Raw genomic sequence first — 56,233 nt, 5'->3', positions numbered from 1 at the left:
GGATCGGCGCGATCCAGCGCACCAGCGCTTCGGAGATGTGGTACAGCGCGGTTTGCGCCGAACGGCGAGCCTTGCTGTTGGCGCCAGTGGTGTACTGACGGTCCTTGATGATGTCGAGGTAAAACCCGCCCAACTCCTGCACGCAGAAGTTGTGGATCTTGGAGTAGACGTTCCAGAAACGGTATTCGCCGTAGTGCTCTTGCAACTCGCGTTGCAGCAGCAGGGTGCGGTCTACGGCCCAACGGTCCAGGGCGAGCATTTCCTCGGCCGGCAGGATGTCGGTGGCCGGGTTGAAACCGGTCAGGTTGGAGAGCAGGAAGCGCGCGGTGTTACGGATGCGCCGGTAGGCGTCCGCACTGCGTTGCAGGATCTGCTCGGAAACCGCCATTTCACCCGAGTAATCGGTGGAAGCGACCCACAGACGCATGATGTCGGCGCCCAAGGTGTCGTTGACCTTTTGCGGCGCGATCACGTTGCCCAGCGATTTGGACATCTTGCGACCGGACTCATCCACGGTGAAACCGTGAGTCAGCAGTTCGCGGTACGGCGCATGGTTGTCGATGGCGCAGCCGGTCAGCAAGGACGAGTGGAACCAGCCACGGTGTTGGTCCGAACCTTCCAGGTACAAGTCGGCACGCGGGCCGGTCTCGTGGCCCATCGGGTGCGAACCGCGCAGGACGTGCCAGTGCGTGGTGCCCGAATCGAACCAGACGTCCAAGGTGTCGCTGATCTTGTCGTACAGCGGCGCTTCGTCACCGAGCAACTCGGCAGCGTCCATCTTGAACCAGGCTTCGATGCCTTCGACTTCAACGCGCTTGGCGACTTCTTCCATCAGCTCGGCAGTACGCGGGTGCACCTCGCCGCTTTCCTTGTTCAGGAAGAACGGGATCGGCACGCCCCAGTTGCGCTGACGGGAGATGCACCAGTCCGGACGGTTGGCGATCATCGAGTGCAGGCGTGCCTGGCCCCAGGCCGGGACGAACTGAGTCTCTTCGATGGCTTTCAGTGCGCGCTTGCGCAAGGTGTCGCCGCTGACAGGCTCTTTGTCCATGCCGATGAACCACTGCGCGGTGGCGCGGTAGATCAGCGGGGTCTTGTGGCGCCAGCAGTGCATGTAGCTGTGTTCGATGATGGTGGTGTGCAGCAGCGCACCGACTTCGGTCAGTTTGTCGACGATGGCCGGGTTGGCTTTCCAGATGAACTGGCCGCCGAAGAACTCCAGCGATGTCACGTAAACGCCGTTGCTCTGTACCGGGTTGAGGATGTCGTCGTTGACCATGCCGTACTTCTTGCAGGTCACGAAGTCGTCCACGCCGTAGGCCGGGGCGGAGTGAACCACGCCGGTGCCAGCGCCCAGTTCAACGTAGTCGGCCAGGTAAACCGGCGACAGGCGATCGTAGAACGGGTGGCGGAAGTTGATCAGTTCCAGCTCTTTACCGGTGGTGGTCGCGATGACCGAGCCTTCCAGGCTGTAACGGGCCAGGCACGACTCGACCAGCTCTTCAGCCAGCACCAGCAGTTTGTCGCCGACGTCGACCAGGGCGTAGTTGAATTCCGGGTGAACGTTCAGCGCCTGGTTGGCCGGGATGGTCCACGGGGTGGTGGTCCAGATCACGATCGAAGCGGGTTTGGCCAGGGACACCAGACCGAAAGCGGCAGCCAGTTTGGCTTCGTCGGCAATCGGGAAGGCCACGTCGATGGTCGAGGACTTTTTGTTTTCGTACTCGACTTCCGCTTCAGCCAGGGCCGAACCGCAGTCAAAGCACCAGTTCACAGGCTTGAGGCCCTTGAACACGAAACCGCCCTTGACGATTTCGGCGAGCGCGCGGATTTCACCGGCCTCGTTCTTGAAGTCCATGGTCTTGTACGGGTTGGCGAAGTCGCCCAACACGCCCAGACGGATGAATTCGGATTTCTGGCCTTCGATCTGCTCGGTGGCGTAGGCACGGCACAGTTCGCGGGTCTTGTCCGCACCCAGGTTTTTGCCGTGGGTCACTTCGACTTTGTGTTCGATCGGCAGACCGTGGCAATCCCAGCCCGGAACATAAGGCGCGTCGAAACCCGACAGGGTTTTCGAGCGGATGATCATGTCTTTGAGAATCTTGTTCAGCGCATGACCGATGTGAATCGTGCCGTTGGCGTAAGGAGGACCATCGTGAAGTACGAACTTCGGACGATCCTTGCCAATCTCGCGCAACTTACCGTACAGGCCAATGCTGTCCCAGCGCTGCAGAATCTGCGGTTCGCGCTGAGGCAGGCCGGCCTTCATTGGGAAGGCGGTGTCCGGAAGGTTTAGCGTGGCTTTATAGTCGGTCATTTAAGGCTCTTCATTAGCGATTGGCGCTAGGTGCGACAGGGCACGGGCGGCGGCAACATCCGCATTGATCGCCGTCTTAAGCGCCTCCAGAGAGGCGAAACGCTGCTCTTCACGCAGCTTGTGGTGGAAAACCACCGTCAAACGCCGGTCATACAGATCGCCGGCAAAATCTAAAAGATGTACTTCGAGGTGGGCTTTGCCATCACCTTGTACCGTGGGCCGCACGCCAATGTTGGCGACGCCGGGCCAGGTCTTGCCGTCGATGTCGACGTTGACCAGGTACACCCCGGTCAACGGCACGCGACGACGCTTGAGTTGAATGTTGGCGGTGGGCGTACCCAGTTGGCGCGCCAGCTTCTGGCCATGCAGGACCCGCCCGGTGATCTGGAACGGACGCCCGAGCAGCCGTTCGGCCAGGGCAAAATCGGCAGCGGCCAATGCATTACGCACTTGAGTGCTGCTGACCCGAATGCCGTCCAGCTCGACGGTTTGCGCCGCTTCAACGGTAAAGCCCTGAACGATGCCGGCCTGCTGCAGGAAATCAAAATCCCCTACCCGGTCACAGCCGAACCGGAAGTCGTCACCGACCTCCAGGTGCTGGACACCGAGACCCTCGACCAGAATGGTATCGACGAACTCACTGGCGCTAAGCTTGCTCAGGCGCTGGTTGAAGGCCAGGCACAGGACCCGGTCGACACCTTCGTCGGCCAGCAGCTGCAGTTTGTCCCGCAGCCGGGCCAGACGGGCCGGGGCCGTGTCCGGGGCGAAGAACTCTCGCGGCTGCGGTTCGAAAATTACCACGCAGCTGGGCACGCCCAACTCGATAGCGCGCTCACGCAGCCTCGCCAGGATAGCCTGGTGGCCACGGTGAACACCGTCAAAGTTGCCAATAGTGGCGACACAGCCCCGATGCTGGGGGCGCAGGTTGTGGAGGCCTCGAACCAGCTGCATAACGCGCTTCTTGCTCATAAAGTGGTCGATTATAACCACACCCGGCGGCCGACGACAGGCAACACCGTAACCCAAAGTAATCGAGCCGACAAAACTGCCGGTTCGCCCATGTTTATCGAGGCCAAAGCCTCAGCTCAGCGCCTTGCGATTGAAATCGCGCAAACGGAAGCCCATCAACAGCAGCATGCCGAAATAACTGACCACGCCGGCCGCGACCAAACCGCCCAGGCGCAGGAACCGCTCCAGCATATGCCCCTGATCCCAGGCCGGCATAAAGTGCATCCCGGCCAGCAGCACAGCAGACATCACCAACACCGCAACCACAAGCTTGAGGCCGAACTTGGCCCAACCCGGTTGCGGCTGATACATCTGCTGCTTGCGCAGTTGATAGAACAATAGCCCGGCGTTGATGCAGGCACCGATGCTGATGGCCAGGGCCAGACCGGCGTGAGCCAGCGGGCCGATGAGCACGAGGTTGAACAGCTGGGTAACAATCAGGGTGAAAATCGCGATTTTTACCGGGGTGCGGATGTTTTGTTGCGCATAAAAGCCCGGCGCCAGCACTTTGATTACAATAATTCCGAGTAAACCGACCGAATAGGCGATCAACGCCCGCTGCGTCATGGAGGCATCAAACGCACTGAATTGGCCGTACTGAAACAGCGAAACGGTCAGCGGCTCGGCCAGAATCCCCAGTGCCAGAGAACACGGCAGCACCAGCACGAAGCACAGACGCAGGCCCCAATCGAGGATTCGCGAATATTCGTGGCGATCTTTGCTGGCGTAGGTCTTGGCCAGGGTCGGCAGCAGAATGGTGCCCAACGCCACGCCCAGTACGCCGGACGGCAACTCCATCAAACGGTCGGCGTAATACATCCACGACACGGAGCCGGCGACCAGGAACGAGGCAAAAATGGTGTTGATGATCAGGGAAATCTGACTCACTGACACGCCGAGAATCGCCGGCAACATCTGTTTCATCACCCGCCAGACGCCGCTGTCACGCAGATTCAGGCGTGGCAGCACGAGCATGCCGATCTTTTTCAGATGCGGCAGCTGATAAAGCAACTGCGCCAGGCCACCCACCAACACCGCCCACCCCAAGGCCATGACAGGAGGATCGAAGTACGGCGTCAGGAACACCGAAAAGACGATCATGCTGACGTTGAGCAACGTCGGCACGAAAGCCGGCACCGAGAATCGGTTGTACGTATTAAGGATCGCACCGGCCAATGAAGACAGGGAGATCAGCAATATATATGGGAAAGTCACCCGCAACAGATCGGTGGTCAGCTCGAATTTTTCCGGGGTATCGGTGAAACCCGGCGCGGTGGCCCAGATGACCCACGGCGCGGCAAGCATGCCCAGCGCGGTGACCAAGGCCAGCACCAGCGTCAGCAGGCCAGACACGTAAGCGATGAAAGTTCGCGTCGCCTCCTCGCCCTTCTGGTTCTTGTATTCAGCAAGGATCGGCACGAACGCTTGGGAAAACGCCCCTTCGGCGAAGATTCGCCGCAGCAGATTGGGCAGTTTGAAGGCGATAAAGAAGGCGTCCGTCGCCATCCCGGCGCCAAATGTGCGTGCGATGAGGGTGTCACGAACGAACCCCAGAATCCGGGAAAGCATCGTGATAGAGCTGACGGCGGCTAACGATTTGAGCAGATTCATTGAAAGAGTTTGTGCCTGTCGATAAACAGCAGGCGAACAAAGCGCCTACTTATGCGATACTCCGCGCCGCAGCAGCACAGAGCCAAAGCTCGCGAGTTTACAGGTCAAGCGCCGGAAATAAATATCCCGCCTCTTTATACCTACCACTTAGCGGAACGTCTCAACCGCCCTTGACAAGACATCAACTCATCGGCATGATTCGCGGCCTATTTTGTTTGCTATTTCCTAAAAAGTCTTTCGAGGAGCTCGACGGTGGCCAACACACCTTCCGCCAAAAAACGTGCAAAACAGGCTGAGAAGCGTCGCAGCCACAACGCCAGCCTGCGTTCCATGGTTCGTACCTACATCAAGAATGTAGTTAAGGCCATCGACGCAAAAGACGCTGAAAAAGCTCAAGCAGCTTACGTTTTGGCTGTGCCAGTTATCGACCGTATGGCCGATAAAGGCATCATCCACAAGAACAAGGCAGCTCGTCATAAGAGCCGCCTGAACGGTCACGTCAAGGCTCTGAACCTTGCTGTTGCCGCATAAGCGATAAGCTTGTTGAAAAACCGACCTCAGGGTCGGTTTTTTATTGCCTGCGATTTAGCACAAACAACGCAAAAAAAAATGCGGGAGCGAGCTTGCTCGCGATAGCGGACTTTCAATCAACCGAGATGTTGAATGTTAGCCAGTCATCGCGAGCAAGCTCGCTCCCCCAATTGGATGTACGTCAGGCTTATTGGGCGTGCGTCCACGGCAGGATCGGGATCGCCGTCACCGCATTCTGCGGGCTGCCTTCGATCAAGCGATCGCTGTAGACCAAGTACACCAGCGTATTGCGCTTCTTGTCGAGAAAGCGCACCACCTGCATCGTCTTGAATACCAGCGACGTGCGCTCCTTGAACACCTCTTCGCCATCCTTCAGTTCGCCCTTGAAGTTGATCGGCCCAACCTGGCGACAAGCAAGAGAAGCTTCAGCGCGATCCTCGGCCAGACCCAAGCCGCCCTTCACACCGCCAGTCTTGGCTCGCGAAAGATAGCAAGTCACGCCCTCGACCTTCGGATCATCAAACGCCTCGACGACGATACGGTCGTTCGGGCCGACGAACTTGAACACCGTCGACACCTGGCCAATCTCCTCGGCCGAGGCCAGCAGCGGCATTGCCAACAGCAGACCCAACAATCCTTTTGTCACACGCATTCAAATATTCCTTCAGACCAGAATCAGGTTATCGCGGTGAACCAGTTCCGGCTCCGCCATGTAACCCAACAGACCGACAATCGCCTCAGACGACTGACCGATGATTTTTTGTGCCTCCAGCGCGCTGTAGTTGGCCAGGCCACGGGCAATTTCACGACCGTCCGGCGCCACGCACACCACCATTTCACCGCGCCGGAAACTGCCCTGAACCAGCTTGACGCCAACCGGCAGCAAACTTTTGTTGCCCTGGGACAGCGCCGTCACCGCCCCCGCATCCAGCACCAGCGTGCCACGGGTTTGCAGATGACCCGCCAGCCATTGCTTGCGCGCCGCCAGCATGCCGCGCTCAGGTGACAACAGGGTGCCGATGCGCTCGCCAGCCTTCAGACGGTCCAGCACGCGCTCAATGCGCCCGCCGACGATGATGGTGTGCGCACCGGAACGCGCAGCCAGACGTGCAGCACGCAATTTGGTCTGCATACCGCCACGACCCAACGCACCACCGGTACCGCCAGCGACGGCATCCAGTGCCGGATCATCGGCGCGCGCTTCGTAAATCAGGTTGGCGTCGGGGTTGTTACGCGGATCGGCGTCGAACATGCCGTCGCGATCGGTAAGGATCACCAGCAAGTCAGCCTCCACCAGGTTGGCCACCAGCGCCGCCAGGGTGTCGTTATCGCCGAAGCGGATCTCGTCGGTGACCACGGTGTCGTTTTCGTTGATCACCGGGATCACTTTCAGCTCGACCAACGCACGCAAGGTGCTGCGGGCGTTCAGGTAGCGCTTGCGATCGGACAAGTCGTCGTGGGTCAGGAGAATCTGCGCGGTATGTCGGCCATGCTCGGCAAAGCTCGACTCCCAGGCTTGCACCAGGCCCATCTGACCGATGGCGGCAGCGGCCTGCAGCTCGTGCATTGCACTGGGTCGCACGCTCCAGCCCAGACGACTCATGCCGGCCGCTACCGCCCCGGAGGACACCAGCACCAGCTCGACGCCCGCCTCATGCAACGCCACCATCTGCTCGACCCAGACACTCATTGCCGCGCGATCCAGGCCCTTGCCGTCAGCCGTCAGCAAAGCGCTGCCGATCTTCACGACCCAACGCTGCGCACCTGTCACCTTGCTCCGCATCATCTTCAACCTTAGCTTGAGGGCAGCGCGACCTGGCACTGCCCGTAACGTTATTCGTGGTTATTCGTGACCAACTATCGATTTCCAGATACTAAAACGCCGCTCGATTGAGCGGCGCTTAAGTTTACTGCAACGAATCAGTCACGCACGTAAATGATTTCCGGACCGTCTTCGTCATCCACATCTTCTTCGTCCCAATCATCGTCACCGATGTCATGGACCGACTTCACGCCGCTGCGACGCAGGGCACGCTGGTCATCCAGCGCCTGCAACTGGGCACGAGCCTCGTCTTCGATGCGCTGATCGAGTTCGGCCAACTCTTCCTTGTAGACCGGGTCGTTAGCCAGACGATCAGCACGGTCTTCCATGTAACGCATGATGTCGTGGCACAGACGCTCGGTGCCCAGCTTGGAGATGGCCGAGATCACGTAGACCGGACCGGTCCATTCCAGACGATCTACGATTTCCTTGACGCGAGCGTCATGCTCTTCTTCAAGGATCTGGTCGCACTTGTTCAGCACCAACCAGCGATCACGCTCAGCCAGGGACGGGCTGAATTTGGTCAACTCGCTGACGATCACTTCAGCAGCATCCGGGGCGCTGGCGTCATCCAGCGGCGCCATGTCCACGAGGTGCAGCAGCAAACGGGTACGCGACAAGTGCTTGAGGAAGCGAATCCCCAGGCCCGCGCCATCGGAAGCGCCTTCGATCAGACCCGGAATATCCGCGACTACGAAGCTCTTCCAACGATCGACGCTGACCACACCCAGGTTCGGCACCAGCGTGGTGAACGGGTAGTCGGCGACTTTCGGCTTGGCGGCCGAAACGGAGCGAATGAAGGTACTTTTACCGGCGTTCGGCAAGCCCAGCAGGCCAACGTCAGCCAATACTTTCATTTCCAGCTTGAGATCACGCGCCTCGCCCGGTTTACCCGGAGTGGTCTGGCGCGGAGCACGGTTGGTACTGGATTTGAAACGGGTGTTGCCCAGACCGTGCCAGCCGCCATGAGCCACCAGCAATTTCTGGCCAGCCTTGGTCAGGTCGCCGATCACTTCCTGAGTCGCGGAATCGATGACCGTGGTGCCGACCGGAACACGCAGTACCAGCTCTTCACCTTTTTTACCGGTGCAGTCGGTGCTGCCGCCGTTGGAACCGCGCTCGGCATCGAAGTGCCGGGTGTAACGGTAGTCCACCAGGGTGTTGAGGTTTTCGTCGGCGATCATGTAGACCGAGCCGCCATCACCCCCATCACCGCCGTTCGGGCCACCGTTTTCAATGAATTTCTCGCGACGGAAGCTCATGCAACCGTTGCCGCCGTCACCGGCCTTTACTCGAATCGATACTTCGTCAACAAACTTCATAACAAAACGCCTCTCGTCATACGGACGAGCCGAAAAAATCTAGACATAAGACTCTTGCAAAAATGAGCGCAGCGACCTCAATCAACGACCGCAAATCCAGCGCTGGAGCCCATCACAAACAGCTTTGCAAGAGACTCACCCCACAAACGAAAAAGCCCCGTCGCGAGACAGGGCTTTTCCAGCAACTACGCAATTATGCCGCGACGACTTCAGTCTTCGGGACAATGCTCACGTAACGGCGGTTGAAAGCGCCTTTTACTTCGAACTTGATCACGCCGTCGATTTTAGCGAACAGAGTGTGATCTTTACCCATGCCAACACCGTAACCGGCGTGGAATTGGGTGCCGCGCTGACGCACGATGATGTTGCCCGGAATGATAACCTGGCCGCCATACATCTTCACGCCAAGGCGTTTGGCTTCTGAGTCGCGACCGTTACGGGTACTACCACCAGCTTTTTTGTGTGCCATGAGTCAATTCTCCTAGTGAGGAATTAGGCTGAAATTAAGCCTGAATACCGGTGATTTTGATCTCGGTGTACCACTGGCGGTGGCCCATACGCTTCATGTGGTGCTTACGACGACGGAACTTGATGATGCGGACTTTATCGTGACGACCTTGGGAGATCACTTCAGCCACAACGGTAGCGCCAGCAACAACTGGAGCGCCGATGTTCACGTCATCGCCATTGGCGACCAACAGAACGCGATCAAAAGTAACGGATTCGCCGGTAGCGATTTCCAGTTTTTCGATCTTCAGGTATTCACCTGGGGCGACCTTGTATTGCTTGCCACCAGTAACAATTACTGCGTACGACATGGTATTTCTCCGATAATCCTGCTCACCCAGCTCTTTATAAGAAGAGGTATTGGCTGGCATGGCTGCATAAGGCTGGAAGGCCTGTTTGCAATTGCGTAAGGCAGGTGCTGCCCAGGAAGTTCAGGGTGCGCGATTGTACGCAAGCTGCCGGGGCGATGCAAGGGGCCGTCCATCGTGCCTTGACACCCGCCGACGTGGGTCCTAGCATGCCGCGCAACCCTTCTGGAGCAACTGTCGCTGATGCAACCCCAAGCTTTCTACCGCGCGGTGGCGGACGATTTTAGCGCCGTCGACGGCATCATCAAGAAGCAGCTGACTTCCCGAGTGCCGCTGGTATCGAAAATCGGCGATTACATTACCTCGGCTGGCGGTAAACGCCTGCGTCCTCTATTAGTGTTGCTGTGTGGCAAGGCCCTGGGTCGCGAAGGCGATGACCTGCGCCTGCTGGCCGCGACCATCGAGTTCCTGCACACCGCCACCCTGCTGCACGACGATGTGGTCGACATGTCCGGCATGCGCCGTGGCCGCTCGACCGCCAACGCCATGTGGGGCAACGCGCCAAGCGTGCTGGTGGGCGACTTCCTGTATTCGCGCTCCTTCGAAATGATGGTCGAACTGGGCTCCATGCCGGTGATGAAAATCCTTTCGCAAGCCACGCGCATCATCGCCGAAGGCGAAGTGTTGCAGCTGTCCAAGGTCCGTGACGCCAGCACCACCGAAGAAACCTACATGGAAGTCATCCGCGGCAAAACCGCGATGCTCTTCGAGGCGTCGACCCACAGTGCTGCCGCGCTCTGCGAAGCCACAGCGGAACAGGCTGAAGCCCTCCGTACGTTTGGCGATCATCTGGGCGTGGCCTTCCAACTGGTCGACGACCTGCTGGACTACAAGGGTGACGCGGAAACCCTGGGCAAGAACGTCGGTGACGATCTGGCCGAAGGCAAGCCGACCCTGCCACTGATCTTCACCATGCGCGAAGGCACGCCGGAACAGGCAGCCCTGGTGCGCAAGGCGATCCAGAAAGGCGGCATCGAAGACCTGGAAAGCATCCGCGAAGCCGTCGAAGCATCCGGTTCGCTGGATTACACCGCAAATCTGGCCCGTGATTACGTGGCCCGCGCGATCAAATGCCTCGACGCGCTGCCAGCCAGCGAATACCGCGATGCGCTGGTTGAATTGAGCGAATTTGCGGTCGCCCGTACGCACTAACAGCACTGCAACACCCTGTGGGAGCGAGCTTGCTCGCGATTGCAATCTGCCAGTCGACACTGTTGCTGACTGACGCACCGCAATCGCGAGCAAGCTCGCTCCCACAGGTTTATCAGCGTCCAGCCCTCTCCCGTCTAAAACCCTATACAATGTGCGCTTTTTAGCGATCCTCAATCCAAGGAGCTTTAGTGAGCACGTTGCCACCCTGCCCAAAATGCAATTCCGAATACACCTATGAAGACGGCGCGCAGCTGATCTGCCCCGAGTGCGCCCACGAGTGGTCCGCCAGCGGCGAAGCCGAAGCGGCGTCCGATGACACCGTGAAAAAGGATTCGGTCGGCAACGTCCTGCAGGACGGCGACACCATCACCGTGATTAAGGACCTGAAGGTCAAAGGCACGTCGCTGGTGGTCAAGGTCGGCACCAAGGTCAAGAACATCCGCTTGTGCGATGGCGATCACGACATCGACTGCAAGATCGACGGCATCGGCCCGATGAAGCTCAAATCCGAGTTCGTCAGAAAAGTCTGAGTCTGTTGTCTTCCATCCCGCGCCCTGCGTGGGATGGTGCTTCACCCTACCCCACCTCTCCTGACAAATCCTCGCAATAGCCAAACGCCAGCCGTTTTGACCTTACGCAATCTTTACCCGGAAAAAATCTCAAACTGCCAATAGGTCCTTGCTATTTGATGAATAAGAATTATTCTCATTGAAACCCATCAATGGAGATGAGACCCATGACTTATTTGATCGACGCCTGGCTGGACCGCCCACACCCCTACCTCAGGATCCTGCATCGGGAAACCGGGGAAGTCTGTGCGGTGCTTGAAGAAGAAGCCTTGAACGAGCTGCAGGATCAGGGTGATCTGGACGTCAACGGCTTGAGTTCCAGCGAGCCGGTGGTGCTCAAGGAACTGGTGCGCAATCTGTTTCTGTTCTGCTACGCCCGGGCGTTGCGCCCGACGAGCGATCTGAACCACAAGATTGAAGTATGAGCAACACAAAACCTGTAGGAGCCGGCTTGCTGGCGATCCAGGCGCCGGGGTGCTTCAGGAACACCGCGGTGATGCCATCGCCAGCAAGCCGGCTCCTACAAGGTAATCATGCTTACAAAACGTCGAGCAGTTCGACGTCGAATACCAGAACGCTGTGCGGCGGAATGCTGCCAACGCCTTGAGCGCCGTAAGCCAGTTCGCTCGGCACGTACAGACGCCATTTGCTACCGGCGTTCATCAGTTGCAGGGCTTCGGTCCAGCCAGCGATCACGCCGCCAACCGGGAATTCTGCAGGCTGGCCACGATCGTAGGAACTGTCGAATACAGTGCCGTCGATCAGGGTGCCGTGGTAGTGAGTGCGCACTTGATCTTCACGGGTTGGCTTGGCGCCTTCACCTTGAGTCAGCACTTCGAATTGCAGGCCCGAAGCCAAGGTGGTGATGCCGTCACGCTTGGCGTTTTCAGCCAGGAAAGCCAGGCCTTCGCCAGCGGCCGCTTCAGCTTTTGCGGCTGCTTCGGCTTGCATGATTTCGCGGATCACCTTGAAGCTGGCGGACATTTCTTCCTGACCCACACGGCTAGGCTTACCGGCGAATGCGTCGGTCAGGCCAGCCAGGATCGCGTCCAGGTTAACGCCCGGTGGCGGGTTGTCGCGCAGTTGATCACCCAGCTGACGGCCAATGCCGTAGCTGACGCGGGTTTCGTCGGTGGACAGATTTACTTCGGACATAACACTGCTCCGCTGTGCGGACGGCCCGGGAACTTGCCGTGCGTGCACAGCGCGTCCCGGAGCGCCCGGAACCAAAAGGGCCAGCAGACTAGCACAGATGCCGTTGCGTTGATCAGAGCTGTCAGTGGTGCCAGGCAGAACGGAAGGCAATCGGAACTTTCAGGCTTTCCTCGGCACTGGCACCGAGCCCACACATCTCATCATGAACCGAGGTGTGCACAAGGTTGAATGGCAAGGAGGGGAAGGCATGAAGCACCTCGCGCGCATGCTCGACCGAACGCAGGTGAAACATTTCGCCGCGGGCATCACTCAAGGGATACGCCGCGCCGTGCATGCGAGCCTCCAGCAGATAGATTCCGCCTTCCATGGAGATCAGGTTCAGCTCATCGATTTTCCCGGCGATGGCATAAGCGCGCAACTCAACGAAGTTCATGAAGGCACCTCTTACAGTGTCAAGCCAATATCAATACATGCATAGGCCTCGACACCTCAAAGTACAAGCCACAAACGACACCGCCCGTCTGTTTGCACCTGACTGTAGGAGCGAGACTTGCCCGCGAAGGCGGTGTGACGGGCAACAGCTATAACGACTGACACAGCCCCTTCGCGGGCAAGCCTCGCTCCTACAGGGCTTTGTGAGCGTCAGTGCTTGGTGAGTTTGTCCAGGTAGCCCATGGCAAACGCCGACACGACGAACGTCATGTGAATGATCACGTACCACTTCAAATGCTCGGGATCGACGTTCTTGGCGTCCATGAAGATCCGCAGCAGGTGGATCGACGAAATCGCCACGATGGAGGCCGCCACTTTCATCTTCAGCGAAGACGAATCCATGGTGCCCAACCAGTTGAGCTTTTCCTTGTCGTCGTCGATGTCCAGTTGGGAAACGAAGTTCTCGTAACCGGAAATCATCACCATCACCAGCAAACCACCCACCAGCGCCATGTCGATCAGCGACAGCAGCACCAGGATCAGGTCCGACTCGGCCATCGAGAATACGTTAGGGATGACGTGGAAAACCTCCTGGAAGAATTTCAGCGCCAGCGCCAGTAGTCCAAGGGACAGACCGAAGTAGATCGGCGCCAACAGCCAGCGCGAGGCATACATTGCATTTTCGATAAAGCGTTCCATTGAATCTCACACGTGGGCTGAAAATGGCCGCGAGTATAACAGTCCCCCGTAACACCCAGAAACCGTCGGCAAATCCGCAGCCTGCGCGTGTGCCACAAAGTTTTTCTGCTAGTGTCCAGACTATTGACCGCTCAGCGACATCGGACAGGAAGACTGGAAATGGGTGTGCGATTGCCAATAACGAGTGCCGGCATTTGCCTGGCCCTGCTGATGAGCGGCTGCTCACCCAGCGATGAGAAGCGCCAGATCAGCCTCGAGGAAAAGACCGCGCAGTTCGAGAAGTCTCTGGATGCGATTGAGGATCCGAAGCTCAAGGATGCCGTTGCCGAACTCGGCGGTTCTCTGCTGTTGCTCGAGCGTGCGCAACTCAAGCTCGACAGCAAACCCGTGGAAACCGAATACGGCGAAGACGTTCTCGCCGTGCTCAAGCACTACCCCACGCCTCAGGCTTTGGTCGACACCTACATCAATGGCCTGTTCGTGCTGCACAAGGATTCCGGATCCGACTACCTGACCGACCTGCAACCGGTGTTCCCTTTCAACTTCAACATTCCGGCCGCGTTTCTCTTTCCCCATGGCCTGGAATGGCAATCGGTGACCTTGAGCAACAAGCGCGTCATCGCGTTCCAGCCGGAATGGTCGGAAACCGATCCCGGCATTCAGCTGAGCCCCTCGAGTTCCAACCTGACCAACCCGGATGATCTGACGGTGACTTATCCGTTCATCGACGGCCTGGACATGGACAACAAGAACCAGCCCCAACCGGTGAGCCTGCAAGGCAAGGTCGAGGTCATCGCCCCTCGCCGGCTCTACACCTTCGACCTGACGAAAAAAGACGTTGGCCAGACCCGCACCAACGACAACCTCAGCGTGACCTTGCTGAAACTGGGCAACAACTACGCCGAAATCGAATTCAACAACAGCGCGCCACTGGCCCCGGAAGTCAGCGAAACACCGTTGAACCCGCTGATCGTCCAGGCCAGGGACATCACCGGGCAATTCCTCTCGCGCTCGGGTTCGATCAATGAAACCGCTGCACAAATCGCCTTCTATCAAAAACAACTGGCGAAAATTCAGCAGCAGAAAGCCTGGAGCGAGACCTTCGAAAAGCAGATCGACGAAGAACAGCGCACCTTCGAGGCCCAGCAGAAGAATCATTACACCAAGGTGTATTTCAACGGCCCGGTCGAAACCGTTGAAGTCAGCGTACTGGACTTCTCGGCCGCCACGGTGACCCGCAAGGACCTGAACCTGCCGGTTCGCCGCTTCGACTCACACACCACGGAAAAAACCATCCAGCCACTGACCCTGCCGGTGGTGGTGTACGACGATCAGGCCCCGACCTGGCTCAAGGGCGCGACATTGAGTGAGGAACAGCTGAAGAAAGGCGTCATCGTCAGTCAGGCGGTGGACGACCCCAGCGCCGCGCGCATTGAGTTCGATCACCCCAGAAGCTTCAATGACGAGCTGCTCGGCACATCTCTCAGCGCTGGCGATAGCCCGGTCACGTTCTTTACGGAGGATGGCAGCGGCAAACGCGATGAGCCGATCGAGCTGCCGCCTGAGGCTTACGAGGTCGATCCGCTACGTGGCGCCATCACCTATGACTTGAACCTGTTTCCGGAAACACCGGCCTATGCAGTGGGTTCCATGCCGCTGTTTCTGGCGACTGTCGCCAAACAAACGCTCGACGCCCATGCGCTGCCCAAAGGCCTGGAACTCAAAGGCAATGCCTTGGTGGTTGATTTGAAGCTGTTTCCTGCCCAGGACTGGCGATTTTTCGCCAAGGACGACTCTGGAAACTATCTGAAAGAAATTCTTTCGGTCACTCATGACGCGAGCGCAGAAGGCCCGGCGTTATTTGCCGCGCATTACTTCTATGGCCAGCCAACACGTCTGGAAACCTATCAGCGAACCGACCTCACCACGGTGCAATATGGTTTCGAGGTCAAACTGGCCAAGGCGGATTTGAGCCACCTTGATCAATAGCCGGTTTCAGTGGCCGCGCCGAACTCAGCCATTGAGGTTGCGGCAACGGCCCCCGTTGATTTCCCGCAGCTGGGCTTGCAGGTGCAGGCACCAGATTTGTGGGTCATCGGCCAGTTCGTAGCCATGCAGCGTCAGGCTTTCGACAATCGTGTCGAGGATGGACTCCGCCACGAAAGGCCCATGAAACGGTCCCTGCGCCTTGATGGCGGAAGGTTGTTCGCCGGCCATTCCGGCGGCGAAGAGCAAGGTCCACATGCCCGTATCCCCCGCCAACGGGCGGATGGCACACTCGATACGGGTCACAAGACCCAGGCATTGACGGGTGAGGCAGAGGTTGCGCGACATGGCGGCGACCCTCGGTAGATCCGGTATTCAGCCCCCACGGGAAGGCTGTCTCGATCCAGTGATTACTGTCGATATCCTTGAGCTGAGAATAGAAGAAAAGTTTGACTAGCACGTCAAGTGAGACCAGAAGGCGCCGAATGGTCATTGTGTGAATCTTGACGTCAGAGTGATGGCACTGATCGGGTAGCGAATACAAAACCTGTGGGAGCGAGCTTGCTCGCGATGGCGGACTTCCAGCCAACAAACATGTTGAATGTCAGTCCCTCATCGCGAGCAAGCTCGCTCCCACAGGGTATCGGTGTATTCCTCAGCTTGGTCAGGCCGGCTTGGCCTCGACCAGTGCCTCCAGCGCCGCTTCCTTCTCGGCTTCCTTGAGGTCTTCTTCGCTGATCATTTCCGCGATCACGCGCAAGCGTTCCACCACCCGTGCGTTAACACTCCCTTCGGGGAACTGGCCATCGGCATCCGGCGCACCGGCCGGCTCGCCGACCAACAGGCTCAACGCCTCGTCAGCCTGGCGCACGGCGTAGACATGGAACTGCCCCGCACGCACTGCCGAGAGCACCTTCTCGTCGAGCATCAGCGTAGCGACGTTGGCCTGCGGAATGATTGCCCCCTGTTCACCGGTCAGCCCGCGGGCTTCGCAGAGCCGGAAGAACCCTTCGATCTTCTCGTTGACCCCGCCCACCGCCTGCACTTCACCGAACTGGTTGATCGAGCCGGTGATCGCAAAGCATTGCTTGAGCGGCGTTTTCGACAGGGCCGAAATCAGCGTGCACGCCTCGCCCAGCGACGCACTGTCGCCATCGACGTAACCGTAGGATTGCTCCAGCGCGATACTCGCGGAAATCGCCAGCGGGAATTCCTGGGCGTAGCGGCTGCCCAGATACCCGGTGAGGATCATCACGCCCTTGGAGTGAATCGGCTGGCCGAGGTTGACCTCGCGCTCGATGTCGACGATGCCGCTGCCGCCCGGGTAGACCGTGGCGGAAATCCGCGCCGGCACACCGAACGCCGAGTCGCCGACTTCCAGCACGGTCAGCCCGTTGCACTTGCCGACGGCGGCGCCGTGCGTGTCGATCAGGATGATCCCGGCCAGCATGTCATCCAGAATCCGCGCCGAGACCCGCCCGGTACGGGTAGCCTTGGCCTTGAGCGCCCGCTCGATATGCCCGGCATCGGTCATCTCGTCCCCCGCCAGGTGACGAATGAAATCCGCCTCGCTGACCAGCTGGAACAGATCACCAATGCGCGCCGACAAACGTCCCTGGTGTTCGGCCAGGCGCGCGCTGTAAGTCGCCAGGCGTGCCACGGCATCAGCCGTCAGCGGCGCCATGCCTTCTTCCGAGGTGCGGGTTTTAAGCAACTGGGCGAACTGCTCCAGGCTCTCATCGACCATCGGGATGTCTTCGTCGAAGTCCACCAGGACGCGGAACATCTCCTGGAAGTCCGGATCGAGGTCTTGCAGCGTGTAATACAGCTGACGCGCACCGATGATGACGACTTTGACCTGCAACGGAATGTGTTGCGGGGTCAGGGTCACCGTGGCCAGGCGACCCAGTTCACCGAGCGGCGATTCCATTTTCAGCTTACGCGATTGCAGGGCGCGTTTGAGCGCATCCCACACGAACGGCTCGCTGAGCATTTTTTCCGCTTCAAGGATCAGGAAGCCGCCGTTGGCCCGGTGCAATGCACCCGGACGCAGCTGCCGATAGGTCGTGTACAGCGCGCCCTGATCGGTGCTGTATTCGATGCGGCCAAACAGGTTTTCGTAAGTCGGGTGCGGCTCGAAAACCACCGGCGCACCACCGCTGGACGAATGACCGACCACCAGACTCGGGGCGTATTGCTCTTCCAGCAATTTGCGGGCGATGGCGTCAGTCTTGCTGTCGTCCACCAGTTGCTCGACCACAGTCTTGAGCAGATAAACCTGCATGGCTTGCAGGTAACCGCAAACGGCGGCGTTCTCGGCGTATTTCTCCGACAACGGCGACAACAACGGCTGCAAGGCCAACGTGATGGTTTCTTCGTTGAGGTGGCGCAGTTGATTGCTCGACTCGCGTTTCCATTGCGGCAGGCTGGCGAGCTCTTCGTTCAGTCGCTCCTCCAGACCTGAAATATCGTCGTGGAAACGCTCACGTTCGGCTTCCGGCAACTGGGCGAATTCCGCTTCGTCCAGGGCCTTGCCTTCGCTCATCGGCGTGAATGCGATGTTGCTGGCGTCGCGGTAAAGCGCGACTTCTTTCTCCAACGCCAGGCGCTCGATCACGTCCAGTGCCTTGTCGTAGCGCTGGTTGAAGGCGCGGTCGATGGCGCTCTTTTTCTGCTGGTAGGACGGGTGCTCGAACACTGCCGGAAAGGTCGCCAGCAGGTTGTCGATCAAGCCGTTGATGTCACCGATGAAGGCGCCAGCGGTACCCGATGGCAATTCCAGCGCGCGGGGCTCGCGAGGCTCATCGAAATTATTGACGTAGACCCAGTCGGCCGGGGTCTGCAGGCGTTTGCCTTCGGCTTTCAGGTAGCGTTTGACGAACGAAAACCGGCCGGTGCCGGGTTCACCCATGACGAATACGTTGTAACCGGGGCGTGGCATGGCCACACCGAATTGCAGGGCTTCAACAGCACGTTCCTGGCCAAGCACACCGCGGAAGGGCTCCAGATCATTGGTGGTAGAGAAGCTGAACTGTTCAGCGGAAAACGGACGGGTCAGCGCTTCAGGCGCTAGACGCAAGCTGGCAGCAACAGGATCAGGCATCGGGCTTCCTTACATCAGGCGGGGCAGATAGCGGCATTCTGGCGCTGCCCATACCTCACTTGCAAGGCGCGCCTCCAGCCAAAGCATAGACAAAACGTCATCTCCAGGCCGGCCGGGTGCAAATCGATGATTTCAACGAATGTTTTGCAAAAAATCACGGAACCCCGGGAACGTGCCTAAACTCCAAACTGCGCGGCTGGATTAATAACTGGCCCACTGGCGCCGGATTGGGCCAGACCCCTTGTCCATTGGTATGCACATAAAGAGAACATAGCTATGAAACGGATTCTTCTCGGTACTCTCTTCACCGCTGTATCCATCAACGCCATGGCGCAGGCGCCAGGCGGCCCGGATTGCGGTTGGGGCAACATGCTGTTTGAAGGTCAGCGTGGCACCCCGGCTCACTTCCTGGCATCCACCACCAACGGCACTTCCGGCAACGCAACCTTCGGTATGACCTCTGGTACCAACGGTTGCTCGACTAATGCGTCGCTGACTTATGGCGGCAAATCCTGGTTTGCCATGAATGGCATGATGAACGAGCTGTCCGAAGACATGGCCAAAGGTAACGGCGAAGCGCTGACGACCTACGCCGTGGTACTGGGCGTGGCGCCGGAAGACCGTGCGCACTTCGCTGCCGTGACTCACGAGCACTTCCAGCAGATCTTCAGCAAGGCTGACGTGACCGCTGACGACGTGCATACCAACACCCTGGCCGTTCTGAAGAACGATCCGCGTCTGGCCAAGTACGCTACTCAAGCTTAAGCTCGACCCGCCCGCTCCTTTCGGGGAGCGGGTTTTGTTTTTTGGACCTGCCCTCTTTGGGTCTTTGTTTTTTTTCGACTTAAGTTGCCCACTATGCTCAAACGCCTTGCCTGGCTGGCGCTCTGTGTCTGCGCCCCGCTGTCCGCCGCGCCACATGTCGACAATCAACGTTTGCAGCAATTGGCCAACGACCCTTTCTGGATTTCCCTGGGCCATTACGAAACCGCCAAACTGGGCGGCTGGCGCAGCTATGTCAGCGACAAAAAGTTCTTTCTCGCACCCGACGGCAACGAACACCCCGACCGCGAACTGGCGGCCACCGTGCAGGCGCTGTACGCCCCGGCCAGTGCGGGCGAACAACATGCGCAATGTGTCTACCCGGCGCGCACCCGCTGGTTGAAAGCGCAGCTCAACCTGACTGATTTGCCGACGCTCGATTGCACTGAGTTCAAGCAATGGTTCAAGGATGTCTCGCCCCATAGCGCGGTGATGATTTTCCCGGCGGCGTACCTGAACAGTCCATCATCGATGTTCGGCCATACCTTGCTGCGCATCGACCAGGCCGATGTGCAGAGTGATCACACCGCGCTGCTCAGTTACGCGATCAACTTCGGCGCGTACATCGAAGGCTCGGACAACAGCATCCTCTACGCCTGGAAAGGTTTGATGGGTGGCTATCCGGGGCTATTCGCGCTGGTGCCGTACCAGGAAAAACTCTCGGAATACCGCAGCCTCGAGAACAGGGACCTGTGGGAATACCGGCTGAACCTGACGCAGGCAGAAACCGAGCGCATGGTCGAGCACGTCTGGGAGTTGAAGCAGATCCAGTTCGACTATTTCTTTTTCGACGAAAACTGTTCCTATCGCCTGCTCGAGCTGCTGCAAGTGGCGCGGCCAAGCCTGCGCCTGACCGAACAGTTCCCGCTGACGGCCATTCCGACCGATACCGTCAAAGCCGTGAAAGAAGCCGGACTGGTGGAATCCATTCAGTATCGTCCGTCCCGTGAACGGGAGCTGCTCAGCCGCGCCGAGCCGTTGACTGACGAAGAACAGGAGTGGGTGCTGAAAGTCAGCGCCGACCAGAAGCAATTGCAGACGCCCGCGTTCAAGGCCCAACCGCGCGACCGTCAGGCGCTGATCATCGATGCGGCTTACCGACTCGAACGCTATCGCGCCAACGGTCAGGAGCGCGATCCTGAGCGGGCGCAGCGCAGTTTCGAACTGCTGCGGGCGATCAACCAGAACCCCGCCCCTGAGCTGGACATCCCAAGACCCGGCCTGCCCGAGGACGGTCATGAATCCCGCACCTGGCAGGCCGGCATCGGGACCCGGGGCGACAAGGCCTTTGGCGAATATGGCCTGCGCATGGCGTATCACGACCTCAACGATAACGCCGAGAGCTTCCCGCTCGGTGCGCAGATCGAAATCCTGCAGATGAAACTGCGCCAGTACGAAGGCAATCACTGGCAGTTCCAGCAACTGGACCTGGCGACCATTCGCTCCCTGACACCGCGCAATGAGCTGTTGCAGCCGCTCTCGTGGCAAGTCACCGGCGGTCTGGAACGCGTGCCGGGCAAGCATGACGATGAAACGCTGGTCAGCCACGTCAACGGCGGTGGCGGCGGCACCTGGCAGTTGGGCGAAGACATGCTCGGCTTTGCACTGGGCACCGTGCGTGTCGAACACAACAACGATTTCGCGGGTTTTATCGCACCGGCGGCAGGTTTCAACAGCGGTCTGCTGTGGAAAAACCCACTGGGCAATTTCAGCCTGGAAGCCAAGGGCGATTTCTTCACTAACGGCGAGGTGCGCCGCAGTGTGAGCCTCAACCAGCAGTGGGAACTGTCGCGCAACCTGGGCCTGCGCCTGAGTGCTCAACGCGAATTCAGCCACCTCGCCTCGCCCGAGAACGAAGTGATGCTTGAAGTGAAGTGGTATCACTACTGATCCGAATCCACCGCAAAACCAATGTGGGAGCGAGCCTGCTCGCTCCCACAAGGGATTTGTGGTGGCAAACAGATTGATCACACGCCTTTCACGATCGCCTGACAATTTCATTCGTAGACTTCACCCATAGGGCTTCTAACAGCCCGGGAGTCCAAGATGTGGCGTTGCGCAGGTGTGCTGGGATTGTTGATGTTGATCGCGGGTTGCCAGACGACCCACGAGGATTTGATCGCCAAGGGTTATCCACCGGCGTTCGCCGATGGTTTCGATGACGGTTGCAGCAGTGGCCGACAAGCCGCCGGGGCAATCACCGGGGAATTTCGCAAGAACGTCCCGCGCTATCTCAAGGACAAGCAGTACGCCGAAGGCTGGAGCGACGGTTTTCGCCAATGCCAGGCCATGCGCGAAAGCGAGGATCGCGAGGACTATCGCAGCCACCATTGGGACGACCGCGACAAAGCCTGGCAACAGCAAAAGGACCAGGGCGCCGCCCGAGCCTATCGCTCGCAATGAGTCGCTGACAGACATCCATCGAAACTAAAAGCCTGCAACCATGGCCCAAACCCTATAACGGGAGAAAACCATGAGTCGCGCTTTCGTCAATGAAGATAACGCCGCCGCGCAAGCCGATCAGCCAGTCGAACGGCAGGTCAGCGCACAGCCCAATTACGTCACGCCCGCCGGGCTGGCGCAGCTTCAGGCGAAAGTCGCCGAAGTGCAAAACCTGCTCAATGGACAGAATGCGAAAGGCGAACTCGCAGACAAACAGCGCCAGGCCGACCTGGAGCGTGACTGGCGGTATTTCAATCAACGCCTGCAAAGCGCTCAGTTGGTCGTACCGGCCTCCTCGACCGACAAAGTGCAGATTGGCGCGTGGGTAACGTTTGCCGATGAACAGGGCCACGAACAACGTGTGCAGTTGGTCGGTGAGGACCAGGCGGATGCCGCGAGCGGGCTGATCAACTGGGGCTCGCCGCTGGGACGGGCGCTGTTGGGCGCTCAGGTCGGGGACGAGGTGGTGTGGAAGCGGCCGGTGGGGGATTTGGTGATTGAGGTTCTGGGCATAGAAATCGGGTGATCTTCAGGACCCCATCGCGGGCAAGCCCGCTCCCACAGGGGTATATGTTCACTGAAGATCATGTGGGAGCTGGCTTGCCTGCGATGGCCGCGCCACGGTGTAACTGAAAGCCATAAAAAAACGGAGCCCTGAAGGCTCCGTTTTTTATGCAACCGACCCGATATCAGGCCAGTTTCTTGTGCCGTACACGATGTGGCTGGGAAGCCGCTTCACCGAGGCGTTTCTTGCGATCGGCTTCGTACTCGGTGTAGTTACCTTCGAAGAACACTGCTTGCGAGTCGTCTTCGTAAGCCAGGATGTGCGTCGCGACGCGGTCAAGGAACCACCGATCGTGAGAGATCACAATGGCGGCGCCCGGGAAGTCCAGCAGGGCTTCTTCCAGGGAACGCAGGGTTTCAACGTCGAGGTCGTTGGACGGTTCGTCGAGCAGCAGGACGTTGCCGCCCTCTTTCAAGGTCAGGGCCAGGTGCAAGCGACCGCGCTCACCACCGGACAGGTCCTTGACGAACTTCTGCTGGTCGCCGCCCTTGAAGTTGAAGCGACCGACGTAGGTGCGCGACGGGATCTCGTAGTTGCCAATGCGGATCTGGTCGGAACCGTCAGAGATTTGCTGGAACACCGTCTTGCTGCCGTCCAGGTCTTCGCGGCTCTGATCGACGCACGCCAATTGCACGGTTTCGCCGACTTCGATGCTGCCCGAATCCGGTGTTTCCTTGCCCATCAGCATGCGGAACAGGGTCGATTTACCGGCACCGTTACCGCCGATCACGCCAACGATGGCGCCTTTCGGCATGGAGAACGACAGGTTGTCGATCAACACGCGATCGCCGTAACCCTTGGAAACGTTCTTGAACTCGATGACCTTGTCACCCAGGCGTGGACCGGCCGGGATGTAGATCTCGTTGGTTTCGCTGCGCTTCTGGAATTCCTGCGACTGCATTTCTTCAAAGCGTTGCAGACGAGCCTTGGATTTGGACTGGCGGGCCTTGGCGCCTTTGCGCACCCACTCCAGTTCTTCCTTCATGGCTTTTTCGTGGGCCGACTGCTGCTTGGATTCGGCAGCCAGACGATCGGATTTGGCTTCGAGCCAACCCGAATAGTTGCCCTCGTAAGGGATACCGGCGCCGCGGTCGAGCTCGAGGATCCAGCCGGCAACGTTGTCCAGGAAGTACCGGTCGTGCGTGATCGCGACCACGGTGCCCGGGAAGTCGTGCAGGAAGTGCTCCAGCCAGGCGACGGAATCGGCGTCCAGGTGGTTGGTCGGTTCGTCGAGCAGCAGCATGTCCGGTGCGGACAACAGCAGGCGGCACAGGGCCACGCGACGCTTCTCACCACCGGAAAGGAATTCGATCTTGGCATCCCAGGCCGGCAGACGCAGGGCATCGGCGGCGACTTCCAGTTGGCGATCCAGATTGTGACCGTCGCTGGCTTGCAGGATGGCTTCGAGCTTGGCCTGTTCGGCGGCCAGTTTGTCGAAGTCGGCATCTTCATCAGCGTAAGCGGCGTAGACCTCGTCCAGGCGAGCCTGGGCGTTCTTGATCACGCTGACCGCTTCCTCGACCACTTCACGCACGGTCTTGGTCGGGTCCAGGATCGGCTCTTGCGGCAGGTAGCCGATGTTCAGCTCCGGCATCGGACGGGCTTCGCCCTCGAACTCGGTGTCGACGCCCGCCATGATTTTCAACAGCGTGGACTTACCCGAACCGTTGAGGCCGAGCACGCCGATCTTTGCGCCGGGGAAGAAGGACAGCGAAATGTTTTTCAGGATTTCCCGCTTCGGCGGAACAACTTTTCCCAGCCGATGCATGGTGAAGACGTATTGAGCCATGGAGAACCTTGGGTCAGTGACAGATGAATGATTGGAGCGCAGGCGATGCCCGGCCAGACTGTGCGCGTCGTCAGATTGATAATGTATCAATGCATGAGCGCTGAAAAAGTCTGAGTCTAGGAGCTGGAACGCTCCCGCGTAACCGGCAAAGCTACCTGAATGACAGGTGGCAGTCCAGCCGTGAGGGGCTGGCACTTAGCCACAACACAAGGCATGCTAGCCGCCCTTCGGGCGTCCGGCTTATAGTGCACGTCGCGCCAGTCCAGCCAAACCGCAGGATTACAGTTTGTCTAATGTCTCTCCGCCTTCGTCCGTGAGCGCAGCCCATCCTGCGACCGGCTCGCCCCTGCGCGGATCCTTGAAGGGTGCGTTGGCGACACTCGTGCTGTTGTTGCTCGCCTTGTTGTTCTGGCAGCTGCTGGATCAGCTGCGCGAAACACAGAAACACCAGCGGCAATACACCATCGACTACACCGCCGACCTGGCCGCGCAAGTCAGCCTGAACATGGCGCTCAAGGCCCAGATCGCGCTGAACCTGCTACCGATCGTCGAGCAACCGCAAAGTGCCGACGAACAGCAGGCGCTGCTGCGCAAGCTTCAACAATCGCTGCCTGAACTGCGCAGCCTGGCGTTGCTCAGTCCTTCCGGCAAAATCCTCAGCGACAGCGCCGCCGACGCCCAGGATGCCGATTACCTGGGTGAGCTGGTCCGACGCAGCCGCGCCCAGGCCCACTATTTCAGCAATGCCGACGACGGTTCAGTGGTGCACCTGCTGCTGCATCAGGCCAGTGGCAGCAGCCGTGGTTACTGGGCCCTGCGCCTGACGCCGACATTTTTCTCGTCTCTGACCAAGCAAAACGAAGCCGGCATCCGCCCGCTGTGGCTGGTGGAAAACCGGGTCAATCACCAGATCATCAGCCGCGATGAAGCGTCGCCTTCGGTTAAACCGAGCGCGTTGTCCCCGGACGATCTGGCCAACAGCGTGTTGACGGTGCCCCTGAGCAGCAGCGATTGGCAACTGCGCGGACTGTTCGATCGCCAGCAAGTGCTCGAACAACTGTTGCCGGCATTCATCGGCAAATGCCTGTTGGGACTGGCCTTTTCCCTGCTGCCGTTCATCGCGCTGCTGAACATTCGCCGCCGTCAGCGCCAGTTGCATGAGGGCCGCCGCCGCTATCACGATATTTTCGAAGGCACTGGCGTTGCCCTGTGCGTATTGGACGTCTCCGGGCTCAAGACCTTCTTCGACAAAGCCCAACTGCACAGCAGCGAGCAACTCAAGGCCTGGCTCGACAGACCGGAGCAACGCCAGCAATTGCTCCAGGAACTGCGCATCACCGAGGTCAACCAGGTTGCCCTGCAACTGCTCAACGTCAATTCCTGTGCTCAGGCGTGGAAACTGTTGATTGACGGCTGCCCGCAGGACGGCACCGCCATCGGCCATCAAGTGCTCGAAACGGTGTTCAACCAGCAGAGACAGCTCGAGCTGGAAATCAAACTCCAGGACGCCAATGGCCGCGACCAGCACCTGTGGCTGGTGCTGCGCCTGCCGGAAGATCACGCCGACTATAAAGCGGTGATCCTGAGCATCACCGACATCACCAGCCGCAAGCTCATCGAGCTGTCGCTGCTGGAACGTGAAGGCTTCTGGTCCGATGTGGTGCGCACCGTGCCGGATCACCTGTACGTGCAGGACGTGATCAGCCAGCGAATGATTTTCAGCAACCACCACCTGGGCCAGACCCTCGGTTACAACCGTACCGAGTTGCACCAGATGGGCGAGTATTTCTGGGAAATCCTCCTGCACCCCGAAGATGCCGATTACTACCACCGCTCGCGCCAGACCCAGCGCCACGCGGGTTACACCCAATTGCTGCAATGCCAGTTGCGGTTCCGTCATCGCGACGGCAAGTGGCGGCGTTTCGACATTCGCGAACAGGCACTGGCGCGGGACAAACACGATCAAGTCACGCGGATCATCGGTGTGGCCAAGGACATCACCGATCAGATCGAAGCCAGTGAATCCCTGCGTGACAGCGAGCAGCGCTACCGGATGCTCGCCGAAAGCATCAGCGACGTCATTTTCTCCACCGACAGCAAAATGAAGCTCAACTACGTCAGCCCGTCGGTACAAGCCGTGTTGGGCTACGACGCCGAGTGGATCTTCCAGAACGGCTGGCAATCGACCATCGCCAACCCGCAGCAACTGACCGGCATTTACGGCTTGATGGATCGGGTCAGCAAAGCGCTGGATAAACCCGAGCAACTGGCACTGCTGCGCAGTCAGGTGCAGACCCAACTGTTCCTGTTCGATTGCCTGCGCGGCGACGGGCGCAAAATTCCGATCGAGCTACGGCTGGTACTGGTCTGGGACGAACACGGGGCCTTCGAAGGCGTGCTGGGCGTCGGCCGCGACATCAGCCAGCAACGCCGGGCCGAAAAGGACCTGCGCATGGCGGCCACGGTCTTCGAACATTCGACGTCGGCGATCCTGATCACCGACCCGGCCGGCTACATCGTCCAGGCCAACGAAGCGTTCAGTCGCGTCAGCGGTTATGCCGTGGAGCAGGTGCTGGACCAATTGCCGAACATGCTGACCGTCGACGAGCAGCAGGAAGCCCACCTGCGTTATGTGCTCAAGCAACTGCATCAGAACAGCACCTGGGAAGGCGAAGTCTGGCTCAAGCGGCGCAACGGCGAGCATTACCCGGCCTGGGTCGGCATCACGGCAGTGCTCGACGATGAAGGTGACCTGGCCAGTTACGTGTGCTTCTTCAGCGACATCAGCGAGCGCAAGGCCAGCGAGCAGCGGATTCACCGCCTCGCCTACTACGACGCCCTGACTCACCTGCCCAACCGCACGCTGTTCCAGGACCGTCTGCACAACGCGCTGCAATCAGCCGAGCGGCAGAAGTCCTGGGTCGTGCTGATGTTCCTCGACCTAGACCGTTTCAAGCCGATCAACGATTCCCTCGGCCATGCGGCCGGCGACCGTATGCTCAAGGAAATGGCCACGCGCCTGCTCGGTTGCGTCGACGATGACGACACCGTGGCGCGCATGGGCGGCGATGAATTCACCTTGTTGCTGCAACCTCGGGCCAACCGTGAAGTCGCCTTGAACAGGGCGATCCATGTCGCCGAGCAAATCCTCGCCAGCCTGGTGACACCGTTCGTGCTGGAAGGCCGCGAGTTCTTCGTCACCGCCAGTATCGGTATTGCCTTGAGCCCGCAGGATGGCAACGAACTCAGTCAGCTGATGAAAAACGCCGACACCGCGATGTATCACGCCAAGGAGCGCGGCAAGAACAACTTCCAGTTCTATCAGGCGGACATGAACGCCAGCGCCCTGGAGCGCCTGGAACTGGAAAGCGACTTGCGTCATGCCCTGGAACAAGACGAATTCGTTCTGTACTACCAGCCGCAGTTCAGCGGCGATGGCAAACGCCTGACCGGCGCCGAAGCCCTGCTGCGCTGGCGTCATCCACGTCGCGGCCTGGTGCCGCCGGGGGATTTCATTCCGGTGCTCGAAGAGCTTGGGCTGGTGGTGGATGTCGGTGACTGGGTGATCAGCGAAGCCTGCCGGCAGCTCAAGACCTGGCATCAGGCCAAGGTGCGGGTGCCGAAGGTGTCGGTGAACATTTCGGCCCGGCAATTCTCCGACGGCCAGCTCGGGACGCGGATCGCCACCATCCTCAAGGAAACCGGCCTGCCGCCGGCATGCCTGGAGCTGGAGCTGACCGAAAGTATCCTGATGCGTGAAGTCAGCGAAGCGATGCAGATCCTCGCCGGGTTGAAAAACCTCGGCCTGAGTATTGCGGTCGATGACTTCGGCACCGGGTATTCCTCGCTCAACTACCTCAAGCAATTCCCGATCGACGTGCTGAAAATCGACCGCACCTTCGTTGATGGCCTGCCGTCGGGCGAACAGGATGCACAGATTGCCCGGGCGATCATTGCCATGGCCCATAGCCTCAACCTGGCGGTGATTGCCGAAGGTGTGGAAACCCACGAGCAACTCGACTTCCTGCGTGAGCATGGGTGCGATGAGGTTCAGGGGTATCTGTTCGGGCGGCCGATGCCGGCGGGCCGGTTTGAGGCGCAGTTCAGCAATGATGCGCTGTTCATGTTCGACTGAGGCCTTGCGCAGAGACTGCCGGCCCCATCGCGGGCAAGCCCGCTCTCACAGTTTTTTGGTGAATCCAAGATTTGTGACCACTGAAGATCCCTGTGGGAGCGGGCTTGCCCGCGATGAGGCCTGCACAATCACCACTGATCCCGTCATGAAGCCCACTTGTCTGCGACATGATGTCCTTTCATATGCCATCTAAAACCCATTGGGTTAGAATGCCCCCCTTTTCTGCCCCGATCCTTGAGGACCGCCATGTTCAGCCGTGATTTGACTATTGCCAAGTACGACGCCGATCTTTTTGCCGCCATGGAGCAAGAAGCTCAGCGCCAGGATGAACACATCGAGCTGATCGCTTCGGAAAACTACACCAGCCCAGCGGTGATGGAAGCTCAAGGCTCGGTACTGACCAACAAATACGCCGAAGGCTACCCGGGCAAGCGCTACTACGGTGGTTGCGAGTTCGTCGACGTGGTTGAGCAACTGGCCATCGACCGCGCCAAAGAACTGTTCGGCGCCGATTACGCCAACGTTCAGCCGCACGCTGGTTCGCAAGCCAACAGCGCCGTTTACCTGGCTCTGCTGCAAGCGGGCGACACCATCCTGGGCATGAGCCTGGCCCACGGCGGTCACCTGACCCACGGTGCCAGCGTTTCCTCCTCCGGCAAGCTGTACAACGCCGTTCAATACGGCATCGACGCCAATGGCCTGATCGATTACGACGAAGTCGAGCGCCTGGCCGTTGAGCACAAGCCAAAAATGATCGTGGCCGGTTTCTCTGCCTACTCGCAGATCCTCGACTTCCCGCGTTTCCGCGAAATCGCTGACAAAGTTGGCGCCTACCTGTTCGTCGACATGGCCCACGTGGCCGGTCTGGTCGCCGCTGGCGTCTACCCGAACCCGGTTCCATTCGCTGACGTCGTGACCACCACCACGCACAAGACCCTACGCGGTCCACGTGGCGGCCTGATCCTGGCTCGCGCCAACGCTGACATCGAGAAGAAGCTGAACTCCGCGGTATTCCCGGGCGCCCAGGGTGGCCCGCTGGAGCACGTGATCGCCGCCAAGGCGATCTGCTTCAAGGAAGCACTGCAGCCTGAGTTCAAGGCTTACCAGGAACAAGTGGTGAAAAACGCTCAGGCCATGGCCGAAGTGTTCATCCAGCGCGGTTTCGACGTGGTGTCCGGCGGTACCAAGAACCACCTGTTCCTGCTGTCGCTGATCAAGCAGGACATCTCCGGTAAAGACGCCGACGCCGCTCTGGGCAAAGCGTTCATCACCGTGAACAAGAACTCCGTGCCAAACGACCCACGCTCCCCGTTCGTCACCTCTGGCCTGCGCTTCGGTACTCCGGCTGTGACCACTCGCGGCTTCAAGGAAGCAGAGTGCAAAGAGCTGGCTGGCTGGATCTGCGACATCCTGGCTGACCTGAACAACGAAGCGGTGATCGACGCCGTTCGTGAGAAGGTCAAGGCCATCTGCAAGAAGCTGCCGGTGTACGGCGCTTAATTGCACCGCTGAACCGCAGCACTAAAAAACCGGCCAGTGATGGCCGGTTTTTTTTCGCCTTGGATTTGTAGGAGCCGGCTTGCTGGCAATACGTCCTTGAGCCTTGCAATGATCTTTCGGCCGCCATCGCCAGCAAGCCGGCTCCTACAGGAATAGCACCACTGGTCAGACCGGCCATGCCAATCACACAATTTCCGCTTGCGATATCCCAAAAACAGCGCCTAGACTGCGCCTGCACTGGACATACCGGTAAGACCACAATAATTAAGTCCTGAATCTGATGCGCTCACTCAAGCGCACGGCAGCCAGGACACCGACCAGGATTCCTCCCATGCTCAGATGGTGCTCGCGTTCAATCTTCCTCCAAGTGGTTCTCGGACTGGTGCTCGGCATCGTCTGCGGGCTGACCCTTCCTGAATACTCCGCCCAGCTCAAACCGCTCGGCGATGGCTTCATCAAACTGATCAAGATGCTCATCGGTCTGATCGTGTTCTGCGTAGTGGTCAGCGGCATCAGCGGTGCCGGCGACTTGAAGAAGGTCGGACGCATCGGCCTGAAATCGGTGATCTATTTCGAAATCCTGACCACCATCGCCCTGGTGATCGGTCTGGTGTTCGCGTTCACCACCGGCATCGGCAGCGGCGCGAACATTCATCTGGATCAGCTTTCCGCTGCCGACATGGGCGACATCGCCCAGCGCGGTCAGCACATGCAAACCACCTCCCAGTTCCTGATGAACCTGATCCCGACCTCGGTCATCGGCGCCTTCGCGGAGAACAACATCCTGCAAGTGCTGCTGTTTTCGGTGTTGTTCGGCAGTGCGCTGAACCTGGTAGGCGAAGCAGCGTCGGGTATTTCCCGACTGATCAATGAACTGAGCCACGTGATCTTCCGCATCATGGGCATGATCGTGCGTCTGGCGCCGATCGGCGTGTTCGGCGCCATCGCGTTCACCACCAGCAAATATGGCCTGGATTCGCTGCAGCACCTGGGCAGCCTGGTCGGCCTGTTCTACCTGACCTGCGTAGCGTTCGTGTCGCTGATTCTTGGCCTGGTGATGCGTTTGTCCGGCCTGCGGATGTGGCCACTGCTCAAGTACCTGCGCGAAGAATTGCTGATTGTCATGGGCACCGCCTCGTCCGACGCCGTGCTGCCACAAATCATGCGCAAGCTTGAGCACTTGGGCATCGGCAGTTCGACGGTCGGTCTGGTGATTCCTACGGGTTATTCATTCAACCTCGATGGGTTCTCAATCTACCTGACCCTGGCCATCGTCTTCATCGCCAACGCCACCGGCACGCCGTTGGCCATGACCGACTTGCTGACGATTCTGTTGGTCTCGCTGATTACCTCAAAAGGTGCCCACGGGATTCCCGGCTCGGCGCTGGTGATTCTGGCGGCAACACTCACGGCGATCCCGGCGATTCCGGTGGTCGGGCTGGTGCTGGTACTGGCAGTGGACTGGTTCATGGGCATCGGCCGGGCGCTGACCAACCTGATCGGCAACTGCGTCGCCACCGTGGCCATTGCCCGCTGGGAGAAGGACATCGATATTCAACGGGCGAACAAAGTGCTTTCCGGACAAGTGGGTTATACCTTCCAGCCGAGAAAACCTGTGGCCCCGGCGCATCAGCAGGAATTCTGAATAATCGCCGTGCCTGCCTGCGGGCAGGCACGGTCAACAACCGTTTTGGAAGCTCATGGAGCGAACAGTGATCACCTCGTCGACCGTTGTGAATTCAGTAGTAGAAAAACTCCGGGCCGCTTTGGCCCGTGGTCAGTGGCGCTCCGGCGAAATGCTGCCGGGGCAACGTGAACTGGCCGAACAACTGGGCATCAGCCGCCCGAGCCTGCGTGAAGCGGTGATCGTGCTGGAAACCCTTGGCCTGGTGCGCTCGATGCCTGGCAAAGGCGTGGTGGTGCTGGACGCCCATCTCAGCGACAGCCAAAGCCACGACAGCGCGCTGGCCGGCGCCAGCCTGGAAGACGTGCTGCAACTGCGCTACACCCTCGAGCCGTTTATCGTCGGCCTGGTCGCGCAGTCGATCAGCAGCAAGGAAGTCGGGCAACTGCGCCTGACCCTGATGGACATGCGCGAAGCGCTGGAAGCCAACGACAGCGAGGCCGGGGTGAACGCCTACATCGCGTTCCACGAAGAACTGTTCACGCTGACCTCGAACCCGATTTTCCAGAGCGTGGTGCAGCAGACCAGCAATGCCCTCAAGCAAAGCGCCGAGGTGCTGCGCAACTCCCCCGAGCACCTGGCTGAGCGCCTTGAAGAGAACGAAGCCGTGGTGCGCGCGATTCGCAGTAAAAACAGCGCCCAGGCCAGTGCCGAGATGCGTCGGCACATCCTTCGGGAAGGCCAGCGGATGGGCATCGAGTTGAATATCCCGGACGACAACCTCGGCAGTTAAAACTGCTTCGAACTGGAGACAGGCCATGAATAGCTTCGCCTCACCGCAAACACTCACTGCCCTGCCCTTTCCAGCGCGGGCGGACGATCTCTATTCGCGGATCTTCGACGCCATTCTCGAACAGCGCCTCACTGCGTCCAGCCGCTTTACCGAAGAAAGCCTGGCGCAGATGTTCAGCGTTCGACGCAGTGACATTCGTGGCGTGCTGACGCGCCTGTCTCATCAGCAAATCATCGTCCTACGGGCAAACCATCGACCCCGCATCGCCGCGCTTGATGCCGAGCAGACCCGGCAGACACTGCATGCCCGGCGGCTGACCGAGACCACCTTGGTGCGGCTCGCCTGCCAGCAACCTCGTGCGCAAGACTTGAACCGCCTGCATGCCCTGATCGAGAGCGAGCGCCACTGTACCGCGCGTGGCACGGCGATCCGGTTGGCCGGGGAGTTTCATTTGCAGTTGGCGGAAATGGCGGGGAATGCCCCGTTGGCGCATTTTCTGGGTAGCCTGGTGCCGCTGACTTCACTGGCGATTGCGCAGTTTGATGCGCCGGCGGAGGGTTATTGCGGGTGGCATGAGGACATTATCCATGCGGTGGAGCGTGGAGATGCCATGGCTGCAGAGGCATTGCTGAGCCGGCACTTGGATTTTCTTGAAGAGGCCTTACTGAACTCTGAATCGAGTTCAGGCCAGAATCGTGTTGCCGGGTAAATCGCCATCGCGGGCAAGCCCGCTCCCACAGTGATCTTCGGTGCTCACTTTTTTCCTCACCCGAAAAACCTGTGGGAGCGGGCTTGCCCGCGATGACGGCATGACAGGCGCCGATAATTCTAGTCCGCAGCCACCCGCGCAAACCCTTCCCGAATCTTCTCTTCCGGCAAATCATCGGCAATGAACACGATGACGCTTTCCCGCGCCTCGTCGTCCGCCCATTCGGTATCCCAATCGAATCCGTATAACTTCAACACGCCCTGAAACACCATCCGACGCGGCTCACCAACGATGCTCAACACACCTTTGTAGCGCAGCAATTGCTTGCCATGGTCTTCCAGCAGCTCGTTCATGAACTCGCTGAGCTTGTCGATATCCAGCGGCTTGTCGGTGCGCAGCACCAGGCTGGAGATCCGGTCGATGGAGGGCGCCTTGGCCACCGGGCGCAGGCTGACGCCGCCGAGGTCGGCATTCAGGTTGAAACCGCGCACGTCGAGCAATTCGGCCAGGTCGATCTTGCCGTGTTCGACCACACGAATCGGCGCGCGACGGTTGATGCGGGTCAGGCGTTCGCTCAGTGCGGTAAACGTCGCTTCGTCCACCAGATCGCGCTTGCTCACCAGCAAGCGGTCGGCGAAACCGATTTGCGCCTGGGCGATGGTTTGCGTCAGGTGAGTGTCGGCGTGCGCCGCGTCGACCAGGGTGATGATGCCGTCGAGGATGTAACGCTCGCGCAGCTCTTCATCGATGAAAAAGGTTTGCGCCACTGGCGCCGGATCGGCCAGGCCGGTGCATTCGATCACCAGACGGTCAAAGGCGATTTCGCCGCCGTCCAGGCGTTCGAGCAGCAGGTACAAGGCCTTGGTCAGGTCGGTGTGGATGGTGCAGCAGACGCAGCCGTTGGACAGCGTCATCACTTGCACCGGTTCATCACCCAACAGCTGGGTGTCGATGCCGGCGTCACTGAATTCGTTCTCGATCACCGCGATTTTCAGGCCGTGCTCGGCTTTGAGCAGGTGGCGCAGCAGCGTGGTCTTACCGGCGCCGAGGAAGCCGCTGAGGATGGTTACCGGGATGGGAGAGGACAACTGGAGTCTCCTGTTTCACAAAATTAAAAAGCAACACAAAACAAATGTGGGAGCGGGCTTGCCCGCGATAGCGATTTACCATTCAACATCAATGTTGACTGATAGTCCGTCATCGCGGGCAAGCCCGCTCCCACAGGGATTGCATCAAGCCGACTGTTGCATCAACAGCACTTCGGCCCACCCTTGCCACCGTAACGAGCCTCTTGGCGTTCCCGAAAGAACATCTCGTAGCTCATCATCGGTTTGTCCGGGTGTTTGGTTTGCATATGCTCGACGTAGTTGTCGTAGTCGGGCATGCCGACCATCAGGCGCGCGGCCTGACCGAGGTATTTACCGAGGCGACTCAGGTCATTGAACATGGTGCAATCCTCGATTAGGCATCCGGCAGCGCCTGGAACGGTGCTTCTTTATCCGTGCGTTCTTTGCTGCCCCAGGCGGAAATACCGACCTTGAGCGCATAGAACAGGATGCTGAAGACCACGAACAGGAACAGCGCCGTCAGCGTTGCGTTGGTGTAAGCGTTGAAGATCACGTGCTGCATCTGAGTGATGTCCTTGGCCGGGGCGAGGATCTGGCCGTTGGCCAGCGCATCGCTGTATTTTTTCGCCAGCGACAGGAAGCCGATCGCCGGGTTGGCGTCGAACAGCTTGATGAAACCGGCGGTGGTGGTGCAGATCAGCAGCCAGACCGCTGGCAGCATGGTCACCCAGACGTAGCGTTGGCGTTTCATTTTGATCAGCACAACGGTGCCGAGCATCAGCGCAATACCGGCCAGCATCTGGTTGGAGATACCGAACAACGGCCACAAGGTGTTGATGCCGCCCAGTGGATCGATCACGCCCTGGTACAGCAACCAGCCCCACATCGCCACGCAACCGGCGGTTGCGATCAGGTTGGCGGTCCAGGATTCGGTGCGTTTCAGCGCCGGCACGAAGGAACCGAGCAAGTCCTGCAGCATGAAACGCCCGGCACGGGTGCCGGCATCAACGGCCGTCAAAATGAACAGCGCTTCGAACAGGATCGCGAAGTGGTACCAGAACGCCATGGTGTTTTCACCCGGCAGGACACTGTGCAGGATCTGCGCAATACCGACCGCCAGGGTCGGCGCACCGCCGGCACGGGCCAGGATCGTGGTTTCACCGATGTCCTTGGCCACCGCTTGCAGCGCTTCCGGAGTGATTGCAAAGCCCCAGCTGGTGACCGTTTGAGCCACTGCCACCACGTCACCGCCGACGACTGCCGCCGGGCTGTTCATGGCGAAGTACACGCCTGGCTCGATCACCGAAGCCGCGACCATCGCCATGATGGCGACGAAGGATTCCATCAACATGGCGCCGTAACCGATGTAACGGGAATTGACCTCGTTATCCAGCAGTTTCGGTGTGGTGCCAGAGGAGATCAGCGCGTGGAAACCGGAGACCGCGCCACAGGCAATGGTGATAAACAGGAACGGGAACAGACCGCCCTTCCAGACAGGGCCGGTACCGTCGACGAACTGGGTCAATGCCGGCATTTTCAGCTCGGGCATAGTGACCAGGATGCCGATCGCCAGCGCCACGATGGTGCCGATCTTCAGGAACGTCGACAGATAGTCACGCGGCGCCAGAATCAGCCAGACCGGCAGCGAGGCGGCCACGAAACCGTATCCGACCAGCATCCACGTAATCTGCACGCCAGTGAAGCTGAACGCCTTGGCCCAGACCGGATCGGCGGCTATCTGCCCGCCCAGCCAGATCGAACCCAAGAGCAGCAACACGCCGACCACGGAGATTTCGCCAATGCGACCCGGGCGGATGTAGCGCATGTAAATGCCCATGAACATTGCGATCGGGATGGTCGCCATCACCGTGAAAATCCCCCATGGGCTCTCGGCCAGGGCTTTCACGACGATCAGCGCCAGCACCGCGAGGATGATGATCATGATCAGGAAGCAGCCAAACAGCGCGATGGTCCCGGGAATACGGCCCATTTCTTCACGAACCATGTCGCCCAGTGAGCGGCCGTTGCGGCGGGTGGACATGAACAGGACCATGAAGTCCTGAACCGCACCGGCCAGCACCACGCCGGCGATCAGCCACAGCGTACCGGGCAGATAGCCCATCTGTGCAGCCAATACCGGGCCGACCAGCGGCCCCGCGCCAGCGATGGCGGCGAAGTGGTGACCAAAGAGGATGTGTTTGTTGGTGGGGACGTAGTCCAGACCGTCATTGTTGAGTACGGCGGGGGTGGCCCGTCGCGGGTCAAGTTGCATCACATTGTTGGCGATGAACAGACTGTAATAGCGGTAGGCAACCAGATAAATGGCCACGGCAGCGACCACAATCCACAAGGCGTTGATCGCCTCGCCTCGGCGCAATGCCACGACACCAAGGGCGCACGCCCCCACGATTGCCAGCAGCAGCCAGGGTAGATGGCGTAGCAGGCTATTATTATTTTTCATTTTATGATTCCAGCCAGAGTGGACAAGAAAGACAGCCACCCCGAGTTTAGCTCGCCTGACGGCAAAGGCCATACCCCGACATTGGTCTAGAAGACTGTCCTGACTGGCAGGCTCCGACAATGCGGGTCTATAGTCAGCGAACATCTAGAGGATTGCGCCATGAGCGAGCACCCTGCCGATCGTCGCCGCTTCAAACGTATTGCGTTCGATGCCAAAACCGAGCTGAGCCAGGGGGAATTCATCTGGCCGGTGAAGCTGATCGACCTCTCACTCAAGGGGCTGCTGATCGAGAAGCCCGAGCCGTGGCTGGGTAATCGGGATTGGCATTTCCTGGTGGATATTCATCTAAACGAAGACGTCGAGATCAAGATGGATGTGATGTTGACCCACGATGATCATGGTCAACTCGGGTTCGTCTGCAAACACATCAGCCTGGAATCGATTGAGCGCCTGCGGCGGTTGATCGAGTTCAACCTGGGGGATCCCGAGGAACTGGAGCGCGAATTGGGCGCTTTGATCGAAATCTAAAGACCCAACACTAATCCGATGTGGGAGCGGGCTTGCTCGCGAAGGCGGTTTAGCATTCAACGATGATGTTGACTGATAGTCCGCCATCGCGAGCGAGCGCGCTCCCACAAGGTTTGTGTTCCACCTGGAAGGTTATTCGAACAATGCGTCGAGGGCCTGCTCCAGACGGGTCACGGCAATAATCTGCAACCCCGGCGGCGCTTCCTTGGGCGCATTGCCCTTGGGCACGATGGCGCGTTTGAAGCCGTGCTTGGCGGCTTCCTTCAAGCGTTCCTGGCCACTCGGCACCGGGCGCACTTCGCCCGACAGCCCGACTTCACCGAACACCAGCAAGTCATGGGGCAGCGGGCGATTGCGCAAACTGGACATGACCGCGGCCATCAACGCCAGGTCGGAGGCCGTTTCCAGCACCTTCACCCCGCCGACCACGTTGAGGAAGACGTCCTGATCGTGAGTCGGAATCCCGCCGTGACGGTGCAGCACCGCCAGCAACATCGCCAGACGATTCTGATCCAGTCCCAGCGTGACCCGACGCGGGTTCGCCAAATGGCTGTCATCCACCAGCGCCTGGACTTCCACCAGCATCGGCCGCGTCCCTTCCCACGTCGCCATGACCACACTGCCCGGTACTTCTTCCTGCGCACGGGTCAGAAAAATCGCTGACGGGTTGGAGACTTCTTTCAGGCCTTTGTCGGTCATGCCGAACACGCCCAATTCGTTGACAGCGCCGAAACGGTTTTTCACCGCGCGCAACAGACGCAGCCGTCCATCGGATTCGCCTTCGAAATACAGCACCGTGTCGACCATGTGTTCCAGGACGCGCGGCCCGGCCAAGGCGCCTTCTTTTGTCACGTGGCCGACCAGGAAAATCGCCGTGCCGCTCTGCTTGGCATACCGTACCAGCAACGCCGCACTTTCCCTGACCTGCGACACGCCGCCGGGTGCCGATTGCAGTTGCTCGGTAAAGATGGTCTGAATGGAGTCGATCACCATGACCTTGGGCTTTTCGACCCGGGCAGTGGCGATGATGGTTTCGATGCAGGTTTCGGTCATCACCCGCAGCTGATCCTGAGGCAGGCCGAGACGGCGCGCGCGCATGGCCACCTGCTGCTGGGATTCTTCGCCGGTGACGTACAGCGCCGGCATGACTTTGGCGAGGTTGCACAAGGTTTGCAGGAGAATGGTCGATTTGCCGATACCGGGGTCACCGCCGATCAGCACCACCGAACCATCCACCAGGCCACCGCCCAACACCCGATCGAGTTCGCTGGAGGCGGTGGAGAAGCGCGGAATCTCTTCGACGCTGACTTCGGCCAGGGTCTTAATCTGTGCCTGTTGCCCGGTCCAACCGGTGCGACCGCTGGGTGCTGCGGCGGCGCCGCTCTCGACCATGGTTTCGGTCAGCGTGTTCCAGGCCCCGCACTCGCCGCACTGGCCGGCCCACTTGGGGAAGGTTGAGCCGCACTCGGTGCAGCCGTACATGCGCTTGGCCTTGGCCATCTGAACTCCCGGCAAAAACCGCGATGATAGCTCAGCTGACGCGGATCAGCGCGGCGCCGCTGTGCGGATTTCACCGTTGGCCAGACGCGCGGCGCTGTTGCCCAACGGATCTTCGGCATTCAGGTCGGCGCCCTTGGCCTTGAGTTCATCCAGCAATTCGACTCGCTTGAACAGTCCCGCGTACATCGCGGCCGTCTGGCCAGCGCCGTTACGTTGGTCGGGGCTGCAATGGGCGGCCAACAGGGTTTTGGCGATCTGGATTTCGCCCTTGAAAATGGCACCCATCAGGGCGGTGTTGCCGCGCTGATCCTGAGCGCAGGCATCGGCCCCGGCCGCGAGCAAACGGTCCACGGCGGCTGTCTGGCCGTGATAGGCCGCAAGAATCAGCGCGGTGTAGCCCTTGCTGTCGCGGGTATCGAGGGAATAATTGGCCTCAATGAAGGTATCGAGCATCGGCACATCGCCACGGCGGGCGGCGTCGAAGTAATAATTTTGCAGTTGAACCTTCAGCACTGCGGGATCTTCAGCCGGCCCGCCGAATACGCTGAACGACACGCACGCCAGAAACAGCGATAGGCAAAAACGCATGGCAAGCTCCTTGGTCTGACGGGACCTCGTCCGAGGCCCCGCTTTTTCAGGCAAACGCGATCAGTCCGCCAGCTTGGCCGCCAGCGCCTTGACCCGGCCCAGATCACCCTTGGCCACCCTGGCCACGCCCGTCCCGTATTCCGGGTCGGCCTTATAAAGGAAGGACAGGATGATGTGCTTGCTTTCGTCATCGGTGGTGGCCAATGAGCCGCCGAAGCTCTCGATCAGGTCCTTGCGTTCTTTCTTGCTGAAGGAGCGATACAGATCGCCGGCCTGCTTGAAGTTCTGCTCACGCTGGATCTTCGCCTGCTGCGTGCTGCCCGACAGGGCCGACTGGCTGTAACGTGCGGTTTGCGGCTCGTCACGACGCAGCAAACGGCTCGGTTGATAATTCACGCCGCTGCTGCTGTGACCGATGTTCATCGCGCCATCCTGATTGCCGTTGTTCACGGCGACCTTGGGTGCATTGATCGGCAATTGCAGTGCATTGGCCCCCAGGCGATACAGTTGAGTATCGGCATAAGAAAACACCCGCCCCTGTAATAAGCGATCTTCGGAAGGTTCGATGCCTGGAACAAGATTGGCCGGTGCCATGGCAACTTGTTCTGTTTCCTGGAAGACATTTGCAGGATTACGGTTCAACACCATTTGTCCAACTTTTCGCTCAGGAACTCCGGGCCATATTTTGGTTGCGTCCAATGTATCGAAATCAAACTTGTACACGTCTTGAGGATTTAATACCTGGACGTACAAGTCCCATTTCGGAAACTCACCCTTGTTAATATGAGACACCAAATCATTAGTCATATGACTGTAGTCTTGGCCTTGTACTTTGGTCACCGCTTTTGGATCGAGGTTATTAATCCCCTGCAAACTTTTCCAGTGAAACTTCACGTAGTGAATTGCACCTTCGGCATTAACTAACTTGTAAGCATGAACACCGTTGCCGTCCATTTCCCGATAACTGGCGGGTGTACCGGAGTTGGAATACAACTCCGTCAAGGTGCGAGTGGCTTCCGGGACATGCGAGAAGAAATCAAAGCGGCGGGCATCATCGTCCAGGTTGGTACGCGGGTCCGGCTTGAAGGCGTGGACCATGTCCGGAAATTTGATCGCATCACGAATGAAAAAGGTCGGGAAATTGTTGCCGACCAGGTCCCAGTTGCCGTCCGCGGTGTAGAACTTGGTGGCAAAGCCCCGCGGATCACGCAGGGTTTCTGGCGAATGGTTGCCGTGGACGACCGCCGAGAAACGCACAAACACCGGGGTGCTCTGACCACCCGCAAACACCTTGGCCTTGGTCAGGTCACTCAGGTCATCCGTCACGGTGAAGGTGCCGTGGGCACCGGTGCCGCGGGCATGCACGACGCGCTCGGGAATGCGCTCACGGTCAAAGCGTTGGAGCTTCTGGATCAGTTGCACGTCCTGCAGCAGCACCGGGCCGTTGGCGCCGGCGGTTTGCGAGTTCTGGTTATCGCCCACGGCAGCGCCGTTGTCTCGGGTCAGGGTCGAAGCGTGGACGGAGAAGGACAGCAGGCTGGCGGTTAATACGCCGAGGGTGTACCGAGAGGGGAAAGCCCCAAGGCCAATGGTCGAAGTCATATCAGGTTCCTCTGTTTTCAAGGCGCACTCCAAGTGCGCTGCCCAGAGGCTAGAGGCCCGGACCGCAGAACATAAATAGAAAGAACGTAATGCGATGATTCAGAAAATTATGTGGCTAATCAGCCTGTTAGCGCGTAGTTCGCGCGCGATTGGTGGCACTTTGCAAACTAATTGGCGGCACATGTGTCGATAAACACGAGCATTGTAAGAAGCTGTTTCGGGCAAGAGCCGTAATGCTGCTTTACACTGCATTCCACCAACCTCATCTGTAACAAGGAAATAACCTATGGGCGTGATAAGTGAGTTCAAGGCCTTCGCGGTCAAAGGTAATGTGGTCGACATGGCCGTCGGTATCATCATCGGCGCCGCCTTCGGCAAGATCGTTTCATCGTTTGTCGGCGACGTGGTGATGCCGCCAATCGGCCTGTTGATCGGTGGGGTGGACTTCAGTGACCTGGCCGTTACGCTCAAGGCAGCCAACGGGGATGTCCCGGCGGTGGTGCTGGCCTACGGTAAGTTCATCCAGAGCCTGATCGACTTCATCATCGTCGCCTTCGCGATCTTCATGGGCGTCAAGGCCATCAACCGTCTGAAACGCGAAGAGGCCGTTGCGCCAACCCTGCCGCCGGTTCCAACCAAGGAAGAAGAGCTGTTGAGCGAGATCCGTGATCTGCTCAAGGCCCAGAACAATTAGCCCTGAAGGCTGCTTGCAAATAGAAACGGCGCCTTCGGGGCGCCGTTTTTTTTACCAGAAGTTCTCCACCGCCACCTGGCCGGGTCGTCGACTGAGGCTCAAGTGCATGTCCCGCTGTTTGAGCAACTTACGTGTGTCATCGATCATCTGAGGGTTGCCGCAGAGCATGACCCGCGAATGCTCGGCCGTCAGCGGCACCCCCGCCACCCGCTCCAGTTCGCCATTTTCTATCAACGTCGTGATTCGCCCGTTCAGGGCGCCGGGATGCTCCTCGCGCGTGACGGTGGCGATGAACTGCAATTTGTGCGCGTATTCGGCCAGATAGTCGCGCTGCGCCAGCCCCGCGATCAGCGCCTGATAAGCCAGCTCGCGGGCTTCCCTTACGCTGTAGACCAGGATGATCCGCTCGAATTTCTCCCACACCTCGAAGTCCTGCAGGATCGACAAAAACGGCGCCACGCCGGTGCCTGTGGATAACAACCAGAGATCACGACCGTCGACGAAACGATCCAGCGTCAGGTAGCCAAAGGCCTGACGGTCGACCAACAGCGTATCGCCAATCTGCAGCCGGCTCAGTTCACTGGTGAACTCCCCGCCGGGCACAACGATGGAAAAGAACTCGAGAAACTCGTCGTGTGGCGAGGAGACCATTGAATAGGCGCGCCACACCGTACTGCCATCGGCCCGGGTCACGCCCAGCCGGGCGAATTGCCCCGCCCGAAAACGAAAGCCGGGATCTCTGCTGGCCCGCAGCGTGAACAGGTTGGGGGTCAACGGCTGAACGTCGGTCAGGGTCTGGCGAGTGAATTTTTCTGCGCTGGCGGTCATGGGGTGCTCCATTCAACAGATGCCCCAGTGTCCCGCAAAGCGAGTGATGTAAACACCGGTGATTTGTAGTGGCTTTAGACAATACCCCATGTTCTGAGGTTATTAATGCGGTTGTAAATGACTCTCTTTTAACACTAACCAAAGGGTGCAAAAGAAAAATTCAATAGTTGTATTGGGTACAACATATAACTTTGTTAATTCCAGACTAAGAACCAGTTATTTACTTTTCAACCTTTTCAAGAGCAAAAAAATTGCAGCCTATTCGTAGGAATACTCCTACACTCGTGACGTGCTGGATTTCGGATCCAATGTGCACCCCCCAAGATACCCGCAGGGAGTTACGCCAATGGAAATGTGGAAGGAATCACGTTTAAGACAGATAGCTGAAGCGAGAGACGTTGAACCTGCCTATGAGATATCACTGGATTTCGTCAAAAGCCTCGGCTTTAATTTTTGTGCATTTTCAATCACTTCTCACTTACGAGGCCCGCGCTTCGATAGAGTGAACTTCAATAACTACCCCAGTGGCTGGAACGCGGAATATGAACAAAACCACTTCAGGGAAATTGACCCGGTAGTGGCTCATTGCAATCAATCAACATTGCCCATTCTATGGGAAGAGAAGGTTTACTCGAAGACACCAACGCTGTGGCAAGCACAGAAAGAACTGGGTTTGCAGTATGGCTGGTCGCAATCGCTCCATGGCGACAACGGGCTGCGCAGCATGCTTAGCCTGGCAAGAAGCGACATCCCCATCACCACCTATGAATTTTATGAAAAACTGGGTTACATGATTTTCATCGGCAACCATCTGCATGGGCTCGTCGCTAAAAAACTCCCCGATCGCGTGAAGGATTGCTGCAAACCTCATTTATCAGTACGCGAGATCGAGATATTGAAACTGTCAGCCGATGGCAAAACCGCCTATGAAATAGGCCGTATCCTCTGCATCACTGAACGCACCGCAAATTTTCATATTCACAGGGCAATCCAGAAACTGGGCGTCAACAACAAGCTCGCAGCAGTGGTCGCGGCAACCAGGGCGTGCATGATCTGAGCAATACGCCCAAGTACCAATGAGGAAAAACCTGCGAGTATTCCAAAAGAAAAAAACGTACCATTTGCGGCTCCTCCAGAGTGATGACGAGTGAACCAATACGTCGCAGTCCACTCGGACGGTCCCGCCCGCTACAACGCTTCAGGCAGCGGGACACCACACTCGTTGACTACCCAGAGCCCCGCCTCATGCCCCTGCTCGAAACGCCCTTCGCCCAACTCGATCTGATCCGTCAGCCAGAGCAGCAAAATGAACCGCTGCAAGCTTTCGACGCAGCAGACGAGTACCTGCTCAATCATCTGGCCGAGCAGCAACCGGCCGCGGACACCCGAGTGCTGGTGCTCAACGACAGTTTCGGCGCGTTGGCTGCGAGCCTGGCGGGAAAAGTGGTGGTGACCACCAGCGGCGACTCGTTCCTGGCCTTCCAGGGCCTGGAAAAGAATCTGATCCGCAACGGCCAGGCCTTCGATGCCGTGCCGAGCGTACCGGCCAACGAAGCGTTTGCGGGGCCGTTTGACCGTGTGTTGATCCGGGTGCCGAAAACCCTGGCCTTGCTGGAAGAGCAACTGATCCGTTTGCAAAACCAACTGGCTCCAGGCGCCCAGGTCATCGCTGCGGCGATGGTCAAGCATCTGCCTCGCGCCGCCGGTGATCTGCTGGAGCGTTACATCGGCCCGGTGCAAGCCTCGTTGGCGGTGAAAAAAGCCCGACTGCTGATCGCAACGCCTGAAGCCAAGAGCCCAGCCGTGTCCCCCTACCCTTCACGCTATCAACTCGACACACCGGCGATCGAACTGCTCAACCACGCCAATGTGTTCTGCCGCGAAGGACTGGACATTGGCACTCGAGCATTTCTTCCACACTTGCCACAGAACCTCGGTACAGCGCGCGTTGCCGATCTCGGTTGTGGTAACGGCGTACTGGCAATCGCCAGCGCTCTGCAAAATCCTGAAGCCCATTACACGCTGGTGGACGAGTCATTCATGGCGGTGCAATCGGCCGCCGAAAACTGGCGCGCTGCATTGGGTGATCGTGACGTGATCGTGCGCGCCGGCGATGGCCTGGCCGGGCAAGAGCCGCAATCGCTGGACGTGGTGCTGTGCAATCCACCTTTTCACCAGCAACAAGTCGTCGGCGATTTTCTTGCCTGGCGGATGTTCCAGCAGGCGCGCGAAGCCCTGGTAACTGGCGGTGCGTTGTACATCGTCGGCAACCGTCACCTCGGTTACCACAGCAAGCTCGCGCGGTTGTTCCGTGGCGTCGAGCAAGTGGCGGCTACACCGAAATTCGTCATTCTCAAAGCCCGCAAATAATCGCAGGTAAAAAAAACCCTCCGTGACAGGAGGGTTTGAATCCGTGCCGCAAGGCAACGGGGATGGGAATGTCGGGTGTTTCAGTGCGTGGACAGACCTGCGGCGTTCATGAACATGCGCATCAGGCTGGCCACGATAAACAGGGCCCCCACGCTACCGACCCAAATCAAGGCCAACCAACCGAGCCGCTGCCAAAGCGGTTTTTTCTCTGCCGCCTTGATGTCCTCCAGGGAATGTTTGCCAGCCATCATCTTGACCTCCTCTGAAACGGCGCAGGTTCAAGCCCTGCGCCATTGTCGTGTGCGCTAGTGATAACCGTCTTCGTGGGTCACCTTGCCGCGGAACACGTAGTAGCTCCAGAAGGTATAACCCAGGATAAACGGGATGATGAACAGCGTACCGACCAGCATGAAGCCTTGGCTTTGCGGCGGTGCAGCAGCGTCCCAGATCGAGATCGAAGGCGGCACGATGTTGGGCCACAGGCTGATGCCCAGACCGCTGTAGCCGAGAAAGATCAGCACCAACGTCAGCAGGAATGGCGTGTAGTGCGCATTTCGGGCCACGGCGCGAATCAGTCCGTACATGGTCACCAGCACCAGGATCGGTACCGGCAGGAACCAGAACAGGTTCGGCAGGGTAAACCAGCGAGCCGCGATCTCGGCATGGGCCAGCGGGGTCCAGATACTGACGATACCGATCACCGCCAACACCACGAACGCCAACGGCCGCGCCAGATCATGCATCTGCTCCTGCAACTTGCCTTCGGTCTTCATGATCAGCCAGGTGCAGCCCAGCAGCGCATAAGCCACCACCAGCGCGAGGCCGCAGAACAGGGTGAACGGTGTCAGCCAGTCCAGTGAACCACCGGCAAACTGGCGATTGACCACCGGCAAACCATCGATGAATGCACCCAGCGCCACCCCCTGGAAGAAGGTTGCAGCAATCGAACCACCGATAAACGCCTTGTCCCACAGATGACGCTTGTCGTCCTTGGCCTTGAAGCGAAACTCGAACGCCACCCCACGGAAAATCAGCCCGATCAGCATGAAAATCAGCGGCAGGTACAGCGCCGAGAGCACCACCGAATAGGCCAGCGGGAACGCGCCGAACAACGCCGCGCCGCCCAGTACCAGCCAGGTTTCGTTGCCGTCCCAGACCGGGGCGACGGTGTTCATCATCACGTCACGGTCGGTCTTGCCCGGGATGAACGGGAAGAGAATCCCGATCCCCAGGTCGAAACCATCCATGACCACGTACATCATGATGCCGAAGATGATGATCACGGCCCAGATCAGCGGAAGATCAATACCCATGACTCAAATCTCCTTGGTCAGGCTAGGGCGGTGGTCAGCGTCTGCACCATCGTCGTCGGCCGCTGAAAGCGGACGGGCCGGCGTGCGTTTCTGGCCAGGGCCACCGTCATTGGTTTCCTTGCCTTCGTCGATCTTCGGCCCTTTGCGCACCAGGCGCATCATGTAGCCCAGACCGGCACCGAACAGCGCGAAATACACCACCACGAACAGGATCAGCGTGATGCTCATCTGCATGAAGCTGTGATTGGAGGACGCGTCCGCCGTGCGCATCAGGCCATAGACCACCCACGGTTGACGGCCGATTTCAGTGGTGAACCAACCGGCAAGGATCGCAATCAGGCCGGATGGGCCCATCCACAACGCCAGGTACAGGAATGGTCGCGAGGTGTACAGCTTGTCGCGTTTGCGCAGCCACAGGCTCCACAGTCCGGTGAAGATCATCAGCATGCCCAGACCCACCATGATCCGGAAAGACCAGAACACGATGGTGGAATTAGGACGGTCTTCAGGCGGAAAATCCTTCAGCGCCGGCACTTGTTTGTCCAGGGAATGCGTCAGGATCAGGCTGCCCAGGTACGGAATTTCCACCGCGTATTTGGTCCGCTCTTCTTTCATGTCCGGCCAACCGAACAGAATCAGCGGGGTCGGCTCATCGCCGTGATTTTCCCAGTGACCTTCGATCGCAGCGATTTTCGCCGGCTGGTGCTTGAGCGTGTTGAGCCCATGGAAGTCACCGATGACGGCCTGAATCGGCGCCACGATCAATGCCATCCACATGGCCATCGAGAGCATGGTGCGGATCGCCGGGTTGTCCTTGCCGCGCAGCAAGTGCCAGGCCGCCGACGAGCCGACGAAGAAGGCGGTGGCGACGAACGCGGCCGTTGCCATGTGCATTAGACGGTAGGGGAATGACGGGTTGAAGATCACGGCGAACCAGTCGGTGGGAATGACCTGGCCATTGATGATTTCGAAACCTTGCGGGGTCTGCATCCAGCTGTTGGAGGCGAGAATCCAGAAGGTCGAGATCAGCGTGCCGATGGCGACCATGACCGTGGCGAAGAAGTGCAGGTTGCGCCCGACCTTGTTCCAGCCGAACAGCATGACGCCGAGGAAACCCGCCTCAAGGAAGAACGCTGTGAGGACTTCGTATGTCAGCAACGGCCCGGTCACAGAACCGGCGAAATCGGAGAAACGGCTCCAGTTGGTGCCGAACTGATAGGCCATGACCAAACCGGACACCACGCCCATGCCGAAGTTGACGGCAAAGATCTTCGACCAGAAATGGTACAAATCACGGTAAGTGTCGTTGTTCGTCTTCAGCCACAGGCCTTCGAGTACCGCAAGGTAACTCGCCAGGCCAATAGTGATGGCCGGGAACAGGATGTGGAACGAGATGGTGAACGCGAACTGAATTCGGGCGAGATCAAGCGCCTCCAAACCGAACATAAGTCTTCCTCTGTCAGGTAATACCGGCTGAAGGCTTGCGGCCTGCACCCACTGCCCCCACGGATATGGAGTGTGGCGAATTTGAATTCGTTCTTTTTTTACAACCATCACAACGTAGGGAGTCTGGCCATCTGGCCGCCGGATCATTTCCACAAGGGTCTTGATCTGGATCAAGCAATGGTTAAAAGAGTAGTCCCATTTTTGACGATGGACGGTGTGGTCTTTTGCCGCGTGACAGGTTGCCTCATAGGCTTGGCAATCAGTAGCAACACATTACCTGTGGGGGCGAGCCTGCTGTGGCGAGGAGGCTTGCCCCCGTTTCGGCCGAGCAACCGCCGTAAGTTGGATGATGCGGGTGTGGCTGATGTAATGAGTTGCCAATAAATTGGGGCCGCTTCGCAGCCCGACGGGGGCAAGCCCCCTCGCCACGGCAGATCGGTGTTTAGCTAACTAAATTTCCAGGGGCCGCAACTTCTGGTTACAGGTTGGTGATAATCTCGACCCTTCCCCCGCTCAAGACCTGCCCTCAGATGCCCAGCCAAGCGCCCTTGCTGTTACGCCATCACCGCCCTTTTATCGCGTTCTGGCTGGCTCGGGTGTTTACCGCCAGCGGTTTTCAGATGCTCACCGTGGCCATCGGCTGGAACCTGTATCAACTGACCGGCAATGTGTTGGACCTGGGTCTGGTGGGGCTGGTGGAATTTGCCCCGCGGGTGCTGTTCATGCTGCACACCGGACACGTTGCGGACCGCTATGACCGGCGCAAGGTCGCGGCGATCTGCCAGTCTCTGCAAGCGTTGATCGCCCTGTCCCTGGCCATCGGCAGCGCGACCGACCATGTCACCCGAGAGTTGATCTTCATTCTCGCGTTCCTGCTGGGGGCTGCGCGCTCCTTCGAGATGCCGACCACCCAGGCCTTGCTGCCGAGCATCGTGCCCAGCGCGCTGTTTCCCCGCGCCGTCGCCGCCGCGCAGTCGGCCCAACAATCCGCCACCATCGTCGCCCCGGCCCTGGGTGGTTTGCTCTATGCCTTCGGCAGCGTCTGGGTGTATGGCCCGACGGTGATCCTCTACATCATTGCCTGCTTGTTGATGCTCAACCTGCCGGCCCGGCAAACGCCGCTGAACAAGGGCAAGGCAACCCTGGATTCGTTGCTCGCGGGTATCCGCTTCATTCGCAGTCGCCCGGACATTCTCGGGGCGATTTCCCTGGATCTGTTTGCGGTATTGCTCGGCGGTGCGACGGCGCTGCTGCCGGTGTTCGCCAAAGACATCCTGTTGACCGGCCCCTGGGGCCTGGGCCTGTTGCGCTCAGCCCCGGCAGTCGGTGCGCTGCTGATGTCGCTGTACCTGGCGCGATTTGCCGTGGAGCGCAAAGTCGGGCGGGTGATGTTCACGGCCGTCGGTGTGTTCGGTGTCGCGACCATCGCGTTTGGCCTCTCGACTTCATTCTGGTTTTCCCTGGCCGTACTGGTGGTGTTGGGCGCAGCGGACATGATCAGCATGGTGATCCGCGCCTCTTTCGTGCAACTCGAAACCCCGGACGAAATGCGCGGCCGGGTCAGCGCCGTGAATGGTTTGTTCATCGGTGCTTCGAACCAGTTGGGCGAGTTCGAATCCGGCCTCACCGCCCATTGGTTCGGCACCGTGCCGGCGGTGGTCATGGGGGGTATCGGTACGCTGGTGGTGACCGGGGCGTGGATCAAACTGTTCCCGACCCTGGCCAACCGCGACCGCATGCATGTGCCGGTGGAAGAAGTGAAGGTCTGAAGCGGGTTCCGATCACAGTTTTGCCGACAAGGTGCAATACATAGATAGTGCATTATGTGTAATGTATCGCCTTACACTTCCACCCCATGATCAAACCCTTTCAACACAAAGGCCTTCGAGGCTTCTATGAAACAGGTTCGACTCGTGGGATTCGCGCAGACCAAGCAAAGCGTCTGTCTCGAATGCTCCAGTTCATGGACCGTGCAGCCTTACCGGGCGACCTCGACCTGCCGGGATGGCGATTGCATCCACTGCGGGGTGAGTGGGCCGAGTATTGGTCGTTGAGCGTTTCGGGGAACTGGCGAGTTATTTTCCGTTTTATCGGCTCGGATATCGAACTGGTCGACTATCTGGACTACCACTGAACAGGAGGCAGGAAATGCCCATGCACAACCCGCCGCACCCTGGCGAAACGCTTTTGACGGATGTATTGCCCGAACTAGGCATCAGTGTCACAGAGCTGGCCCGCCACCTGGGGTTCGCTCGTCCGCATCTTTCGCGCGTACTGCATGGCCACGCGCCGATCAGTCCGGATTTGGCGGTGCGTCTCGAGCGAGCCGGGATTGGCAAGGCGCGGATTTGGTTAGGGGTCCAGGCCGACTACGACCTCTGGCAAGCGGAGCATCGCGAGCAACCGTTTATCCAACCCATTGCCATTCACGCCTGACGCTTTTCAAACCACCAACTCCCCCGCCACAGCCGTCCGCATGGCTTTACCGCAGAGTTGCTCCACCAGCGTCAGGGCAAACTCCAGAGCAGCTCCCGAGCCTTGGGCGGTGATGCAGTTGCCGTCGACCACCACAGGCTGGTCGACAAAAGTGCAGCCCGACAATTGATGGCTGGCCGATGGCAGGCAGGTCATGCGCCGCTGACGCAAGACGCCAAAGGTTTGCAACGCCAGCGCCGGGGATTCGGCGATGCCCGCGAACAGACGCCCGGCGGCGGCCTGGTCCTTGATCAACTGTTGCAGGGGTTGATGCGCGGCGAGATGCTGTGAGCCCACCTCGCCTCCAGGCAATACGAGAAGGTCGAACGGCTGGGCCAGCAAATCCACCAACATCGCATCGGCAGTCAGGCGGGTACCGCGAGCACACGTGATCATGCGTCGGCCCTCGATGCTCGCCGCCACCACTTCAACTTTGGCGCGGCGCAGTACATCGATCAGGGTCACGGTTTGCAGGTCATCGATGCCCTCGGCGAGGGTAATCAAAGCTCTAAAGGTCATGGGCGCGGTCCACAGAATGATCTTTAAAGCGTAGACAGCTTTACTGAGACTTGTTCCAGCGCAGCCGTTACTTGATGTAAAGCTGCGTCGACATCTTGTCGCCCGGGGCATTGATTGAGGTGTTGCTGAACGTGAAGATCCCGTCCTGCTTGCCTGCAAGATTGAAGATATAGAGGTAGCCGACGGTCTTTGCTCCAGGTGTGCACTCGGTCAGGTTGCCGGTTTGAAAGGCGCACACCGGCGTCCGGGTGCCATCTATTTCAAAACCATCCAGCGCGACATGTGGACTAGGGCTACCGTAGCCGACTTCCAGCACGTAGACCTTGATGCTCGGGCCGCTGTGATCGCAACTCGTCTCGGTCTGCCCGTCGGCAATGTTCTCAAAACCACAGGACGGCGATTCAACCTTGACCACCTTCAACTGGCTCAATCGCGGCGCCATCGCCGCCGAGGCCGTTTGCGCCCCCAGCCACACCGCCATCGCGACGCCAATCACCGCAACCGCACGCTTCTTAATGCAATTCATAACGCCCCCCAAAACCAGCGCGCAGTATGGCTCACTTCGCTTTAGCGCAAAACATCGACGACGATCGCAGCCATAAGCAGCCATAGCCCCACGCTGCTGGTATGATGCGCGGCTTTTTCCGGCCCACAGAAAATTACCAGGCGCTATCAGCGGTCTGTGCTTTGCTGTTGAGGTCGATACATTCACGGCGCCGGGCGCGCCACGGGGAGCAGACATGCTGGAAAGGCTGTTTCAACTCAAGGCACACAACACCAACGTGCGGACCGAGATTCTGGCGGGCGTCACGACCTTTTTGGCCATGGCCTACATTCTGTTCGTCAACCCGAGCATCCTCGGCGAGACAGGCATGGACAAGGGCGCGGTGTTTGTCGCGACCTGCCTGGCAGCCGCCATCGGCTCCACGGTGATGGGCCTGATCGCCAACTACCCGATCGCACTCGCGCCGGGCATGGGCCTGAACGCCTTCTTCACCTATACCGTGGTCCTGCACATGGGCCACACCTGGCAAGTGGCGCTGGGGGCGGTGTTCATCTCGGCGGTGCTGTTCTTCCTGCTGTCGATCTTCCGCATCCGCGAATGGATCATCAACAGCATCCCGCTGCCGCTGCGCTCGGCGATTGCCGCCGGTATCGGCCTGTTCCTGGCGCTGATCGCCCTGCATAACGCCGGCATCGTAGTCAGCAACCCGGCAACCATGGTCGGCCTCGGTGATTTGAAGCAACCCGCTCCGATCCTCGCGACCCTCGGTTTTGCCCTGATCGTTGCCCTCGAAGCGCTCGCCGTGCGCGGTGCGGTACTGATCGGCATTCTGGTCGTGACCATCACGTCCATCGCATTGGGCTTCACGCCGTTCGGCGGCGTGATGTCGATGCCACCGTCTCTCGCACCGACCTTCCTGCAACTGGACATCAAAGGCGCCCTCGACATCGGTCTGGTCAGCGTGATTTTCGCTTTCCTGTTCGTCGACCTGTTCGACAACTCCGGCACCCTGATCGGCGTCGCCAAGCGCGCCGGCCTGATGGGCAAGGACGGCCACATGCCGAAAATGGGCCGCGCCCTGATCGCCGACAGCACCGCGGCCATGGCCGGGTCCTTGCTGGGCACCTCGACCACCACTAGCTACATCGAATCCGCCGCTGGCGTGAGTGCCGGTGGCCGCACCGGCCTGACCGCTGTTGTCGTGGCGATTCTGTTCCTGCTGGCGCTGTTCTTCTCGCCGTTGGCCGCCAGTGTTCCGGCGTTCGCCACTGCGCCGGCGCTGCTGTTCGTCGCAGTGTTGATGACATCCGGCCTGGCCGAAATAGACTGGGATGACATCACCGTCGCCGCACCGGTCGTGGTCACTACACTGGCCATGCCGTTCACGTATTCCATCGCCAACGGCATCGCCTTCGGTTTCATCTCCTGGACCGCGATCAAGTTGCTGTCCGGTCGCGGCCGCGAGCTGAACCCGGCACTGGTGATTCTTTCGATTCTGTTCGTGATCAAGTTGGGTTGGTTCAACGCATGACTTTTGATTCCCAGGCCTACGCCGCTCAGCTCGAAGAAAAGGTCACGCGCCTGCGCGACCTGCTGGCCCCGTTCGATGCACCGGAACCTGCGGTGTTTGACTCGCCGCTGCAAAATTTCCGCCTGCGGGCTGAATTCCGCCTGTGGCGCGAAGGCGGCGATCGGCATTACGCGATGTTTTCCCAGGAAGACAAACGCACGCCGATCCTGATCGAAGCGTTCCCGATCGCCAGCCTGCGCATCAATGAACTGATGCCGCAGCTCAAGGCGGCCTGGAAGGCAAGTGCGGCGCTGAGCCACAAGCTGTTTCAGGTGGAGTTCCTGACCACCCTGGCCGGCGATGCGATGATCACCCTGTGCTATCACCGCCCACTGGACGAACACTGGCACGCGGCGGCGTCGAAACTGGCCACCGACCTGAACGTCAGCGTTATCGGTCGTTCGAAAGGCAAACGCGAAGTGATTGGCCAGGATTACGTGGTCGAGAAACTGGACGTCGGTGGTCGCACGTTCAGCTACCGCCAGCCCGAAGGTGCATTCACCCAACCCAACGGCACCGTAAACCAGAAGATGCTCAACTGGGCTTACGACGCCCTCGGCGATCGTCCGGACGATTTGCTGGAGCTGTATTGCGGCAACGGCAACTTCACCCTGCCGCTGGCGACCCGCGTGCGCAAAGTGCTGGCCACCGAAATCAGCAAGACGTCGGTTAACGCCGCGCTGAGCAACCTCAGCGAAAACGCTGTGGATAACGTCACGCTGGTGCGTTTGTCGGCCGAAGAACTGACCGAAGCGCTGAACGAAGTCCGCCCGTTCCGTCGCCTGCACGGCATCGACCTGAAGAGCTACGAGTTCGGCAGCGTCTTCGTCGACCCGCCTCGCGCCGGCATGGACCCGGACACCTGCGAGCTGACCCGGCGCTTCGACAACATCCTCTACATCTCCTGCAACCCTGAAACCCTGGCGGCCAACATCGACCAGTTGCACGACACCCATCGCATCACCCAGTGCGCGATGTTCGACCAGTTTCCGTGGACACATCACATGGAATCCGGGGTGTTGTTGACCCGTCGTTGATTGCAGCCCGCCCTACAAAACAGCCGTCAGTACGACGGCTTTTTTGTGGGTGATCAATCGGTGACCTCTGCCTTGCGCGGACGCCCGCCTTTACGGCCATTGGTCCGCGCAGCCTCGGCTTTGGCGGCGCTGCTTTGGCGACCGTTGCGCGAGGCAATGACCGAAGCAGCCATGTCCATCAACGGCTTGCTCGCTGAAATCATCCCGGCGATGGACACGTTCAGATCCTTGCCTTCATGACATAAAGCGGTGCCGGAAAAGCCGACTTTCAGGTCTGCGAAATCCTCGATGTCGAAATCATCGAATTCCGGATAGTGCTGCACAGGCAGCAGCACCCCACTGCCATCAATGAAGCCGACCGCCAGACAAGGTTCCGCAAACTTTACCGAAGTCGCCTGCAATCCGTTTTTCTGGCGCACTTGCCCGCGCTGGATGGCTTCATCCAGCACGGCCTCGGTGACAGGCCGATCGGCCAGCATTCCTGCCTGAATCGTTTTCATAGTTGGATCTCCACACCTTCCGGAACGCCGATCAGCGCCAACAGGGTCTTGTTCGTCTCGGGTTCGTAGCAAGCCGAGCCAATCATCCAGGTCGTACTCGCAATCCTTTTTACCACCACGACTTCGCTGGTCTGCCAGTCCCATTTCTGATGATCGAGACAGACCGTTTGCAGCTTGTCCCACCAGATGGCCCGGGCGCGACGCAAGTGCGCGGGTTGTCCGAGTGCGTGACGCAATCCTTCCAGCACGGCCACAGGTGGCCGATTTGAATGAGGAACCACATCCCACAGCTCGACACTGTTGTGCCAAAAGCAGAATTTGAAGCGTGCGCTCCAGCTTCCGGCGTCTACATGTGCGTGCGGCGGACAGTGCTCATCACGCAACATGATCACCATTGAAAAACCTTTGTAGCTGAATAACCGCATACTAACCCATCCGTTAGGTTAACGAATCCAAAGACCCGACACTCCCTGGAAAAACCGACGATTGGCTCTGCGCCAAATCGCCTTTACGCCTCTGAGACTAGCGCCAAGCATCGCCTTGGGCCGGTGGATAACTGCGCAAAATAGTAAGCAATCCTTTCGCCGCGCCCACAAAAAAGCCGTCGCGAGGACGGCTCTGCGGGCTTGTCATCCCCTCATCCCGGCTGGTTTTTTCGATACTCGGTGGTGGTCATGCCGGCGTAACCCCAGTTATCGGTGTCGACTTCTTCGATCACGATGTGGGTCAATTTCGGATCCTTGCCGAGGACTCGCTCCAAGGTGTCGGTAATCTCGGCAATGACCTGAGCTTTCTGTTCCCGGGTAACGCCGTCACGGGTGATTCGTACGCTGACGAAAGGCATGATGCTGCTCCTGTCCGGTTATCCAATGAGAGGCCGGTCAAGTAAAGCACTGCTGCGGCGATTTCATCTACAGTGGCGCAGTCCCTCATTTGATCCTTGGTGTCATCCATCATGCAGCGAGTATTCGACGATCTTCAGTTGGGCAGCATCGAACTGTTTTGCCTGGCGGCCGAGGCCGGCAGCTTTACGGCGGCCGCGTTGGTGGCCGGCGTAACACCGGCCGCCGTGAGTCGGTCGGTGTCGCGCATGGAAGAACGCCTCGGTGTGCGGCTGTTTGCGCGCACCACCCGCAGCGTCAAGCTGACCGACAGTGGTCGCCGCTATTACGAGGAATGCCGTCAGGCACTGGCGCAGTTGGTGGAGGCTCAGCGCGAGGTCATGGGCCAGCAGCAGCAACCGTCCGGCACGCTGCGCATCAGTATTCCCACGACGTATGCGCACCACCGGATCTTGCCGTTGTTGCCGGCATTCCGGGCGCGCTTTCCAGACGTGAAGGTCGAGTCGCACATCAGCAATCGCAACATCGATTTCGTCGGCGAAGGCTATGACATGGCGATCCGCGTACGGGCTATTCCGGATTCCGGCCTCATCGCCCGTCACCTTGAGGACGCCGAGCTGGTGATGATTGCCAGTCCCGATTACTTAAAGCGCGCGGGAACTCCGCAAAGCCTGGACGACCTTGCGCAACACGAATGCATTCAATACGAACTGCCCAGCAGCGGTCGGCGGATTGCCTGGCTGTTCAACGACAACGGCGCACCGCGGGAGATTCTTGCCGAAGGCAGCTTCAGTTGTTCTGACGATGTGCTCGGCGGCGTGACCCTGGCCAAAAACGGCGCGGGGTTGTTTCAGACTTACCGGTTTATTGTCGAAAACGAACTGGCCGATGGATCGTTGGTGGAGGTGCTCAAACCTTATGGCGGACGCTCCCGGCCCTTCACATTGCTTTATCCACAGAGCCGTCATATGCCGTTGAGACTGCGGGCTTTCATCGATTTCCTGGTTGAACATCTGCCGCGATAAACAGTGAGACTGTCCGATCACCGCACACAAAACCTCAATGAAATCTCTCTTCAATTGACCGAAGTAACCAGCTAGTACAATTTATCTCCACAGGCTGAACACCCCGGCCGATTCCAAAAATAATAAGTGGAGAGACCTCGATGTCCCCTATCGTTCTGGTGCTTAACGGCCCGAATCTGAACCTGCTCGGTACCCGTGAACCGGCGACTTACGGTCACGAAACCCTGTCAGACATTTCGGCGCTGTGCGGACGCGCCGCCGAAGAATTCGGCCTGGCGGTGGAATTTCGCCAGACGAACCACGAAGGCGAATTACTCGACTGGATTCACGCAGCCCGCGGACGTTGCGCCGGGATCGTGATCAACCCGGCAGCCTGGACACACACTTCCGTGGCGATCCGCG

General features: G+C 59.1%; 54 protein-coding genes (2 of these 54 running past the window's edge). 25 read left to right on the top strand and 29 right to left on the bottom strand.

Features of this window, described 5'->3' with window-relative positions; genetic code table 11:
* The 3 genes from ileS to murJ all read right to left on the bottom strand — a co-directional run.
* Window positions 1-2,317 carry the 5' portion of an isoleucine--tRNA ligase gene (ileS, locus tag K0F88_RS19090; protein ID WP_219096093.1) on the bottom strand. It extends 515 nt beyond the left edge of the window, so the window shows 2,317 of its 2,832 coding nt (coding positions 1-2,317); its start codon is at window positions 2,315-2,317; its stop codon lies beyond the left edge, outside the window.
* Entirely contained in the window at window positions 2,318-3,268 is a 951-nt protein-coding gene (ribF, locus tag K0F88_RS19085; RefSeq protein ID WP_219096092.1) for a bifunctional riboflavin kinase/FAD synthetase, read from the bottom strand.
* A gap of 129 nt (window positions 3,269-3,397) precedes the next feature.
* A complete protein-coding gene (gene murJ / locus K0F88_RS19080; RefSeq protein ID WP_219096091.1) occupies window positions 3,398-4,936 on the bottom strand; it encodes a murein biosynthesis integral membrane protein MurJ in 1,539 nt (512 codons plus the stop codon).
* Between the two features lie 252 nt (window positions 4,937-5,188).
* Between murJ and rpsT the strand changes: the two genes are divergently transcribed.
* On the top strand, window positions 5,189-5,467 hold the full coding sequence (gene rpsT, locus K0F88_RS19075; RefSeq protein WP_008154937.1) for a 30S ribosomal protein S20: 279 nt from the start codon (window positions 5,189-5,191) through the stop codon (window positions 5,465-5,467).
* Between the two features lie 187 nt (window positions 5,468-5,654).
* Here the strand turns inward: rpsT and K0F88_RS19070 are convergent, their stop codons facing one another.
* From K0F88_RS19070 to rplU, 5 genes are all read right to left on the bottom strand, one after another.
* On the bottom strand, window positions 5,655-6,119 hold the full coding sequence (locus K0F88_RS19070) for a CreA family protein (protein ID WP_219096090.1): 465 nt from the start codon (window positions 6,117-6,119) through the stop codon (window positions 5,655-5,657).
* Between the two features lie 12 nt (window positions 6,120-6,131).
* Window positions 6,132-7,250: a glutamate 5-kinase gene (proB, locus tag K0F88_RS19065; protein WP_219096089.1), complete on the bottom strand. Its 1,119-nt coding sequence runs from the start codon at window positions 7,248-7,250 to the stop codon at window positions 6,132-6,134.
* Window positions 7,251-7,387: 137 nt separating this feature from the next.
* Complete coding sequence (gene cgtA / locus K0F88_RS19060) at window positions 7,388-8,611, bottom strand: Obg family GTPase CgtA (RefSeq protein WP_010467530.1); 1,224 nt, start codon at window positions 8,609-8,611, stop codon at window positions 7,388-7,390.
* Window positions 8,612-8,804: 193 nt separating this feature from the next.
* Window positions 8,805-9,080 carry a 50S ribosomal protein L27 gene (gene rpmA, locus K0F88_RS19055; protein WP_003215862.1) on the bottom strand — a complete coding sequence of 92 codons (276 nt, stop codon included), beginning with the start codon at window positions 9,078-9,080 and terminating at the stop codon, window positions 8,805-8,807.
* A 34-nt stretch (window positions 9,081-9,114) separates the two neighbouring features.
* The gene (gene rplU, locus K0F88_RS19050) at window positions 9,115-9,429 is read right to left on the bottom strand and encodes a 50S ribosomal protein L21 (RefSeq protein WP_003176051.1); all 315 of its coding nucleotides are present in this window, start codon (window positions 9,427-9,429) and stop codon (window positions 9,115-9,117) included.
* A 240-nt stretch (window positions 9,430-9,669) separates the two neighbouring features.
* Between rplU and K0F88_RS19045 the strand changes: the two genes are divergently transcribed.
* The 3 genes from K0F88_RS19045 to K0F88_RS19035 all read left to right on the top strand — a co-directional run bounded on the left by K0F88_RS19045 (window position 9,670) and on the right by K0F88_RS19035 (window position 11,632).
* Window positions 9,670-10,638 carry a polyprenyl synthetase family protein gene (locus K0F88_RS19045; RefSeq protein ID WP_219096088.1) on the top strand — a complete coding sequence of 323 codons (969 nt, stop codon included), beginning with the start codon at window positions 9,670-9,672 and terminating at the stop codon, window positions 10,636-10,638.
* A gap of 188 nt (window positions 10,639-10,826) precedes the next feature.
* Window positions 10,827-11,168: a zinc ribbon domain-containing protein YjdM gene (locus K0F88_RS19040; protein WP_010467527.1), complete on the top strand. Its 342-nt coding sequence runs from the start codon at window positions 10,827-10,829 to the stop codon at window positions 11,166-11,168.
* Between the two features lie 206 nt (window positions 11,169-11,374).
* Window positions 11,375-11,632, top strand: coding sequence for a hypothetical protein (locus tag K0F88_RS19035; protein ID WP_084319505.1), 258 nt, complete (start codon window positions 11,375-11,377; stop codon window positions 11,630-11,632).
* 112 nt (window positions 11,633-11,744) lie between these two features.
* On the opposite strand, the gene K0F88_RS19030 is transcribed toward K0F88_RS19035, so the two are convergent.
* The 3 genes from K0F88_RS19030 to K0F88_RS19020 all read right to left on the bottom strand — a co-directional run bounded on the left by K0F88_RS19030 (window position 11,745) and on the right by K0F88_RS19020 (window position 13,493).
* Window positions 11,745-12,362: an FKBP-type peptidyl-prolyl cis-trans isomerase gene (locus K0F88_RS19030; protein WP_010467525.1), complete on the bottom strand. Its 618-nt coding sequence runs from the start codon at window positions 12,360-12,362 to the stop codon at window positions 11,745-11,747.
* A 121-nt stretch (window positions 12,363-12,483) separates the two neighbouring features.
* Window positions 12,484-12,795, bottom strand: a complete 312-nt coding sequence (locus tag K0F88_RS19025; RefSeq protein ID WP_094470564.1) for a DUF6482 family protein — start codon at window positions 12,793-12,795, stop codon at window positions 12,484-12,486.
* Window positions 12,796-13,004: 209 nt separating this feature from the next.
* Window positions 13,005-13,493, bottom strand: a complete 489-nt coding sequence (locus K0F88_RS19020; protein ID WP_149418392.1) for a TIGR00645 family protein — start codon at window positions 13,491-13,493, stop codon at window positions 13,005-13,007.
* Between the two features lie 159 nt (window positions 13,494-13,652).
* Between K0F88_RS19020 and K0F88_RS19015 the strand changes: the two genes are divergently transcribed.
* Window positions 13,653-15,482 carry a hypothetical protein gene (locus tag K0F88_RS19015; protein WP_219096087.1) on the top strand — a complete coding sequence of 610 codons (1,830 nt, stop codon included), beginning with the start codon at window positions 13,653-13,655 and terminating at the stop codon, window positions 15,480-15,482.
* A gap of 24 nt (window positions 15,483-15,506) precedes the next feature.
* On the opposite strand, the gene K0F88_RS19010 is transcribed toward K0F88_RS19015, so the two are convergent.
* The gene (locus tag K0F88_RS19010; RefSeq protein WP_010467520.1) at window positions 15,507-15,827 is read right to left on the bottom strand and encodes a hypothetical protein; all 321 of its coding nucleotides are present in this window, start codon (window positions 15,825-15,827) and stop codon (window positions 15,507-15,509) included.
* Between the two features lie 316 nt (window positions 15,828-16,143).
* Complete coding sequence (locus K0F88_RS19005; protein WP_219096086.1) at window positions 16,144-18,582, bottom strand: Lon protease family protein; 2,439 nt, start codon at window positions 18,580-18,582, stop codon at window positions 16,144-16,146.
* Between the two features lie 276 nt (window positions 18,583-18,858).
* Here K0F88_RS19005 and K0F88_RS19000 point away from each other — a divergent pair, with 276 nt between their 5' ends.
* The 4 genes from K0F88_RS19000 (at window position 18,859) to K0F88_RS18985 (ending at window position 22,372) form a co-directional block, all read left to right on the top strand.
* Complete coding sequence (locus tag K0F88_RS19000) at window positions 18,859-19,347, top strand: DUF3015 domain-containing protein (protein ID WP_219096085.1); 489 nt, start codon at window positions 18,859-18,861, stop codon at window positions 19,345-19,347.
* 93 nt (window positions 19,348-19,440) lie between these two features.
* The gene (locus tag K0F88_RS18995) at window positions 19,441-21,294 is read left to right on the top strand and encodes a DUF4105 domain-containing protein (protein WP_219096084.1); all 1,854 of its coding nucleotides are present in this window, start codon (window positions 19,441-19,443) and stop codon (window positions 21,292-21,294) included.
* Window positions 21,295-21,450: 156 nt separating this feature from the next.
* Window positions 21,451-21,807 (top strand): hypothetical protein, encoded by a 357-nt coding sequence (locus K0F88_RS18990; RefSeq protein ID WP_094470557.1) that lies wholly within the window; start codon window positions 21,451-21,453, stop codon window positions 21,805-21,807.
* A gap of 70 nt (window positions 21,808-21,877) precedes the next feature.
* Window positions 21,878-22,372: a GreA/GreB family elongation factor gene (locus K0F88_RS18985; RefSeq protein ID WP_094470556.1), complete on the top strand. Its 495-nt coding sequence runs from the start codon at window positions 21,878-21,880 to the stop codon at window positions 22,370-22,372.
* Between the two features lie 163 nt (window positions 22,373-22,535).
* Here K0F88_RS18985 and ettA read toward each other — a convergent pair whose 3' ends face one another.
* Window positions 22,536-24,200, bottom strand: coding sequence for an energy-dependent translational throttle protein EttA (gene ettA / locus K0F88_RS18980; protein WP_010467508.1), 1,665 nt, complete (start codon window positions 24,198-24,200; stop codon window positions 22,536-22,538).
* Window positions 24,201-24,486: 286 nt separating this feature from the next.
* On the opposite strand from ettA, the gene K0F88_RS18975 reads away from it, so the two are divergent.
* The 5 genes from K0F88_RS18975 (at window position 24,487) to K0F88_RS18955 (ending at window position 32,961) form a co-directional block, all read left to right on the top strand.
* A complete protein-coding gene (locus K0F88_RS18975) occupies window positions 24,487-28,335 on the top strand; it encodes a bifunctional diguanylate cyclase/phosphodiesterase (protein WP_219096083.1) in 3,849 nt (1,282 codons plus the stop codon).
* A 246-nt stretch (window positions 28,336-28,581) separates the two neighbouring features.
* Window positions 28,582-29,835, top strand: a complete 1,254-nt coding sequence (glyA, locus tag K0F88_RS18970) for a serine hydroxymethyltransferase (protein WP_219096082.1) — start codon at window positions 28,582-28,584, stop codon at window positions 29,833-29,835.
* A gap of 331 nt (window positions 29,836-30,166) precedes the next feature.
* Window positions 30,167-31,480, top strand: coding sequence for a C4-dicarboxylate transporter DctA (locus K0F88_RS18965; RefSeq protein WP_219096081.1), 1,314 nt, complete (start codon window positions 30,167-30,169; stop codon window positions 31,478-31,480).
* A gap of 67 nt (window positions 31,481-31,547) precedes the next feature.
* Window positions 31,548-32,252: a FadR/GntR family transcriptional regulator gene (locus tag K0F88_RS18960; RefSeq protein WP_219096080.1), complete on the top strand. Its 705-nt coding sequence runs from the start codon at window positions 31,548-31,550 to the stop codon at window positions 32,250-32,252.
* A 25-nt stretch (window positions 32,253-32,277) separates the two neighbouring features.
* On the top strand, window positions 32,278-32,961 hold the full coding sequence (locus K0F88_RS18955) for a GntR family transcriptional regulator (RefSeq protein ID WP_094470549.1): 684 nt from the start codon (window positions 32,278-32,280) through the stop codon (window positions 32,959-32,961).
* 119 nt (window positions 32,962-33,080) lie between these two features.
* Here K0F88_RS18955 and yjiA read toward each other — a convergent pair whose 3' ends face one another.
* The 3 genes from yjiA to K0F88_RS18940 all read right to left on the bottom strand — a co-directional run bounded on the left by yjiA (window position 33,081) and on the right by K0F88_RS18940 (window position 36,489).
* Entirely contained in the window at window positions 33,081-34,049 is a 969-nt protein-coding gene (gene yjiA / locus K0F88_RS18950; RefSeq protein WP_219096079.1) for a GTPase, read from the bottom strand.
* 161 nt (window positions 34,050-34,210) lie between these two features.
* Window positions 34,211-34,408, bottom strand: a complete 198-nt coding sequence (locus tag K0F88_RS18945) for a YbdD/YjiX family protein (RefSeq protein ID WP_010467494.1) — start codon at window positions 34,406-34,408, stop codon at window positions 34,211-34,213.
* Window positions 34,409-34,422: 14 nt separating this feature from the next.
* On the bottom strand, window positions 34,423-36,489 hold the full coding sequence (locus K0F88_RS18940; RefSeq protein WP_219096078.1) for a carbon starvation CstA family protein: 2,067 nt from the start codon (window positions 36,487-36,489) through the stop codon (window positions 34,423-34,425).
* 159 nt (window positions 36,490-36,648) lie between these two features.
* On the opposite strand from K0F88_RS18940, the gene K0F88_RS18935 reads away from it, so the two are divergent.
* Window positions 36,649-37,017 (top strand): PilZ domain-containing protein, encoded by a 369-nt coding sequence (locus tag K0F88_RS18935; protein ID WP_094470546.1) that lies wholly within the window; start codon window positions 36,649-36,651, stop codon window positions 37,015-37,017.
* Between the two features lie 132 nt (window positions 37,018-37,149).
* On the opposite strand, the gene radA is transcribed toward K0F88_RS18935, so the two are convergent.
* Genes radA through K0F88_RS18920 form a run of 3 tightly spaced genes read right to left on the bottom strand, consistent with a single transcriptional unit; the run spans window position 37,150 to window position 40,707 of the window.
* Window positions 37,150-38,517: a DNA repair protein RadA gene (radA, locus tag K0F88_RS18930; protein WP_219096077.1), complete on the bottom strand. Its 1,368-nt coding sequence runs from the start codon at window positions 38,515-38,517 to the stop codon at window positions 37,150-37,152.
* A gap of 45 nt (window positions 38,518-38,562) precedes the next feature.
* On the bottom strand, window positions 38,563-39,105 hold the full coding sequence (locus K0F88_RS18925; protein WP_094470544.1) for an ankyrin repeat domain-containing protein: 543 nt from the start codon (window positions 39,103-39,105) through the stop codon (window positions 38,563-38,565).
* A gap of 60 nt (window positions 39,106-39,165) precedes the next feature.
* A complete protein-coding gene (locus K0F88_RS18920; protein WP_219096076.1) occupies window positions 39,166-40,707 on the bottom strand; it encodes a catalase in 1,542 nt (513 codons plus the stop codon).
* A gap of 286 nt (window positions 40,708-40,993) precedes the next feature.
* Here K0F88_RS18920 and mscL point away from each other — a divergent pair, with 286 nt between their 5' ends.
* Window positions 40,994-41,401 (top strand): large-conductance mechanosensitive channel protein MscL, encoded by a 408-nt coding sequence (gene mscL, locus K0F88_RS18915; RefSeq protein ID WP_094470542.1) that lies wholly within the window; start codon window positions 40,994-40,996, stop codon window positions 41,399-41,401.
* Between the two features lie 51 nt (window positions 41,402-41,452).
* Here mscL and K0F88_RS18910 read toward each other — a convergent pair whose 3' ends face one another.
* On the bottom strand, window positions 41,453-42,229 hold the full coding sequence (locus K0F88_RS18910; protein ID WP_219096075.1) for a ferredoxin--NADP reductase: 777 nt from the start codon (window positions 42,227-42,229) through the stop codon (window positions 41,453-41,455).
* Between the two features lie 346 nt (window positions 42,230-42,575).
* Between K0F88_RS18910 and K0F88_RS18905 the strand changes: the two genes are divergently transcribed.
* On the top strand, window positions 42,576-43,286 hold the full coding sequence (locus K0F88_RS18905; RefSeq protein WP_094470540.1) for a LuxR family transcriptional regulator: 711 nt from the start codon (window positions 42,576-42,578) through the stop codon (window positions 43,284-43,286).
* A 188-nt stretch (window positions 43,287-43,474) separates the two neighbouring features.
* A complete protein-coding gene (locus K0F88_RS18900) occupies window positions 43,475-44,599 on the top strand; it encodes a class I SAM-dependent methyltransferase (protein ID WP_219096074.1) in 1,125 nt (374 codons plus the stop codon).
* Between the two features lie 80 nt (window positions 44,600-44,679).
* Here K0F88_RS18900 and K0F88_RS18895 read toward each other — a convergent pair whose 3' ends face one another.
* Genes K0F88_RS18895 through K0F88_RS18885 form a run of 3 tightly spaced genes read right to left on the bottom strand, consistent with a single transcriptional unit; the run spans window position 44,680 to window position 47,358 of the window.
* Window positions 44,680-44,847 carry a DUF2474 domain-containing protein gene (locus K0F88_RS18895; RefSeq protein WP_094470553.1) on the bottom strand — a complete coding sequence of 56 codons (168 nt, stop codon included), beginning with the start codon at window positions 44,845-44,847 and terminating at the stop codon, window positions 44,680-44,682.
* Window positions 44,848-44,904: 57 nt separating this feature from the next.
* The gene (cydB, locus tag K0F88_RS18890; RefSeq protein ID WP_219096073.1) at window positions 44,905-45,912 is read right to left on the bottom strand and encodes a cytochrome d ubiquinol oxidase subunit II; all 1,008 of its coding nucleotides are present in this window, start codon (window positions 45,910-45,912) and stop codon (window positions 44,905-44,907) included.
* Between the two features lie 3 nt (window positions 45,913-45,915).
* Window positions 45,916-47,358, bottom strand: a complete 1,443-nt coding sequence (locus K0F88_RS18885) for a cytochrome ubiquinol oxidase subunit I (RefSeq protein ID WP_219096072.1) — start codon at window positions 47,356-47,358, stop codon at window positions 45,916-45,918.
* A gap of 530 nt (window positions 47,359-47,888) precedes the next feature.
* Between K0F88_RS18885 and K0F88_RS18880 the strand changes: the two genes are divergently transcribed.
* The 3 genes from K0F88_RS18880 to K0F88_RS18870 all read left to right on the top strand — a co-directional run bounded on the left by K0F88_RS18880 (window position 47,889) and on the right by K0F88_RS18870 (window position 49,794).
* Window positions 47,889-49,127: an MFS transporter gene (locus K0F88_RS18880; RefSeq protein ID WP_219096071.1), complete on the top strand. Its 1,239-nt coding sequence runs from the start codon at window positions 47,889-47,891 to the stop codon at window positions 49,125-49,127.
* An 86-nt stretch (window positions 49,128-49,213) separates the two neighbouring features.
* Entirely contained in the window at window positions 49,214-49,492 is a 279-nt protein-coding gene (locus K0F88_RS18875; RefSeq protein WP_219096070.1) for a type II toxin-antitoxin system RelE/ParE family toxin, read from the top strand.
* Between the two features lie 14 nt (window positions 49,493-49,506).
* Window positions 49,507-49,794, top strand: coding sequence for a HigA family addiction module antitoxin (locus K0F88_RS18870; RefSeq protein ID WP_219096069.1), 288 nt, complete (start codon window positions 49,507-49,509; stop codon window positions 49,792-49,794).
* Window positions 49,795-49,800: 6 nt separating this feature from the next.
* Here the strand turns inward: K0F88_RS18870 and K0F88_RS18865 are convergent, their stop codons facing one another.
* Both K0F88_RS18865 and K0F88_RS18860 read right to left on the bottom strand, forming a co-directional pair.
* Window positions 49,801-50,352 (bottom strand): DJ-1 family glyoxalase III, encoded by a 552-nt coding sequence (locus K0F88_RS18865; protein WP_094470529.1) that lies wholly within the window; start codon window positions 50,350-50,352, stop codon window positions 49,801-49,803.
* Window positions 50,353-50,419: 67 nt separating this feature from the next.
* Window positions 50,420-50,878 (bottom strand): DUF4879 domain-containing protein, encoded by a 459-nt coding sequence (locus K0F88_RS18860; protein WP_094470528.1) that lies wholly within the window; start codon window positions 50,876-50,878, stop codon window positions 50,420-50,422.
* A 214-nt stretch (window positions 50,879-51,092) separates the two neighbouring features.
* Between K0F88_RS18860 and K0F88_RS18855 the strand changes: the two genes are divergently transcribed.
* Window positions 51,093-52,388, top strand: coding sequence for an NCS2 family permease (locus K0F88_RS18855; RefSeq protein WP_219096068.1), 1,296 nt, complete (start codon window positions 51,093-51,095; stop codon window positions 52,386-52,388).
* Entirely contained in the window at window positions 52,385-53,464 is a 1,080-nt protein-coding gene (trmA, locus tag K0F88_RS18850; protein WP_219096067.1) for a tRNA (uridine(54)-C5)-methyltransferase TrmA, read from the top strand. Before K0F88_RS18855 ends, trmA begins: the two co-directional genes overlap by 4 nt.
* 53 nt (window positions 53,465-53,517) lie before the next feature.
* Here trmA and K0F88_RS18845 read toward each other — a convergent pair whose 3' ends face one another.
* From K0F88_RS18845 to K0F88_RS18835, 3 genes are all read right to left on the bottom strand, one after another.
* A complete protein-coding gene (locus K0F88_RS18845) occupies window positions 53,518-53,964 on the bottom strand; it encodes a DUF2442 domain-containing protein (RefSeq protein ID WP_094470525.1) in 447 nt (148 codons plus the stop codon).
* The gene (locus K0F88_RS18840; RefSeq protein WP_094470524.1) at window positions 53,961-54,389 is read right to left on the bottom strand and encodes a DUF4160 domain-containing protein; all 429 of its coding nucleotides are present in this window, start codon (window positions 54,387-54,389) and stop codon (window positions 53,961-53,963) included. Before K0F88_RS18840 ends, K0F88_RS18845 begins: the two co-directional genes overlap by 4 nt.
* 212 nt (window positions 54,390-54,601) lie before the next feature.
* Window positions 54,602-54,808: a 4-oxalocrotonate tautomerase family protein gene (locus K0F88_RS18835; RefSeq protein ID WP_094470523.1), complete on the bottom strand. Its 207-nt coding sequence runs from the start codon at window positions 54,806-54,808 to the stop codon at window positions 54,602-54,604.
* 111 nt (window positions 54,809-54,919) lie between these two features.
* Here K0F88_RS18835 and K0F88_RS18830 point away from each other — a divergent pair, with 111 nt between their 5' ends.
* Window positions 54,920-55,831 (top strand): LysR family transcriptional regulator, encoded by a 912-nt coding sequence (locus K0F88_RS18830; RefSeq protein ID WP_094470522.1) that lies wholly within the window; start codon window positions 54,920-54,922, stop codon window positions 55,829-55,831.
* Between the two features lie 140 nt (window positions 55,832-55,971).
* Window positions 55,972-56,233, top strand: partial view of a type II 3-dehydroquinate dehydratase gene (gene aroQ, locus K0F88_RS18825; RefSeq protein ID WP_219096066.1) — the 5' portion only. It continues 179 nt past the right edge of the window; only the first 262 of its 441 coding nucleotides appear in the window; the start codon lies at window positions 55,972-55,974; its stop codon lies beyond the right edge, outside the window.

Origin of the sequence: Pseudomonas sp. UMAB-40 (assembly GCF_900095275.1) — a bacterium.
GTDB classification, from domain to species: Bacteria; Pseudomonadota; Gammaproteobacteria; order Pseudomonadales; family Pseudomonadaceae; genus Aquipseudomonas; species Aquipseudomonas mandelii_B.
The sequence above is the reverse complement of the archived record's forward strand: the minus strand, read 5'-3'. Positions and strand labels throughout refer to the sequence as shown.

What these genes read in the sequence shown, in the direction of transcription:
- ribF (WP_219096092.1), bottom strand. Translation starts at nt 3,268, where the DNA reads ATGCAGCTGGTTCGAGGCCTCCACAACCTGCGCCCCCAGCATCGGGGC.
- murJ (WP_219096091.1), bottom strand. Translation starts at nt 4,936, where the DNA reads ATGAATCTGCTCAAATCGTTAGCCGCCGTCAGCTCTATCACGATGCTT.
- K0F88_RS19070 (WP_219096090.1), bottom strand. Translation starts at nt 6,119, where the DNA reads ATGCGTGTGACAAAAGGATTGTTGGGTCTGCTGTTGGCAATGCCGCTG.
- proB (WP_219096089.1), bottom strand. Translation starts at nt 7,250, where the DNA reads ATGCGGAGCAAGGTGACAGGTGCGCAGCGTTGGGTCGTGAAGATCGGC.
- cgtA (WP_010467530.1), bottom strand. Translation starts at nt 8,611, where the DNA reads ATGAAGTTTGTTGACGAAGTATCGATTCGAGTAAAGGCCGGTGACGGC.
- rpmA (WP_003215862.1), bottom strand. Translation starts at nt 9,080, where the DNA reads ATGGCACACAAAAAAGCTGGTGGTAGTACCCGTAACGGTCGCGACTCA.
- rplU (WP_003176051.1), bottom strand. Translation starts at nt 9,429, where the DNA reads ATGTCGTACGCAGTAATTGTTACTGGTGGCAAGCAATACAAGGTCGCC.
- K0F88_RS19045 (WP_219096088.1), top strand. Translation starts at nt 9,670, where the DNA reads ATGCAACCCCAAGCTTTCTACCGCGCGGTGGCGGACGATTTTAGCGCC.
- K0F88_RS19035 (WP_084319505.1), top strand. Translation starts at nt 11,375, where the DNA reads ATGACTTATTTGATCGACGCCTGGCTGGACCGCCCACACCCCTACCTC.
- K0F88_RS19030 (WP_010467525.1), bottom strand. Translation starts at nt 12,362, where the DNA reads ATGTCCGAAGTAAATCTGTCCACCGACGAAACCCGCGTCAGCTACGGC.
- K0F88_RS19025 (WP_094470564.1), bottom strand. Translation starts at nt 12,795, where the DNA reads ATGAACTTCGTTGAGTTGCGCGCTTATGCCATCGCCGGGAAAATCGAT.
- K0F88_RS19020 (WP_149418392.1), bottom strand. Translation starts at nt 13,493, where the DNA reads ATGGAACGCTTTATCGAAAATGCAATGTATGCCTCGCGCTGGCTGTTG.
- K0F88_RS19015 (WP_219096087.1), top strand. Translation starts at nt 13,653, where the DNA reads ATGGGTGTGCGATTGCCAATAACGAGTGCCGGCATTTGCCTGGCCCTG.
- K0F88_RS19010 (WP_010467520.1), bottom strand. Translation starts at nt 15,827, where the DNA reads ATGTCGCGCAACCTCTGCCTCACCCGTCAATGCCTGGGTCTTGTGACC.
- K0F88_RS19005 (WP_219096086.1), bottom strand. Translation starts at nt 18,582, where the DNA reads ATGCCTGATCCTGTTGCTGCCAGCTTGCGTCTAGCGCCTGAAGCGCTG.
- K0F88_RS19000 (WP_219096085.1), top strand. Translation starts at nt 18,859, where the DNA reads ATGAAACGGATTCTTCTCGGTACTCTCTTCACCGCTGTATCCATCAAC.
- K0F88_RS18995 (WP_219096084.1), top strand. Translation starts at nt 19,441, where the DNA reads ATGCTCAAACGCCTTGCCTGGCTGGCGCTCTGTGTCTGCGCCCCGCTG.
- K0F88_RS18990 (WP_094470557.1), top strand. Translation starts at nt 21,451, where the DNA reads ATGTGGCGTTGCGCAGGTGTGCTGGGATTGTTGATGTTGATCGCGGGT.
- K0F88_RS18985 (WP_094470556.1), top strand. Translation starts at nt 21,878, where the DNA reads ATGAGTCGCGCTTTCGTCAATGAAGATAACGCCGCCGCGCAAGCCGAT.
- ettA (WP_010467508.1), bottom strand. Translation starts at nt 24,200, where the DNA reads ATGGCTCAATACGTCTTCACCATGCATCGGCTGGGAAAAGTTGTTCCG.
- glyA (WP_219096082.1), top strand. Translation starts at nt 28,582, where the DNA reads ATGTTCAGCCGTGATTTGACTATTGCCAAGTACGACGCCGATCTTTTT.
- K0F88_RS18965 (WP_219096081.1), top strand. Translation starts at nt 30,167, where the DNA reads ATGCTCAGATGGTGCTCGCGTTCAATCTTCCTCCAAGTGGTTCTCGGA.
- K0F88_RS18955 (WP_094470549.1), top strand. Translation starts at nt 32,278, where the DNA reads ATGAATAGCTTCGCCTCACCGCAAACACTCACTGCCCTGCCCTTTCCA.
- K0F88_RS18945 (WP_010467494.1), bottom strand. Translation starts at nt 34,408, where the DNA reads ATGTTCAATGACCTGAGTCGCCTCGGTAAATACCTCGGTCAGGCCGCG.
- K0F88_RS18940 (WP_219096078.1), bottom strand. Translation starts at nt 36,489, where the DNA reads ATGAAAAATAATAATAGCCTGCTACGCCATCTACCCTGGCTGCTGCTG.
- K0F88_RS18935 (WP_094470546.1), top strand. Translation starts at nt 36,649, where the DNA reads ATGAGCGAGCACCCTGCCGATCGTCGCCGCTTCAAACGTATTGCGTTC.
- radA (WP_219096077.1), bottom strand. Translation starts at nt 38,517, where the DNA reads ATGGCCAAGGCCAAGCGCATGTACGGCTGCACCGAGTGCGGCTCAACC.
- K0F88_RS18925 (WP_094470544.1), bottom strand. Translation starts at nt 39,105, where the DNA reads ATGCGTTTTTGCCTATCGCTGTTTCTGGCGTGCGTGTCGTTCAGCGTA.
- K0F88_RS18920 (WP_219096076.1), bottom strand. Translation starts at nt 40,707, where the DNA reads ATGACTTCGACCATTGGCCTTGGGGCTTTCCCCTCTCGGTACACCCTC.
- mscL (WP_094470542.1), top strand. Translation starts at nt 40,994, where the DNA reads ATGGGCGTGATAAGTGAGTTCAAGGCCTTCGCGGTCAAAGGTAATGTG.
- K0F88_RS18910 (WP_219096075.1), bottom strand. Translation starts at nt 42,229, where the DNA reads ATGACCGCCAGCGCAGAAAAATTCACTCGCCAGACCCTGACCGACGTT.
- K0F88_RS18905 (WP_094470540.1), top strand. Translation starts at nt 42,576, where the DNA reads ATGGAAATGTGGAAGGAATCACGTTTAAGACAGATAGCTGAAGCGAGA.
- K0F88_RS18900 (WP_219096074.1), top strand. Translation starts at nt 43,475, where the DNA reads ATGCCCCTGCTCGAAACGCCCTTCGCCCAACTCGATCTGATCCGTCAG.
- K0F88_RS18895 (WP_094470553.1), bottom strand. Translation starts at nt 44,847, where the DNA reads ATGGCTGGCAAACATTCCCTGGAGGACATCAAGGCGGCAGAGAAAAAA.
- cydB (WP_219096073.1), bottom strand. Translation starts at nt 45,912, where the DNA reads ATGGGTATTGATCTTCCGCTGATCTGGGCCGTGATCATCATCTTCGGC.
- K0F88_RS18885 (WP_219096072.1), bottom strand. Translation starts at nt 47,358, where the DNA reads ATGTTCGGTTTGGAGGCGCTTGATCTCGCCCGAATTCAGTTCGCGTTC.
- K0F88_RS18880 (WP_219096071.1), top strand. Translation starts at nt 47,889, where the DNA reads ATGCCCAGCCAAGCGCCCTTGCTGTTACGCCATCACCGCCCTTTTATC.
- K0F88_RS18875 (WP_219096070.1), top strand. Translation starts at nt 49,214, where the DNA reads ATGATCAAACCCTTTCAACACAAAGGCCTTCGAGGCTTCTATGAAACA.
- K0F88_RS18870 (WP_219096069.1), top strand. Translation starts at nt 49,507, where the DNA reads ATGCCCATGCACAACCCGCCGCACCCTGGCGAAACGCTTTTGACGGAT.
- K0F88_RS18865 (WP_094470529.1), bottom strand. Translation starts at nt 50,352, where the DNA reads ATGACCTTTAGAGCTTTGATTACCCTCGCCGAGGGCATCGATGACCTG.
- K0F88_RS18860 (WP_094470528.1), bottom strand. Translation starts at nt 50,878, where the DNA reads ATGAATTGCATTAAGAAGCGTGCGGTTGCGGTGATTGGCGTCGCGATG.
- K0F88_RS18855 (WP_219096068.1), top strand. Translation starts at nt 51,093, where the DNA reads ATGCTGGAAAGGCTGTTTCAACTCAAGGCACACAACACCAACGTGCGG.
- trmA (WP_219096067.1), top strand. Translation starts at nt 52,385, where the DNA reads ATGACTTTTGATTCCCAGGCCTACGCCGCTCAGCTCGAAGAAAAGGTC.
- K0F88_RS18845 (WP_094470525.1), bottom strand. Translation starts at nt 53,964, where the DNA reads ATGAAAACGATTCAGGCAGGAATGCTGGCCGATCGGCCTGTCACCGAG.
- K0F88_RS18840 (WP_094470524.1), bottom strand. Translation starts at nt 54,389, where the DNA reads ATGCGGTTATTCAGCTACAAAGGTTTTTCAATGGTGATCATGTTGCGT.
- K0F88_RS18835 (WP_094470523.1), bottom strand. Translation starts at nt 54,808, where the DNA reads ATGCCTTTCGTCAGCGTACGAATCACCCGTGACGGCGTTACCCGGGAA.
- K0F88_RS18830 (WP_094470522.1), top strand. Translation starts at nt 54,920, where the DNA reads ATGCAGCGAGTATTCGACGATCTTCAGTTGGGCAGCATCGAACTGTTT.